The 57,245-nt window shown below is 70.9% G+C and carries 48 protein-coding genes (1 of these 48 running past the window's edge); 24 read left to right on the top strand and 24 right to left on the bottom strand.

Annotated elements, in window-relative coordinates; all coding sequences use genetic code 11:
* The 4 genes in view from C2L58_RS00235 to C2L58_RS00220 are tightly spaced (at most 44 nt apart) and all read left to right on the top strand, a layout consistent with a single transcriptional unit that may run on beyond the window.
* Positions 1–1,230, top strand: partial view of an acetolactate synthase large subunit gene (locus tag C2L58_RS00235; protein ID WP_103334766.1) — the 3' portion only. The gene continues 333 nt to the left of window position 1, outside the view; only the last 1,230 of its 1,563 coding nucleotides appear in the window; the start codon falls outside the window, past its left edge; it ends in the stop codon at positions 1,228–1,230.
* A gap of 44 nt (positions 1,231–1,274) precedes the next feature.
* The gene (locus C2L58_RS00230; RefSeq protein WP_103334765.1) at positions 1,275–2,078 is read left to right on the top strand and encodes an SAM-dependent methyltransferase; all 804 of its coding nucleotides are present in this window, start codon (positions 1,275–1,277) and stop codon (positions 2,076–2,078) included.
* Positions 2,078–2,881: an SAM-dependent methyltransferase gene (locus tag C2L58_RS00225; RefSeq protein WP_103334763.1), complete on the top strand. Its 804-nt coding sequence runs from the start codon at positions 2,078–2,080 to the stop codon at positions 2,879–2,881. The genes C2L58_RS00230 and C2L58_RS00225 overlap by 1 nt, the downstream gene beginning before the upstream one ends.
* Before the next feature lie 41 nt (positions 2,882–2,922).
* Positions 2,923–3,729, top strand: a complete 807-nt coding sequence (locus C2L58_RS00220) for an SAM-dependent methyltransferase (protein WP_103334762.1) — start codon at positions 2,923–2,925, stop codon at positions 3,727–3,729.
* Here the strand turns inward: C2L58_RS00220 and C2L58_RS00215 are convergent.
* Both C2L58_RS00215 and C2L58_RS00210 read right to left on the bottom strand, forming a co-directional pair.
* Positions 3,726–5,138, bottom strand: coding sequence for an MFS transporter (locus C2L58_RS00215; RefSeq protein ID WP_103334760.1), 1,413 nt, complete (start codon positions 5,136–5,138; stop codon positions 3,726–3,728). The two genes, C2L58_RS00220 and C2L58_RS00215, sit on opposite strands and share 4 nt — an antisense overlap.
* 86 nt (positions 5,139–5,224) lie before the next feature.
* Positions 5,225–5,728, bottom strand: a complete 504-nt coding sequence (locus C2L58_RS00210; protein ID WP_103334758.1) for a DUF3761 domain-containing protein — start codon at positions 5,726–5,728, stop codon at positions 5,225–5,227.
* A gap of 87 nt (positions 5,729–5,815) precedes the next feature.
* Between C2L58_RS00210 and C2L58_RS00205 the strand changes: the two genes are divergently transcribed.
* From C2L58_RS00205 to C2L58_RS00195, 3 genes are all read left to right on the top strand, one after another.
* Positions 5,816–6,883, top strand: a complete 1,068-nt coding sequence (locus C2L58_RS00205; RefSeq protein ID WP_103334756.1) for a sensor histidine kinase — start codon at positions 5,816–5,818, stop codon at positions 6,881–6,883.
* A 7-nt stretch (positions 6,884–6,890) separates the two neighbouring features.
* The gene (locus C2L58_RS00200) at positions 6,891–7,556 is read left to right on the top strand and encodes a response regulator (protein ID WP_103334753.1); all 666 of its coding nucleotides are present in this window, start codon (positions 6,891–6,893) and stop codon (positions 7,554–7,556) included.
* Positions 7,557–7,670: 114 nt separating this feature from the next.
* Positions 7,671–9,716, top strand: a complete 2,046-nt coding sequence (locus tag C2L58_RS00195; RefSeq protein ID WP_103334752.1) for an MMPL family transporter — start codon at positions 7,671–7,673, stop codon at positions 9,714–9,716.
* Here C2L58_RS00195 and C2L58_RS00190 read toward each other — a convergent pair.
* The 3 genes from C2L58_RS00190 to C2L58_RS00180 all read right to left on the bottom strand — a co-directional run bounded on the left by C2L58_RS00190 (position 9,713) and on the right by C2L58_RS00180 (position 15,550).
* Positions 9,713–12,046, bottom strand: a complete 2,334-nt coding sequence (locus tag C2L58_RS00190) for a GH92 family glycosyl hydrolase (RefSeq protein WP_103334750.1) — start codon at positions 12,044–12,046, stop codon at positions 9,713–9,715. The genes C2L58_RS00195 and C2L58_RS00190 overlap by 4 nt on opposite strands.
* A gap of 112 nt (positions 12,047–12,158) precedes the next feature.
* A complete protein-coding gene (locus tag C2L58_RS00185) occupies positions 12,159–14,330 on the bottom strand; it encodes a 3-hydroxyacyl-CoA dehydrogenase NAD-binding domain-containing protein (protein ID WP_103334749.1) in 2,172 nt (723 codons plus the stop codon).
* A gap of 8 nt (positions 14,331–14,338) precedes the next feature.
* Complete coding sequence (locus C2L58_RS00180) at positions 14,339–15,550, bottom strand: acetyl-CoA C-acetyltransferase (protein WP_103334747.1); 1,212 nt, start codon at positions 15,548–15,550, stop codon at positions 14,339–14,341.
* A 160-nt stretch (positions 15,551–15,710) separates the two neighbouring features.
* On the opposite strand from C2L58_RS00180, the gene C2L58_RS00175 reads away from it, so the two are divergent.
* The 3 genes from C2L58_RS00175 to C2L58_RS00165 all read left to right on the top strand — a co-directional run bounded on the left by C2L58_RS00175 (position 15,711) and on the right by C2L58_RS00165 (position 19,043).
* A complete protein-coding gene (locus tag C2L58_RS00175) occupies positions 15,711–16,889 on the top strand; it encodes a TetR/AcrR family transcriptional regulator (protein WP_103334745.1) in 1,179 nt (392 codons plus the stop codon).
* 110 nt (positions 16,890–16,999) lie between these two features.
* On the top strand, positions 17,000–17,182 hold the full coding sequence (gene fxsA, locus C2L58_RS00170; RefSeq protein WP_103334743.1) for an FxSxx-COOH cyclophane-containing RiPP peptide: 183 nt from the start codon (positions 17,000–17,002) through the stop codon (positions 17,180–17,182).
* A gap of 31 nt (positions 17,183–17,213) precedes the next feature.
* Complete coding sequence (locus tag C2L58_RS00165; protein ID WP_103334886.1) at positions 17,214–19,043, top strand: aKG-HExxH-type peptide beta-hydroxylase; 1,830 nt, start codon at positions 17,214–17,216, stop codon at positions 19,041–19,043.
* A 112-nt stretch (positions 19,044–19,155) separates the two neighbouring features.
* On the opposite strand, the gene fxsT is transcribed toward C2L58_RS00165, so the two are convergent.
* The 4 genes from fxsT to C2L58_RS00145 all read right to left on the bottom strand — a co-directional run bounded on the left by fxsT (position 19,156) and on the right by C2L58_RS00145 (position 27,211).
* Positions 19,156–23,598: an FxSxx-COOH system tetratricopeptide repeat protein gene (gene fxsT, locus C2L58_RS00160; protein ID WP_304532664.1), complete on the bottom strand. Its 4,443-nt coding sequence runs from the start codon at positions 23,596–23,598 to the stop codon at positions 19,156–19,158.
* A gap of 1 nt (position 23,599) precedes the next feature.
* On the bottom strand, positions 23,600–24,727 hold the full coding sequence (locus C2L58_RS00155) for an AAA family ATPase (protein WP_103334742.1): 1,128 nt from the start codon (positions 24,725–24,727) through the stop codon (positions 23,600–23,602).
* Positions 24,705–26,177 (bottom strand): VMAP-C domain-containing protein, encoded by a 1,473-nt coding sequence (locus tag C2L58_RS00150; RefSeq protein WP_233225486.1) that lies wholly within the window; start codon positions 26,175–26,177, stop codon positions 24,705–24,707. Before C2L58_RS00150 ends, C2L58_RS00155 begins: the two co-directional genes overlap by 23 nt.
* Before the next feature lie 110 nt (positions 26,178–26,287).
* A complete protein-coding gene (locus tag C2L58_RS00145) occupies positions 26,288–27,211 on the bottom strand; it encodes an effector-associated domain 2-containing protein (protein ID WP_233225485.1) in 924 nt (307 codons plus the stop codon).
* A gap of 120 nt (positions 27,212–27,331) precedes the next feature.
* On the opposite strand from C2L58_RS00145, the gene C2L58_RS00140 reads away from it, so the two are divergent.
* The 3 genes from C2L58_RS00140 (at position 27,332) to C2L58_RS00130 (ending at position 31,156) form a co-directional block, all read left to right on the top strand.
* Positions 27,332–28,537 (top strand): low temperature requirement protein A, encoded by a 1,206-nt coding sequence (locus C2L58_RS00140; protein ID WP_103334738.1) that lies wholly within the window; start codon positions 27,332–27,334, stop codon positions 28,535–28,537.
* Between the two features lie 99 nt (positions 28,538–28,636).
* Entirely contained in the window at positions 28,637–29,932 is a 1,296-nt protein-coding gene (locus C2L58_RS00135; protein WP_103334736.1) for an acyl-CoA dehydrogenase family protein, read from the top strand.
* An 18-nt stretch (positions 29,933–29,950) separates the two neighbouring features.
* Positions 29,951–31,156 (top strand): acyl-CoA dehydrogenase family protein, encoded by a 1,206-nt coding sequence (locus tag C2L58_RS00130; RefSeq protein ID WP_103334735.1) that lies wholly within the window; start codon positions 29,951–29,953, stop codon positions 31,154–31,156.
* A 79-nt stretch (positions 31,157–31,235) separates the two neighbouring features.
* Here the strand turns inward: C2L58_RS00130 and C2L58_RS00125 are convergent, their stop codons facing one another.
* Positions 31,236–32,291 (bottom strand): alpha/beta fold hydrolase, encoded by a 1,056-nt coding sequence (locus C2L58_RS00125; protein WP_103334733.1) that lies wholly within the window; start codon positions 32,289–32,291, stop codon positions 31,236–31,238.
* A 109-nt stretch (positions 32,292–32,400) separates the two neighbouring features.
* On the bottom strand, positions 32,401–33,252 hold the full coding sequence (locus C2L58_RS00120) for an SDR family oxidoreductase (protein ID WP_103334732.1): 852 nt from the start codon (positions 33,250–33,252) through the stop codon (positions 32,401–32,403).
* 284 nt (positions 33,253–33,536) lie between these two features.
* Between C2L58_RS00120 and C2L58_RS48445 the strand changes: the two genes are divergently transcribed.
* On the top strand, positions 33,537–34,025 hold the full coding sequence (locus C2L58_RS48445) for a hypothetical protein (protein WP_146073506.1): 489 nt from the start codon (positions 33,537–33,539) through the stop codon (positions 34,023–34,025).
* Here the strand turns inward: C2L58_RS48445 and C2L58_RS00115 are convergent.
* Entirely contained in the window at positions 34,022–34,534 is a 513-nt protein-coding gene (locus tag C2L58_RS00115; protein ID WP_103334730.1) for a GNAT family N-acetyltransferase, read from the bottom strand. The two genes, C2L58_RS48445 and C2L58_RS00115, sit on opposite strands and share 4 nt — an antisense overlap.
* A 9-nt stretch (positions 34,535–34,543) precedes the next feature.
* Positions 34,544–35,308, bottom strand: coding sequence for a type I methionyl aminopeptidase (gene map / locus C2L58_RS00110; RefSeq protein ID WP_103334729.1), 765 nt, complete (start codon positions 35,306–35,308; stop codon positions 34,544–34,546).
* Between the two features lie 144 nt (positions 35,309–35,452).
* On the opposite strand from map, the gene C2L58_RS00105 reads away from it, so the two are divergent.
* The 3 genes from C2L58_RS00105 to C2L58_RS00095 are packed head-to-tail and all read left to right on the top strand — an operon-like array spanning position 35,453 to position 37,623.
* Positions 35,453–35,980, top strand: a complete 528-nt coding sequence (locus C2L58_RS00105; RefSeq protein WP_233225484.1) for a YbaB/EbfC family nucleoid-associated protein — start codon at positions 35,453–35,455, stop codon at positions 35,978–35,980.
* Positions 35,981–35,995: 15 nt separating this feature from the next.
* Positions 35,996–36,331 (top strand): hypothetical protein, encoded by a 336-nt coding sequence (locus C2L58_RS00100; RefSeq protein ID WP_103334725.1) that lies wholly within the window; start codon positions 35,996–35,998, stop codon positions 36,329–36,331.
* Positions 36,328–37,623: a hypothetical protein gene (locus C2L58_RS00095; RefSeq protein WP_103334723.1), complete on the top strand. Its 1,296-nt coding sequence runs from the start codon at positions 36,328–36,330 to the stop codon at positions 37,621–37,623. Before C2L58_RS00100 ends, C2L58_RS00095 begins: the two co-directional genes overlap by 4 nt.
* Before the next feature lie 41 nt (positions 37,624–37,664).
* On the opposite strand, the gene C2L58_RS00090 is transcribed toward C2L58_RS00095, so the two are convergent.
* The 4 genes from C2L58_RS00090 to C2L58_RS00075 all read right to left on the bottom strand — a co-directional run bounded on the left by C2L58_RS00090 (position 37,665) and on the right by C2L58_RS00075 (position 43,317).
* Positions 37,665–38,819, bottom strand: a complete 1,155-nt coding sequence (locus tag C2L58_RS00090; RefSeq protein ID WP_103334722.1) for an acyl-CoA dehydrogenase family protein — start codon at positions 38,817–38,819, stop codon at positions 37,665–37,667.
* Complete coding sequence (locus tag C2L58_RS00085; RefSeq protein ID WP_103334720.1) at positions 38,816–40,801, bottom strand: acetyl/propionyl/methylcrotonyl-CoA carboxylase subunit alpha; 1,986 nt, start codon at positions 40,799–40,801, stop codon at positions 38,816–38,818. The genes C2L58_RS00090 and C2L58_RS00085 overlap by 4 nt, the downstream gene beginning before the upstream one ends.
* A gap of 5 nt (positions 40,802–40,806) precedes the next feature.
* The gene (locus C2L58_RS00080) at positions 40,807–42,420 is read right to left on the bottom strand and encodes a carboxyl transferase domain-containing protein (protein ID WP_103334718.1); all 1,614 of its coding nucleotides are present in this window, start codon (positions 42,418–42,420) and stop codon (positions 40,807–40,809) included.
* A 126-nt stretch (positions 42,421–42,546) separates the two neighbouring features.
* On the bottom strand, positions 42,547–43,317 hold the full coding sequence (locus C2L58_RS00075; RefSeq protein ID WP_103334717.1) for an SGNH/GDSL hydrolase family protein: 771 nt from the start codon (positions 43,315–43,317) through the stop codon (positions 42,547–42,549).
* 312 nt (positions 43,318–43,629) lie between these two features.
* Here C2L58_RS00075 and C2L58_RS00070 point away from each other — a divergent pair, with 312 nt between their 5' ends.
* From C2L58_RS00070 to C2L58_RS00060, 3 genes are all read left to right on the top strand, one after another.
* Positions 43,630–44,097, top strand: coding sequence for a hypothetical protein (locus C2L58_RS00070; protein ID WP_103334715.1), 468 nt, complete (start codon positions 43,630–43,632; stop codon positions 44,095–44,097).
* A gap of 71 nt (positions 44,098–44,168) precedes the next feature.
* The gene (locus tag C2L58_RS00065; RefSeq protein ID WP_199191026.1) at positions 44,169–44,756 is read left to right on the top strand and encodes an SACE_7040 family transcriptional regulator; all 588 of its coding nucleotides are present in this window, start codon (positions 44,169–44,171) and stop codon (positions 44,754–44,756) included.
* 49 nt (positions 44,757–44,805) lie between these two features.
* Positions 44,806–45,312: a hypothetical protein gene (locus tag C2L58_RS00060; RefSeq protein WP_013229665.1), complete on the top strand. Its 507-nt coding sequence runs from the start codon at positions 44,806–44,808 to the stop codon at positions 45,310–45,312.
* Between the two features lie 13 nt (positions 45,313–45,325).
* Here the strand turns inward: C2L58_RS00060 and metX are convergent, their stop codons facing one another.
* Positions 45,326–46,444, bottom strand: a complete 1,119-nt coding sequence (gene metX / locus C2L58_RS00055) for a homoserine O-acetyltransferase MetX (RefSeq protein ID WP_103334713.1) — start codon at positions 46,442–46,444, stop codon at positions 45,326–45,328.
* Complete coding sequence (locus tag C2L58_RS00050) at positions 46,441–47,745, bottom strand: bifunctional o-acetylhomoserine/o-acetylserine sulfhydrylase (protein ID WP_103334712.1); 1,305 nt, start codon at positions 47,743–47,745, stop codon at positions 46,441–46,443. Before C2L58_RS00050 ends, metX begins: the two co-directional genes overlap by 4 nt.
* A 161-nt stretch (positions 47,746–47,906) precedes the next feature.
* Here C2L58_RS00050 and rdmE point away from each other — a divergent pair, with 161 nt between their 5' ends.
* A complete protein-coding gene (gene rdmE / locus C2L58_RS00045) occupies positions 47,907–49,469 on the top strand; it encodes an aklavinone 12-hydroxylase RdmE (RefSeq protein ID WP_233225483.1) in 1,563 nt (520 codons plus the stop codon).
* Positions 49,470–49,527: 58 nt separating this feature from the next.
* Here the strand turns inward: rdmE and C2L58_RS00040 are convergent, their stop codons facing one another.
* Together C2L58_RS00040 and C2L58_RS00035 are read right to left on the bottom strand one after the other, a co-directional pair.
* Complete coding sequence (locus C2L58_RS00040) at positions 49,528–49,929, bottom strand: hypothetical protein (RefSeq protein WP_233225482.1); 402 nt, start codon at positions 49,927–49,929, stop codon at positions 49,528–49,530.
* Between the two features lie 370 nt (positions 49,930–50,299).
* Entirely contained in the window at positions 50,300–50,920 is a 621-nt protein-coding gene (locus tag C2L58_RS00035) for a class I SAM-dependent methyltransferase (RefSeq protein WP_103334708.1), read from the bottom strand.
* A gap of 50 nt (positions 50,921–50,970) precedes the next feature.
* Here C2L58_RS00035 and C2L58_RS00030 point away from each other — a divergent pair, with 50 nt between their 5' ends.
* Both C2L58_RS00030 and C2L58_RS00025 read left to right on the top strand, forming a co-directional pair.
* Complete coding sequence (locus tag C2L58_RS00030; protein WP_103334707.1) at positions 50,971–52,527, top strand: PucR family transcriptional regulator; 1,557 nt, start codon at positions 50,971–50,973, stop codon at positions 52,525–52,527.
* Positions 52,528–52,691: 164 nt separating this feature from the next.
* Positions 52,692–53,612, top strand: a complete 921-nt coding sequence (locus tag C2L58_RS00025) for a zinc metalloprotease (RefSeq protein WP_103334705.1) — start codon at positions 52,692–52,694, stop codon at positions 53,610–53,612.
* 57 nt (positions 53,613–53,669) lie between these two features.
* Here C2L58_RS00025 and C2L58_RS00020 read toward each other — a convergent pair whose 3' ends face one another.
* The gene (locus tag C2L58_RS00020; RefSeq protein WP_103334703.1) at positions 53,670–54,086 is read right to left on the bottom strand and encodes a pyridoxamine 5'-phosphate oxidase family protein; all 417 of its coding nucleotides are present in this window, start codon (positions 54,084–54,086) and stop codon (positions 53,670–53,672) included.
* The gene (locus tag C2L58_RS00015) at positions 54,083–55,018 is read right to left on the bottom strand and encodes a zinc-binding dehydrogenase (protein WP_103334701.1); all 936 of its coding nucleotides are present in this window, start codon (positions 55,016–55,018) and stop codon (positions 54,083–54,085) included. The genes C2L58_RS00020 and C2L58_RS00015 overlap by 4 nt, the downstream gene beginning before the upstream one ends.
* A 173-nt stretch (positions 55,019–55,191) precedes the next feature.
* Here C2L58_RS00015 and ald point away from each other — a divergent pair, with 173 nt between their 5' ends.
* Positions 55,192–56,307 carry an alanine dehydrogenase gene (ald, locus tag C2L58_RS00010; protein WP_103334700.1) on the top strand — a complete coding sequence of 372 codons (1,116 nt, stop codon included), beginning with the start codon at positions 55,192–55,194 and terminating at the stop codon, positions 56,305–56,307.
* A gap of 113 nt (positions 56,308–56,420) precedes the next feature.
* On the opposite strand, the gene C2L58_RS00005 is transcribed toward ald, so the two are convergent.
* Positions 56,421–57,098, bottom strand: coding sequence for a response regulator transcription factor (locus C2L58_RS00005; protein WP_199191025.1), 678 nt, complete (start codon positions 57,096–57,098; stop codon positions 56,421–56,423).
* Between the last annotated feature and the right edge of the window lie 147 nt (positions 57,099–57,245).

The raw sequence follows: 57,245 nt of genomic DNA, 5'->3' as shown, positions 1-57,245 counted from the left end.
GCGCCGCTGGAGTCGGACATCGAGGCCGTCGCGGGCTCGCTGGAAGGCTGGGTGCGCCGCTCGGAGCACACCAAGGACGTCGGGGCGGACGCCGCCGCCGCGGTCGCCGCCGCGCAGGACGCGCCCGGCCGCGTCGCCACGCTGATCCTGCCCGCCGACGCGTCGTGGGGCGAGGGCGGCGAGACCTGCGCGCCGATCCCGCCGCGCGTACCGCAGGCCGTCGACGCCACGACCGTCAAGGACATCGCCGCGGTGTTCGGCACCGGCGAGCCGGTCGCGCTGCTCATCGGCGGCGGCGCGTGCCGCGAAGAAGGCCTGCGGGCGGCGAGCCGCATCGGTGCCGCGACCGGCGCCAAGGTGTTCGTCGAGACGTTCCCGGCGCGCCTGGAGCGCGGCGCCGGGCTGCCGTCGATCGAGCGGCTCGGCTACCTCGCCGAGCAGGTCGCCTACCAGCTCGACGGGATCAAGCACGTCATCGTCGCGGGTACGAAGGCACCGGTGTCGTTCTTCGCTTACCCGGGCAAGGCGAGCGATCTGGTCCCCGAAGGCGCCCGGGTGCACACGCTGGCGTCGGTCGGGCAGGACGTCACCCGCGCGCTGACCGAGGTCGCCGAGCTGGTCGCCGCGGACACCGAGCCCGTGCTGGCGGAGGCGTCCCGGCCGGCGCTGCCCAGCGGGCCGCTGACCCCGCAGAACTGGGTCGAGGTGATCGGGGCGCTGCTGCCGGACGACGCGATCATCGCCGACGAGGCCAACACGTCCGGCCTGCTGCTGCCGACGGCGACGGCCGGGGCGCCGCGCCACGACGTCCTGACGCTGACCGGCGGCGCGATCGGCTACGGCATGCCGGTGGCGACCGGGGCGGCCGTCGCGGCGCCGGACCGGCCGGTGCTGAACCTGCAGTCCGACGGCAGTGCGCTGTACACGATTTCGGCGCTGTGGACGCAGGCGCGGGAGAACCTGAACGTCACGACGGTGCTGCTCAACAACCGCGCGTACGCGATCCTGCGGCTGGAGCTGCAGCGCGTCGGCGCGGCCTCGGGCGGCCCGAAGGCGAACGACCTGCTCGACCTTTCCCGGCCGGACATGGACTTCGTGAAGATCGCGGAGGGCATGGGCGTGCCCGCGTCGCGCGCGACCACCGCCGAAGAACTCGCCGAACAACTGCAGCGGGCCTTCGCCGAGCCCGGCCCGCACCTCATCGATGCGGCGGTGCCGCCGCTGCTCTGACCCCGGCTATTCTCCCGGCACACCCTCGACCCCGGGAGCGGCGGATGAGCGACGACGAACACGCGAAGCGCGGCATCGACCTCGAACGGCCGAACGCCGCACGCGTGTACGACTACATGATCGGCGGCCGGCTGAACTACGCCGTCGATCGGATGTTCGCCGAGCGGATCCTGGGTGTGCTGCCGAACGCGCAGCACATGGCGCTGGTCAACCGGGCGTGGTTGCGCCGCGCCGTGCGCTTCGGCGCCGAGCAGGGGATCCGGCAGTTCCTCGACATCGGCTCGGGCATGCCGACGGTCGGCCACGTGCACGAGGTCGTCCAGGCGATCGATCCGCAGTCGCGGGTGGTCTACGTCGACAACGAGCCGATCGCGGTCGCGCACAGCGAGATCGTGCTGGAGGGCAACGAGAACGCCGCCATGGTCCAGGCCGACGCCGAGCGCCCCGACGAGGTGCTGGACCACCCGGTCACCGAAGCGCTGCTGGACTTCGGCGAGCCGGTGATGGTGATCATGGCGGCGTTCGTGCACTTCATCCCGGACGCGCGGGATCCGGCCGGGCTGATCGCCGCCTACCGCGACGTCCTCGCGCCGGGCAGCCACCTCGCGCTGTCGTCGGGCACCTGGGAGGGCCAGGGCGAAGAGTCCCAGCGTTCGGTTGCGCTGTACGAGAAGAGCGGCACGCCCCTGACGCTGCGTTCGCCCGACGAACTGCGGGCGCTGGTGAAGGGCTTCGAAATCCTGCCGCCGGGGATCGTGTTCACGCCCGAGTGGCGCCCGGACGGGCCGCTCGAAGACCCGCCGGAGCAGTCGGGCGGCCTCGCGCTGGTGGCCCGCAAGGAGCGATGATGCCCGGCGACCACGCGCCCCGCGGCATCGACGTCGACAAGCCGAACGCGGCGCGTGTGTACGACTACCTGATCGGCGGCAAGCTCAACTACGCGATCGACCGGGAGTTCGCCGAGCGGATCCTCCGGGTGCGGCCGGAGGCCAGGGAGCTGGCCCTGCTCAACCGGCGGTGGCTGCGCCGCGCGGTCCGCTTCGGCGCTTCGCAGGGGATCCGCCAGTTCCTCGACATCGGCTCGGGCATGCCGACGGTCGGGCACGTGCACGAGGTCGCCCAGTCGATCGACCCGGCGTCCCGGGTGGTGTACGTCGACCACGAGCCGGTCGCCGTCGCGCACAGCGAAATCGTGCTGCAGGACAACGCCAACGCGGAGATGGTCCAGGCGGACGCGGAGATCCCGGCCGGCGTCCTCGAGCACCCGACGACCGTGCGGCTGCTGGACTTCACCGAGCCGGTGATGCTGATCATGGCGGCGTTCATCCACTTCGTCCCGGACACGCGGAACCCGGCGGGCTTGATCGCGGCCTACCGGGACGCGCTCGTGCCGGGCAGTTACCTGGCGTTGTCGTCGGGCACGTTCGAGGGGCAGGGCGAGGAGGTCCGCCGCGCGGCGGAGCTGTACCGGAAGAGCGTCACGGACGTCTTCGCGCGGTCGCGGGCGGAGTTGCGTGCCCTGGTGGCGGGCTTCGAGGTGCTGCCGCCGGGGATCGTGTTCACGCCGGAGTGGCGGCCGGACGACCCCGCCGAGGTCGGCGAGCACCCGGAGCTGGCCAGCCAGCTGGCCCTGGTGGCCCGCAGGAACTGAGCGGCTATTCTCGCGTCACACCTGACTCCGGGGAGCGGCGGATGAGCGAAGACGAGTACGCGCGGCGGGGCATCGACCTCGACAAGCCCAACGCCGCGCGCGTGTACGACTACATCCTCGGCGGGCAGCTCAACTACGCCGTCGACCGGATGTTCGCCGAGCAGGTGCTGGCCGCGCAGCCGAACGCGCGTGAGCGGGCGCGGCTCAACCGGCAGTGGCTGCGCCGGGCCATCCGGTTCGGGATGGACCAGGGCATCCGGCAGTTCCTCGACATCGGCTCCGGCATGCCGACCGTGGGGCACGTGCACGAGGTGGCCCAGTCCATCGACCCCAAGGCGCGGGTCGTCTACGTCGACAACGAGCCGGTCGCCGTGGCGCACAGCGAGATCGTGCTGGAGGACAACGAGAACGCGGCCATGGTGCACGCCGACGCCGAGTTCCCCGACGACGTCCTCGAACACGACATCACCGAGATGATGCTGGACCTGGACCAGCCGGTGATGGTGGTGATGGCGCTGTTCGTGCACTTCATCCCGGACGAGCGCGACCCGGCCCGGCTGGTCGCCGCCTACCGCGACGCGCTCGCGCCTGGCAGCTACCTCGCGCTGTCGTCCGCCACCTACGAGCAGCAGAGCGACGACACGGCCCGCGCCGTCGCGATGTACCAGAAGAGCGCGAACCCGGTGACCCCGCGCTCGGCCGACGAGCTCCGGGCCCTGGTGGACGGCTTCGAAATCGTCGACCCGGGCATCGTGTTCATCCCCGAGTGGCGCCCGGACGACCCCGCGGAGATGCCGCCCGACCCCGCGGAGTGCGGCGGCCTGGCCCTGGTGGCGCGCAAGAACTAGGCGGCGACGAGCTCCGGCGCGGTCCGCCGCTTCGGGACCAGCGCCGCGAGCAGCGCACCCGCGAGTGCGGCGCCCGCCGCCACCGCGAACGTCGCGCGGAAGCCGGCCAGCGACGGCACCGGCAGCCCGCCGACGCTGATCGTCAGCTGCGCCAGCATCGCCGCCATCACCGCGCTGGAGATCGCCGTGCCGACCGAGCGCATCAGGGAGTTCAGGCCGTTCGCCGACGCCGTTTCGGTGACCGGCACCGAACCCATGATCAGCGCGGGCATCGCCGCGTACGCGATGCCGACGCCGGCGCCGATGATCACCGACGCCGTGATCAGCTCGAGCGCGTTGTCCATCAGCACGATCGCGAACGCGTACCCGGCGGCGATCACCAGCGCGCCGCTCATCAGCGTCGGGCGCGGGCCGAACCGGGCGATGAGCCGCGCCGAAACCGGCGAAAGCAGCATCATCACCAGGCCGTTCGGGGCCAGGGTCAGACCGGACTCGACCATCGTCTGGCCCAGCCCGTAGCCGGTCGACGCCGGCGCCTGCAGCAGCTGCGGGAACGACAACGCCATGGCGTACAACGCGAAGCCGACCATGATCGACGCGAAGTTCGTGAACAGCACCGGGCGGCGGGCGGACACCCGCAGGTCGACCAGCGGATCGCGGCGGCGCAGCTGGTAGGCGCCCCAGGCGAGCAGGATGACGACGGCGGCCGCGGCCAGCCCGAGCGTCGGCGCGCTGGTCCAGCCCCACGTGCCGCCCTTGACCACCGGCAGCAGCAGGCAGAGCAGCCCGGCGGCGAGGCCGAACGCGCCGAAGTAGTCGAACGGCGCGGGCGTGCGCACCGACGACTCGGGCACCACGGTCATGATCAGCAGCGCGCACGCCAGCCCGAGCCCGGCGGCGGTCCAGAAGAGCGCGTGCCAGTCGGCGTTCTCGGCGACCACGGCCGCGACCGGCAGGCCGATGGCCCCGCCGACCCCGAGCGTCGCGCTCATCAGCGAGATGGCACCGCCGACGCGTTCGGGCGGCAGTTCGTCGCGCATGATGCTGATGCCGAGCGGGATCACGCCCATCGCGCAGCCCTGCAGCCCGCGGCCGAGGATCTGGAACGCGAGCGCGCTGGTCGTCGCGGAGACCACGGAACCGGCGATGAGCAGCCCGAGGCTGACGAGGATCATCCGCCGTTTGCCGTAGAGGTCGCCGAGCCGCCCGCTGACCGGGGTGATCACGGACGCGGCCAGCAGCGTCACGGTGACCACCCAGGACGCGTCGGCCGCCGGGACGTGCAGCAGCCGCGGGAAGACCGGGATCAGCGGCACGACCAGCGTCTGCATGAACGACGCGACGAGCCCGCACGAGGCGAGCACCACGACGATCGCGCGACCGGACGGCGCGGAACGGGACACCACCACACCCCCAGTGTGTACTTAGTACGCATCATGCAACTTCATGCACTGTACCTACGCACTGGGGGATTTCCGCCCGGATGGCGTTCTCGTCACAACCAGGTTCGGACGCCTCCGTGGCCGGAGCAGGTGCCCGAGCGGTGCTGGCTGTAGCTGTAGGTGCCGTCCTTGCACAGGGCCGTCGCGCGGGCGGGGTTGTCGCTGGGCCGGTGGACGCAGTTGCCGTCCGAGTTGCGGTAGTAGTCGGCGCCGCATTCGGCGGGCGCGGCTTGCGCGGTGGTCTTCGGCGCCACCGGCTTCGGCGCGGCCTGCGTGGTCGTCTTCGGCGCCGGGGGTTTCGGGGCCGTCGCCTGCGGGACGGCCGCCTTCGGCGCGACGGCCTGCGGTGTCGTCGGCACGCTGGTGACGCTGGGCGCTTCGGACGTCGTGGGCGGCGCCTCGGTCGTGACCGGAACGGAATACGCGGGCGTCGAAGAGGTCGACGCCGGAGCATCCACCACGCCCAGGTGCCCGGTGTTCTGCGGCGGCACCGCGCCGGCGCCACAGCCCGCGACCAGCAGACCCGCGGCGAAAACCCACGCCAGCTTCTTGTTCACCGAGACTCCTTCAGTGCCACGAAACAATGCCGCGTAGTCGGGGCGCGAAGACCCTTTGTTACAACGCCCGCCGCCTAGACTCGGCGTATGTCCTGGCTACGGCGGTACGCAGCCGAGCTCGCGGTGGTCGTCGCGGTGCTCGTCGGCTCGCTCTTCGCCGTCCTCAACGACGGCGCCAAGCCCGCCCACCACGCCGCGCTCGGGTGGGTGCTCACCGTCCTCTGCTGCGCCGCGCTCTTCTTCCGGCGCCGCTACCCCCTGAGCGTCGCCGGGTTCGCGCTCGGCTGCTGCGCGCTCTACTACCCCCTCACCGATCCCGACGGTCTCGTCCTGCTCGCCTTCGCCTACGCGCTCTACAACGCCGCCGCGGCCGGGCGGATCCGCGGGGCCGCGCTGCTCGTCGCCGCCGCGATGGCCGGTGTCACCGTGGGCGAAATCAGTTCGCGGACCGGGCGGCACGTCGACAACTTCGCGTTCTTCCTGATGACCGGCTGGTTCGTCGCCCTGGTCGCCGGCGGCGCCGTCGCGCACTACCGGGCCGAAGCCGAGCGCACCAAGGAGGCCGAGGCCCGGGCGCGCGCGACCGACGAACGCCTGCGCATCGCCCGCGAACTGCACGACGTCCTCGGCCACCACCTCGCGCTGATCAACGTCCAGGCCGGCGCCGCGCTGCACCGCCGTGACCCCGGACAGGCCGAGGAAGCGCTCGGGGCGATCAAGGACGCCAGCAAGACCGCACTCCAGGAGTTGCGCGCGACGCTCGGCATGCTCCGCCAGGCCGGCGGGCCGAGCCTCCAGCGGGTGGCGGAGCTGGCCGAATCCGTCGGCGCGTCCGGGCTGACCGTGCGCACCGAGATCGACGGCGTCGCCCGGGAGCTGCCGCCGGACGTCGAGCACGCGGCGTTCCGGGTGGTCCAGGAGGCACTGACGAACGTCGCCAAGCACGCCGGCGCGAAGACCGTCGTCGTCCGGCTCGGCTACGGCCCCGACGAGCTGACCGTGGCCGTCGACGACGACGGACGCGGCGGCGCGGCCCCGGCGGGCAACGGCATCCGCGGGATGACCGAACGCGCGCGGGCGCTCGGCGGCGAACTGACCGCGGCGCCGCGCGAAGACGGCGGCTACCGGGTGCGGGCCCGGCTGCCGGTGCGATGATGGGCCGATGATCCGGGTCCTGCTCGTCGACGACCAGCGGCTCGTCCGCGCCGGCTTCCGGTCCATTTTGGACGGAGAAGACGGCATCACGGTCGTGGCCGAGGCCGCGGACGGCCGCGAGGCACTGCAGGCCGCGCACGAACACCACCCCGACGTCGTGCTGATGGACATCCGGATGCCGGTGCTCGACGGCCTCGCCGCCACCCGGCACCTCCTCGAAGACCCGGGCGTGCACACCAAGGTCGTCATCCTCACGACGTTCGACCTCGACGAGGACGTCTACGGCGCGCTGCGGGCGGGCGCGAGCGGGTTCCTGGTCAAGGACACCGAACCCGAGGAGCTCATCCACGCGGTGCGCGTGGTCGCCCGCGGCGACGCGCTGCTGGCGCCGTCGATCACCCGGCGGCTGATCGCCGAGTTCGCCGCGCGCGGCACCCGCCCGGCGCCGTCCCCGGCGCTCGACCGGCTCACCTACCGCGAGCGCGAAGTGCTGTCCCTGGTCGCGGCCGGGCTGTCGAACGACGACATCGCGCGCGAGCTCACCCTCAGCCCGGCGACGGCGAAGACGCACGTCAGCCGCATCATGACCAAGACCGGCACGCACGACCGCGCGCAGCTGGTCGTCCTCGCCTACGAGTCCGGCGCGGTGACGCCGCGGTGGCTGGCACCCTGACCCGTACTCCCCCGGGAGTACGGGAACGGCCTTAAGGGACACCGCCGGGAGGACGCGAAGTGTCCTCCGCTGCGCGACGCGCGGTAGGGCCCCGCTCGCGAATCCTTGTCCACCATGGACACCATCACCCGTACCCCCGGCGGCGCCCTGGCGCGGCTGGCCGGCTGGGCGCAGCGCCACCGCTGGCTCGCCGTCGCGCTCTGGGCGCTGATCCTCATCGGCGTCACGTTCACCTCGCAGCTGGCCGGCAGCGCGTTCCACGACGACAACTCGTTGCCCGGCACCGAATCCCAGCAGGTCGTGGACCTGCTCGACCGCACCGCCCAATCGGGCGCGAGCGCGCAGATCGTGCTGAAGGCCGACGGCGGGCTCGCCGCGAACCGCGCGCCGATCGCCACCATGCTCGGCGAAGTCCGGTCCCTGCCGCACGTGCGGTCGGTGACCGAGCCGACGCTCTCGCCCGACGGACGGATCGGTTACGCCACCGTCACCTTCGACGCGGCGTCGACCGACCTCCCCTACGACGACATCGTGAAGTTCGCCGACACCGCGAAGCGGGCCGGGCCGGTCGAGGTCGCGCTCGCCGGGGACCCGGTCAAGCGGATCTCCGGGAGCGGCGGCCCCGCGGAGGGTGTCGGCCTGCTCGCCGCTCTGGTCATCCTCGTGTTCCTGTTCCGCTCCCTGCTCGCGGCCGGGCTGCCGGTGCTCACCGCGGTGTTCGCCGTCGGCAGCACGCTGGGCGTGATCACGGTCGTCTCGCACTTCGTCGACATCGCGAGCTACACCTCGCCGCTGATGATGCTGGTCGGGTTCGGCGTCGGCGTCGACTACGCCCTGTTGATCTTTTCCCGCTACCGCACCGAAATCCTCGCCGGCCACGACCGTGACGCGGCCGCGCGGCGGGCGCTCGACACCGCCGGCCGCTCGGTGCTGTTCGCCGGGACGACCGTGATCATCGCCCTGCTCGGGCTCCTCGCGCTGGGGCTCGGCGGGCTGCGCGGGGTCGCGCTGGCCGTCGCGCTCACCGTCCTGATGACGATGCTCGCGTCCGTCACGCTCCTGCCCGCGCTGCTGTCACTGTTCGGCAAGCGGCTCGAACGCGGCATCCGCCGGCACGCGCTTCGGAAGGAGCACGGCAAGGCCTGGCGACGGCTCGCCGACGGCGTCCAGCGGCGTCCGCTGGCGCCGCTCGCGATCGGCTTGACCGTCCTCATCGGACTGTCCAGTCCGGCCGCGGGGATGCGCCTCGGGTTCGCCGACGCGAGCACCGACCCGGCCGGGTCCACCACACGGCAGGCCTACGACCTGCTGGCCGAGGGCTTCGGCCCGGGCTTCACCGGCCCGCTCGCGATCGTCACCGAGGACGGCGACACCGTCGCGCTGCAGCGGAAACTCGCGGACACCCCGGGCATCGCCCGGGTCCTGCCGCCGATGGGCAAGACCGTCCTGGTCTTCCCGACGACGTCACCGCAGGACGAAGCGACCGCCGAGCTGGTGACGCGGCTGCGCGCCGGCGTCCTGCCGACGCTGCCGGGTCACTACCTCGTCGGCGGCTCGGTCGCGGCCGCGACGGACTTCGCCGGCGCCGTCGCCGATCGGCTGCCGCTGTTCGTGCTGGTCGTCGTCGGGCTCTCGGCGTTGCTGCTCATGGTGGTGTTCCGGTCGATCCTGATCCCGCTCAAGGCGGCGCTGCTGAACCTGCTGAGCATCGGCGCCTCCCTCGGCGTCATGACCCTGGTGTTCGGCGACGGCTGGTTCGGCGCGCAGCCGGGCCCGATCGAGGCGTTCGTGCCGGTGATGATCTTCGCGATCGTCTTCGGCCTGTCGATGGACTACGAGGTGTTCCTGGTGTCCCGGATGCACGAGGAGTGGCGGCGAACCGGCGACGCGCGGCTGGCGGTCCGCGAAGGCCTCGCCTCGACGGGCGCCGTGATCACCGCGGCCGGCGCGATCATGGTGCTGGTGTTCGGCGCGTTCCTGCTGGACCCGTCCCGGATGCTGGCCCAGTTCGGCCTCGGCCTGGCGGTCGCGGTCCTGCTGGACGCGCTGGTGATCCGCTGCCTGCTCGTCCCGGCGATCATGCGGCTGCTCGGGGCCAGGGCCTGGTGGCTGCCGCGGTGGCTGGACCGCCGGCTCCCGCACTTCGCGCTGGAGCCTTAACTCCCCCAGGTCGTCGGCGTCTCGGACAGGCGGAAGTCCAGGCTCCCGCCGTGCAGGAAGGACGCGTCGACCTTCCAGTCGCGCTGCGGCCGGCCGTCCCGGCGGACGTCCCGGACGTACTTCCCGCTCCCCGACGTCGTGATCCGGATCGGTGCGCCACCCACCGGCCGGATCACGGCACCCGGGAACAGCGGGCTCGACAACAGCAGCTCGCCGGTGCCCGGCGTGCGCGGGTAGACGCCGAGCGCGGCGAAGACGTACCAGGCGGACATCGTGCCGAGGTCGTCGTTGCCGGGCAGCCCGGCCGGGCCGGTCCCGTAGCCGGAGTTCACCAGCTGCCGGACGGTCTCCTGGGTCTTCCACGGCTGTCCGAGCTCGTTGTACAGCCAGGGCGCGTGGATGTCGGGCTCGTTCGTCGGGTCGTACTTGAGCGGGCCGCCGCCCTTGAGCTGCCAGTTGCCGTTGGCGTCGTGGAAGAACCCGTCGAGCCGGGTGACCGCGGTGGCCTTGCCGCCCATGGCGTCGGCCAGGCCCGGCACGTCCTGCGGGACCATCCAGGTGTAGGCGGCGGCGCTGCCCTGCGCGAAGCCGCGGTCGCTCGCCGGGTCGAACGGCGTCACCCAGCTGCCGTCGACGTTGCGGGCCTGCGTGTAGCCGGTGTCGGGGTTGAAGACGTTGCGCCAGTAGCCACCGCGGGCATCGAGTTCGGCGGCCTCCTTCGTGCGGCCGAGCTGGTGAGCCCACTGGCCGAGGGCGAAGTCGGCGACGGAGTCTTCCAGCGTCTCGGCGGCACCGCCCCAGCAGTGGCAGACGTCGTTCGGCGCGTAGTGCGAGCTCAGGTACTGCGCGAGGTTGGGCCGCTGGCCGACGCACTGCCCGGGGCAGCCGCCGTCCTGCAGGCCCTCGGGACGCGGGACCGTCGCCTGCCGGTAGAGCGAGTCGAACGCGCCGCGGTAGTCGAAGTTGCGGACGCCCATCGCGTAGAAGGTCGCGATCGTCGCCGCCGACGGGTCGCCGGTCATCACGTGCGTCGCGCCGTTGACGTGCACCCAGCGGTCCCAGACGCCGTCGTTCTGCTTCGCGTAGTTGTACAGCGATTGCGCGAAGTTCCCCGCGACGCGCGGCTCGGTCAGGGCCAGCAACTGCACTTGCGCGCGGTACTGGTCCCAGCCGGAGAAGTTGGAGTACTGAGCGTCCTGCCCCCGTTCGACGCGGTGCGGCTGCCGGTCCATGCCGAGGTACTGGCCGTCGACGTCGCTGACGAGGTTGGGCTGCTGCAGGCTGTGGTAGAGCGCGGTGGTGAAAGTGATCCGCTGGTTGGCGGTGCCTCCGGTCACCTGCACGCGGTCGAGCTCGGTGTTCCAGGCCTTCTTCGTCCGGCCGGCGATGCTGTCCACAGTGGACTTCTTCGGCTGTTCGGCCTGGAGGTTGCGTTCCGCGCCTTCGAGGGAGACGTAGGAGATCGCGATCCGCATGGTGACCTGGCTGCCGGGCGCGAAGGTGACGTAGCCGCCGGAGCCGCGTCCGGCGCGGTCCTTGCCGGTGGCGTAGCCCTCGCCGCCGGTCTGATCGGTGCCGCCGGGCTGGAGCGTCGCGTCCTTCCACGTCCCGGTGCCGGTGAGGGGCTGGTCGAACTGCGCGGTGAAGTACAGGCGGTAGTAGGACTTGCGGTTGTTGACGCCGCCGTTCGCGCGCCGCCCGCAGAAGGCGCCGGTGAGCACGGACCCGGTGACCTTTTCGTGCTGCGCGTCGATGTGGGTCTCGGCGTCTTCGCTGCCGTTGAGCGAGTTCGACGTCCGGAAGAGCAGGCTCGCGGGCTTGCCCGCGGGGTACCGCAGGGAGGTGATCGCGGTGCGTTCGGTCGCGGCCGTGTCCGTGGTGACGCCGTTCTGCAGGCCGAGCCGGTAGCGGCCGGGCGTCGCGGCTTCGTCGGCGTGGCTGAAGTTGCTCGCGTAGACGGCGTCGGCGGTGTCGGCGGTCGGCGACGAGGTGACGTCACCGGCGAACGGCAGGATCGGCACGTCCCCGGCGGCGCCGGGGTTGCAGCCGGCGCCGTTGACGTGGGTGAGGCTGAAGCCGCGAAGCCGGGTGACGTCGTACTGGTAGCCGTTGGCGGCACCGGTGGACGTCTGGTCCCCGCGGGTGCTGGTGGGGCTCCAGGCGAGCATGCCGAAGGGCGCGGTGGCACCGGGATGGGTGTTGCCGTCCCCGGCGGAGCCGACGAGCGGATCGACGAAGTCGGCAGGGCTCAAGCCGGCGGCGGCTGACATCGTTGTCAGCGACGAGGCGAGCAAGGCGGCGGCGAGCGCCACCGTGAGGGAACGGCGCATGGGCGGAGATTAACCCGCGTTCGGTGGCCGATGGGCGAACGGAAGCGGACAACCTGGCGGACACGTCGAAGGCCGCCACCGGAGTCCCGGTGGCGGCCTTCAGCGTCACTGCTTATTCGTAGATCTCGCCCTTGGCGGCCTTCTCAACGAGCGAAGCCGGCGGCTCGAAGTGGTCGCCGTACCGGGCGGCCAACTCCCGCGCACGGTCCACGAACCCCTGCAGGCCACCCTCGTACTGGTTGATGTACTGGATGACACCACCGGTCCAAGCCGGGAATCCGATGCCGAAGATCGAGCCGATGTTGGCGTCCGCCACCGACGTCAGCACGCCTTCGTCGAAGCACTTCACCGTCTCGAGCGCCTCGGCGAAGAGCATCCGCTCCTTGAGGTCCTCGAACGGCACCTCGGCCGAGCCGGACTTGAACGCGTCGCGCAGGCCCGGCCACAGACCGGTCCGCTTGCCGTCTTCTCCATACGAGTAGAAGCCCGCGCCCGTCGACCGGCCCTTGCGGTCGAACTCCTCGACCATCCGGTCGATCACGGCCTCGGACGCGTGCGCCTTCCACGTGCCACCGGCCGCCTCGATCGCCTCGCGGGTCTCCTTGCGGATCTTGCGCGGCAGGGTCAGCGTCAGCTCGTCCATCAGCTGCAGCGGCGGCGCCGGGTAGCCCGCCTGCGCGCCGGCCTGCTCGATCGACGCCGGCTCGACGCCCTCGCCCAGCGCGGCGACGGCCTCGTTGATGAACGTGCCGATCACGCGCGAGGTGAAGAAGCCGCGGCTGTCGTTGACGACGATCGGGGTCTTCTTGATCTGCAGCGTGTAGTCGAAGACCTTCGCCAGCGTCGCCGGGGACGTCTTCTCGCCGCAGATGATCTCGACCAGCGGCATCTTGTCCACCGGCGAGAAGAAGTGGATCCCGATGAAGTCCTCGGTCCGCTGCACGCCCTCGGCGAGGGTGGTGATCGGCAGCGTCGAGGTGTTGGAACCCAGCACCGCGTCGGCGTTGACGACGCTTTCGATCTCGCCGAACACCTTGTGCTTCAGCTCGACGCTCTCGAACACGGCCTCGATGACGAAGTCGACGCCCGCGAAGTCGGCCGGGTCACCGGTCGGCTTGATCTTCGCCAGCAGCGCGTCCGACTTCTCCTGCGTGGTCTTGCCGCGCGAGAGGGCCTTCTCCTCGAGCTTGACCGCGTAGCCCTTGCCCTTCTCGGCCGCCTCCTGCGAGACGTCCTTGAGGACGACGTCGATGCCCGCCTTCGCGGACACGTACGCGATCGCCGCACCCATCATCCCGGCGCCGAGCACGCCGACCTTCTTGGCCGTGTACTTCTCGAAGCCGTCCGGGCGCGAGCCGCCGGAGTTGATGGTCTGCAGGTCGAAGAAGAACGCCTTCGTCATGTTCTTCGAGACCTGGCCGGTGGCGAGGTGGATGAAGTAGCGCGTCTCGATCTGGAGCGCGGTGTCGAAGTCGACCTGCGCGCCCTCGATCGCGGCGGCCAGGATCGCCCGCGGCGCCGGCATGTTCGCGCCCTTGATCTGCTTGCGCAGGTTCGCCGGGAACGCCGGCAGGTTGGCCGCGAAGCTCGGGTTCGAGGGGGTGCCGCCGGGGATCTTGTAGCCCTTGACGTCCCACGGCTGGACGCCGCCCTCGGGGTTCGCCTTGATCCACGCCTTCGCGGCGGGGACGAGCTCCTCGACCGAGCCGACGAGCTCGTGCACGAGGCCGAGCTCGAGCGCCTTGGCCGGGCGGTGCCGCTGGCCCTGCAGCAGGACGTTCAGCAGCGCGCTCTGGATGCCGAGCAGCCGCACGGTGCGGGTCACGCCACCGCCGCCGGGCAGCAGGCCCAGCGTCACCTCGGGCAGGCCGATCTGGCTGCCCTTGACGTCGGCGGCGATGCGGTGGTGCGTCGCCAGCGCGATCTCCAGGCCACCGCCGAGCGCGGCGCCGTTGATCGCCGCGACGACCGGCTTGCCGAGCTGCTCGATGCGGCGCATCTGCCCCTTCATCAGGGAGCTGCCCTCGGTCAGCTCGGCCGCGTGCTCGGGCTTGGCCTGGATGAGGTCGTTCAGGTCGCCGCCGGCGAAGAAGGTCTTCTTGGCGGACGTGATCACCACGCCGGTGATCGAGTCCTTCTCCGCCTCGAGGCGGTCGACGGTCACGCCGAGCGACTCGCGGAAGGCGGCGTTCATCGTGTTCGCCGACTGGTTCGGGTCGTCCAGGGTCAGGGTGACGATGCCGTCGGAATCCTGCTCCCAGCGGATGGTCTTGCTCTCGGCCATTGTGGTCCTCACACCCGCTCGATGATGGTCGCGACGCCCATGCCGCCGCCGATGCACAGGGTCACCAGGGCGCGGCGCGCCTGGCGGCGTTCGAGCTCGTCGACCACGGTGCCGACCAGCATCGCGCCGGTGGCGCCGAGCGGGTGACCCATGGCGATCGCGCCGCCGTTGACGTTGACCTTCTCCTCGTCGAGGTGCAGGTCCTTGATCCACTTGAGCACGACGGACGCGAACGCCTCGTTGAGCTCCCACAGGTCGATGTCCTCGGGCTTGAGGCCCGCCGTCTTCAGGACCTTTTCGGTGGCCGGCGTGGGGCCGGTGAGCATGATCGTCGGCTCGGAGCCGATCGACGCGGTCGCCACGATCCGGGCGCGCGGCGTCAGCCCGAAGGTCTTGCCGATCTGCTCGGAGCCGACCAGCACCAGCGCGGCGCCGTCGACGATGCCGGAGGAGTTGCCGCCGGTGTGGACGTGGTCGATCTTCTCGACCGAGTGGTACTTCTGCAGCGCCACGGCGTCGAAGCCGCCCAGCTCGCCGATACCGGCGAAGGCGGGCTTGAGCTTGCCGAGGCTCTCGACGGTGGACCCGGGACGGCGGTGCTCGTCGTGGTCCAGCACGGTCACGCCGTTGATGTCCTTGACCGGCACGACGGACTTGGCGAAGTAGCCACCGGACCAGGCCGCCTCGGCGCGGTCCTGCGAGCGGACGGCCCAGCGGTCGACGTCCTCGCGCGAGAAGCCCTCGATGGTCGCGATCAGGTCGGCGCCGGTGCCCTGCGGGACGATGTAGTTGTCGTAGGCGGTGGCCGGGTCCATGAACAGCGCGCCGCCGTCGGAGCCCATCGGCACGCGCGACATCGACTCGACGCCGCCGGCGATGACCAGGTTGTCCCAGCCGGAGCGGACCTTCTGCGCGGCGGTGTTCGTGGCCTCCAGGCCGGAGGCGCAGAAGCGGTTGAGCTGCACGCCGGCGACGGTCTCGGGCAGGCCGGCGTTCAGCGCGGCGGTGCGCGCGATGACCGCGCCCTGCTCGCCGACCGGCGAGACGACGCCCAGTACGACGTCGTCGATCACGGCGGGGTCGAGGTTCGGGTGGCGGACCTTGAGTTCGTTGATCAGGCCGACCACCAGGTCGACCGGCTTGGTGCCGTGCAGGGCACCGCCCTTGTTCTTGCCGCGAGGCGTGCGGATCGCCTCGTAGATGTAGGCCTCGCTACTCACAGAACATCTCCTCGCGAGCGTGTCGGACGTCGTTGTGCCTAAGCCGTGTCGCAGCCGAGTATACCGGCCAGTAGGGCTAATGCCCATTAACATATCTCCGGATAACCCCATGGTGTCAATGGCTTGCAGGTGTGCCATCAGCCGCTATCGTTCACTCACCATGACCGACGTCGAACGCAGCTCGCGCCCCCGCGACCGCAAGGCCCAGCTGGCCGCGGTGGCGGCGGAGCTGTTCCGCGCCCGCGGCTTCCCGGGGGTGTCGATCAAGGACATCGCGGACGCGGCGGGGGTGACCGGTCCGGCGCTGTACCGCCACTTCGCGGACAAGCAGGCGATCCTGGCGTACGTCGTCCTGAGCGGCTTCGAGGACATGGAGGAGGCGACGGCGGAGGCGCTGTCGGACTCGGTTCCCCCCGCTGACCAGCTGGAATCCCTCCTGACGCGGCTCGCCTCCCAGGCGGTCGAGCGGCGCGAGATCGCCGCGTTGTGGCGCTGGGAAGGCCGCCACCTGCCGAAGGAGGACCAGCGCGAGATCGCCCGCCGGTCGGCACTGGCGCTGGCGGCGTGGTCGAAGGCCCTGCTGACCCGGCGCCCCGACCTGGGCGTCGAGGACGCGGAGCTGCTCTGCTGGGCCGCGCTGTCGGTGTTCGGCAGCGTGTCGGTCCACCACACGTCGGTGGCCCGCCGCCGGTTCGCTGCGTTGCTGGTCGAACTGGCCCTCAGTGTGCTCAACGCCACACTGCCTTCACCGTCTTCTCCGCCACCGTCCGCGGCTTTGAGCCTGGGCACTCCCTCCCGCCGCGAGCAGGTCCTGGCGGAGGCAACGGCCCTGTTCGCCCAGCGCGGCTTCCACGCGGTGAGCATGGAGGACATCGGCGCGGCGGCGGGCATCGCGGGCCCGAGCGTGTACCGCCACTTCCCGAGCAAAGCTGCACTGATGGTCGCGATCGGCCACCGCGCGGCGGACAGGCTGGCCCTGGCGGCCGAACTCGCGCTGCAGACCTCCGACGAGCGCTCGGCCCTGCGCCGGCTGGCGGCGTCGTACGTGCACACGATTCTGCACACGCCGGAACTGCTGGTGTCGTTCTCGGCGGACCGGGTGACGATGCCGGACCGCGACAAGGTGGATCTGCTGCGGGTGCAGCGCGATTACGTGGCCCAGTGGGTGACGCTGCTGTCGGCGGTGCGCCCCGAGTTGCCGGTACGGGAAGCGAAAATCATGGTCCACGCGGCGCTGACGATCGCCAACGATCTCGCTCGCACGCGCCGGGTGGCGGCCCGGCCGAACTTCGAAGCCGAGCTGACGGCGTTGCTGCACACGGTCCTCGGCGTCGCCTGAACCCCGAATGCCGATCAGTTCCCTACCTTCCGCCCTTCCTGCCGGGGCCGCCGATCAGGCATCATGGACGTGGCGACTCGGCCGTTTTCGTTCGTGAGTGGGGATGGGACATGAACACAGTTCTCGAACACGCGAACCCGGGCGCACCACTGGTCGATCTGAGCGCGGTGCCGCTCAGCGCACTGCGCACCATGAACAGCCCGGAGTTGCAACGCGCCTTGCGCCGGGTGGTCGAACAATCGGCTGCCCCGCAGTTCTGCGACCAGAAGCGCGACGACAGCTGGCACCACTAGCCGTGCCGTCATGCCGGCGCGCCAGGAACACGTGACACGGGGCGAACTGCCGGTGCACCGGATCGGGACGGCGGATTTCGACGCGATCGCGAACGGAACCGGCGACATCGGTGCGATGCGGCTCCTGCGCGAAGCGGAACGCAGCCGGAGATTGCTCCTGCTGCGCGCGATCACCGACCTCGTCGCGAAGGACCCGGCGGCGCGCGGTCCGCTCGCACCCCCGGACGACGCCTGGGATCTGCTGACCCGGGTGCAGAACTCGGCCCCGGAAGCCGTCGACCTCCTGCTCGGGCACCCGTACACCGGTACGTGGGCCGGCTACACGATCCGGTTGCTGCGCAAGCAGATCACCGGGGTCTGCCCGCTGTGGGTGCACACCGGCCACCTGCACGCGCTGGCGGCCGCGGCGGCGATCCGCGCCGGTCTCGACTTCACCGCGACCATCCCGGTCTGGGCCGGCACCGCGATGCTCCCCGGCCTCGGCGTGGCCCGGTTCCGGGCCGGCACCGAATGGATGGTGGCGCGGGTACGCCGGACCGGAGCCGTGCTGGAACTGGACAACGGCCGGGAGATCGTCCGGGCACCCGCCGACCCGGCCACGGACGGGCCGGGCTGGTGGGGCCTGCGCCAGGTGACGGCGGTTTCGGGTGACCGCGTGCTGTCCCTGCGCCTCGACGACCTCGACCCGTACCGCGGTTCCTTCGAACCCGTGCTCCCCCAACGGCTTCCGGCGGACGAACGGGAGAACTGGACGCGCCTGCTCGACGACGCCTGGCGGCTGATCGTCCGCTGCCTGCCCGACACGGCGGACGCGTTCCCGGTCGGGTTCAGTTCCCTCGTCCCGCGGCCGATGCAGCCGTTCCGCACCACCAGCGCGTCGAGCGGCGAGGCCTTCGGCAGCGCCGTCATTTCGCGGCCCGCCGATGCCGCGTCGCTCGCCGCCTCGCTGGTGCACGAGTTCCAGCACAACCGGCTGAGCGGGCTGATGCACCTGCGGCAACTGCACGGTGACGACCCGGCCGAGCGGTTCTACACCGCGTGGCGCGACGATCCGCGGCCGATCGGTGGCGTTTTCCAAGGCGTGTATGCCTTTTTCGGCGTCACGGCCTTCTGGCGCGCGCTGGCCCGGTTCGACGACGAACCGTTCCAGCGCATCGCCGAGTTCGAATTCGCCTACTGGCGGCAAGCGGTCTGGCAGGTCCTGGAGGTGCTCCGGGCCGACCCCGGGCTGACCATCGACGGACGGCGGTTCCTGCGCCGGCTCGCCGAGCGGCTCGGGCCGTGGCTGCGCGAACCGGTGCCGACACCCCAGGCCGCCGCGGCCAGCACGGCCCTGCTCGACCACTACGCCGGCTGGCGGCTGCGCCACCTGCGGCCCGACCCGCTGGTCGTGCGGGCCCTGGCCGAAGCCTGGTCGGCCGGGCGACCCCGGCCGGCGCTCGGCTTCCTGCCCGACGCCGACCCGACGCCGGTGCCCGACGGCCCGTGGCACCACGCCCGGCTGGACCTGACCCGGCTCGCCCTCAACGATCCCACCGGATTCGCCCGGCACTGGCCGGAAGTGCCGGGGGCGACCACGGCCGACTTCGCCGGCGTTTCGGGCCGGTTCGCCGAAGCCGCCGAGGGCTACCGCGCGGAGCTGTCCGCCGATCCGGACAGCCCGACGGCCTGGACGGGACTCGGCCTCGCCCTTTCCCGCTCCGGGACCGGGCCGGCCGGGTCCGTGCTGCTGCACCAGCCGGAGCTCGTCCGCGCGGTGTACCGCCGGCTGACGGCCGACGGCACCGCACCGGACACGCCGGACGAACTCGCGGGCTGGCTCGGCTGGCTGCGGACCGGCACCCGGCCGGCCCGCAGCTGATCCGGTACTACAGTATCGATCAGTACCGATCCGGCCACAGCCACGGCCGAATGACCTCGCAGCAACGGTTGCGCGCCGCGTGAGGGTCGGCCTGCTTTTGACCGGATCGGTACTACAGCGGCAGCGGGTCGATGTCGCAGTCCGCGCGAACACCCTTCGATGCCGCGATGGTCCCGGGGTGCGACTCGCGCAGCACCATCCGGTACCGCGAGATGACGTCGGCGTAGAGCGTCTCCGCTTCCTGGCTCTGCCCGGACGTGCGCAGGTCGAGCGCCCGGTTGAGCGCGGCGGCGAGCGTGGTCGGGTGGTCCTTCCCGAGTACCCGCTCGGCTCGCGCCAGCATGTCCGTGCCCAGCTCCAGCGCGGCCGCGGTCTCGCCGAGCGCGGAGAGGTCGCTCGCCAGGTTGATCCCGCACAGCACCGCACTCGGGTGGTCCGGTCCGAGCGCCTCGCGCAGCTGCGCCAGGGACCGCTCGTCCAGTTGCCTGGCCGCGGCGGCGTTGCCGAAGAGCCGCAAGGTCACCGCCAGGTCGACGGCCGCGGCCATCGTGTGCGGGTGGTGCTCGCCCAGGTTGCGCCGGTAGCGCTCGAAGATCTGCTCACCCAGTTCCCGCGCGGACCGCAGCTCCTGCGCGTGCCGGAGGTCGATCGAGTACCCGAGTGCGCAGGCCATCACGTTGAAGTTGTTTTCGCCGTAGCGCACGCGGAACCGCTCGAGCACCGCGGCCGCGAGTTCCTTCGCCGCCTCGTGGTCGCCGGCCTTGCGCCGGGAGACCGCCAGGTAGGCCATCCGGCGCAGGGTTTCCGCGTTGTCCTCGCCGAACAGCTCGCGCACGCGTTCGGCGAGTTTCTCGTTCTCTTCACGGGCCCAGACGTAGTCGCCCGCCTCCCGGCGGTCGATGATGAGCCCCATCCGGGAACTCAGCGTCTCCGCGTGGTCGTAGCCGAGAATCTCGGTCTGCCGCTGGTAATTCGTTTCGTCCAGCTCGCCGGCTTCGCGGTACTGGCCCGTGAGACGCAGGTTCGTGCCGTGGATCCGCGCCGCGCGCAGGGTGACCGGGTCGTCCTCGCCGAACAGCGCCTTGGCCTTCTGGTAGACGTCTTCGGTCAGATCACGGGACGCGAGGAAGTTGCCCTGCGCGGAAAGGTCGCCGGAGACCGCGATCTGGGCGGCGAGCGTCTCCTCGCTGTTTTCCCCGGACAGCTGCTGCCGCGTGTCGAGGATCGTGCGGTTGATCTCCGCCGCCTCCGTGTACCGGCCGGTGACCCAGTAGTAGTAGCCCAGCCGCTCGGCGGCCTGCAGGGTCTGTTCGTCGTCGGGCCCGAGCCGCTCGGTCCAGTTCCGGTGGGCCATTTCCGCGAGGCGGAGGGCCTCGTCGTGGTCGCCCCACTGGTAGAGGTACCGCATCAGGTTGAGCACGAGCTGGCGGACCCAGCGGTCGTCGCACTCGACGATCTCGGACGGGTAGACGTGCGGCAGGATTTCCTGGTAGCGCGGCCACTGCTTCGACGAAGTGGGGTCGTTGGGGTCGCGTTTGGCGAGCAGCAGATGGGCACCGTGGCGCATCTCCGCGCGGTGCTGCGGGGTCATCCGGTTGCGCAGCACGATCTGCACCAACCGGTGCAGGACGATCGAATTCGTGCGGTGGTCGATCTTCGCCAGGCTGTACCGGTTGATGTCCCGGATGGCCCGCGCCAGTTTCATCGGGTCGCGCAGCGCCATGTCTATTTCGGGCAGAATGGAAATGCTGCCGACCCCGGAGAAGAACGCACGCGAAATCGGTTCGGGCGCGAAGAAAGCACAGATCTGGAGCAGCTGGTGCGCCACCGGATTTCGGGTCCGCAGTTCGTCGAACGCGACGTTCCAGGCCGCGGCGACGGAAACCTCGTAGTCCGCCGGACTCGAGGTGTCGAGGATTTCCGCGACTTTCTCGTCGAACAAGCGCAGGTATTCCTGCACCGGCATGCCGGTCTCCGCCCGCCAGGCGGCGGCCTGCTCGATCGCGAGCGGAAGGTCCCCCAGGCGTTCCGCCAGCTGCTCGGCCTCGGCCACGTCGATCTCCGGGCCGCGCCGGCGCAGCAGTTCGATGCTCTCCGAACGCTCGAAGACGGCGACTTCCAGCGGCCGGGCGACACTGGCCCACTCCGCGTTGCGCGAGGTGATCAGGATTTCGCCGGGCCCGTTGGTCGGGAAGAACTGGCGGACCAGCGCGACGTCCTCGGCCGAGTCGAAGACCAGCAGCCAGCGCCGGTACGGCCGCCCGGTCCGCAGCGCCTCGCGCACGGCCGGGATGGCGGTGTTCGCCTCACCGGAGCCCGGGAGGTTCAGCGCCTGGGCCAGTTCGGTGAGGGCGACCCGGATCTGGGCCGCCTCGGTGGCCGGGATCCACCACACGACGTCGTATTCGCGCAGGTGGCTGTAGATGTACTCGACGGCCATCTGGGTCTTGCCGATGCCGCCCATGCCGTGCAGGGCCGACGGCAGCACGGCCGTGGTGCCGGACATGACCCGCTCGCCCAGTTCCCGGAGGAGTTCCCGGCGCCCGGTGAAGTTCGGGTTCCGGGGTGGCACGCTGCCCCAGACCGGCGGGACGTCCTCGGCCGGGCTGTCCCCGTGCTCCAGGGTGAAGATCGGCCGGCGGCCCAGCAGGGGACCGGCGTCCCCGGCCGGCGAAGGCTCGCGCAACTCCGGACTCCGCCGAACCGGGTCGTCCGCCACCTCACCGGTGGCCGTGACTGCGGACGTGGAAGCCTCAGGGGGCACGGGCGCTTTCGCCATAGTGTCTCTCACCGGTTCACCATAATCGTAGGGCGGCATTCTCTTTTGGGCGATATGATCATCTGCTCCGGAAACAGCGGACGACAGAGTCGCTGAATCGGGTGCCATTGGGGGTAATTCACCGGAATAGTCTCGCTCTTTCGAGCGAATTCGACTGGCGCGGGAAGAATAAGGCCCACTCAGGGCCTGCATTACCACCCGTTCGAGTGCGACGTCGTGCGCCGGATCCGCCTGGGAATCCGGATCCCGGGTGGCGTCCGGCGCGTCGATGGCGTCCCGCAACCGGGTGATGGTGCCGAACCGGGCTTCGGTGGCGCGGACGACCTCCGCGGTGTCGGCGCGCCGGGCCCCGCTCAGCAGCACCTGCCGGACCGAGGCCGGGAAGTCGAAAACCGTGGTCTCGTCGCCGACCGCCGCGGCCGGCCGCAGCAGCCCGCTCGTCAGCACTTCCGTCAGGTGCTCCGGCCGCGCCTCGGGGAGGAGTTCGTCCTGGACGAACCGCGCGACCGAAAGGTTGGCCGGCACCGCGGCCAGCATGGTCGCCAGCCGGTACGCCGGCGGGGAGGCGACACTCAGGAACCGGCGCACCCGCTCGCGAGCGGTGCCCGGGTCGACGAGGTCGTCGCTGCCTTCGATGGGCGCCCCCTTCAGGCCGCTCAGCAGCACCCGGGCGGGGACGAAACCCTTGTGCTCGCCGGCCACCAGCCGTGCCCACCACCGCAGCCACCGCGGGCCGAGCTCCATCACCGGCACCGGGATCGCCCCGGCGTCCTTGGCCGCGGCCAGCTCGGGGTCCGCCCACGCCTCCGGCAGTTCCCAGCCCCACTGGCTGTTCGGCGCCACCGGCACCCGAACGTTCAGCCGCGCGCGGTGCAGGTCCATCCCGCGGGACCACAGCCGTTGCGGCAGCACGTGCAGGACGGTCGTCGGCATCACCGACGCCCACTCGGCGAGCACGGCCGAAACACCGCCGGACCGCCAAAGATCGCCGACGCCGTCGGTGACGACCAGGACGAGCCGCCTGCCCGTCGGGTCGATCAGCTCGGACGGGTCGCGCGGCGCCGACGACGACGTCTCGCCGTACAACCGGGGCCGGCCCCGGCGGTGGCCACTACTCTGCGTGTCCAGCCGGCGGTACTGGATCGTCCGGAAGGCACCGAGCTGTTCGAGGCCGGCGCGGAACGCCTTGACGGTGCTCCGCCAGAGTGTCATCGACCTCGCGGTATCCACCACGACGGTGAGATCAAGCCACCGTTCCAGCTCGGGTTCGGTCACCGGCCACCAGAATCCGCTCTCGGCGACCCGCTCGGCCGTGGCGGCTTCGTCGACGATGACAACGTGCTCATGCCAGGCCGGCACCCTTCGCTTCAGCGTGCGGAGGGCCCGAACAATAACGGACGGCCGAACCGATCCAGAGACCGGTTGTGACTGTGGCGCGGAATCCGTGGCCGCCGGGACTTCGGCGACTCCGGCCGCAATCACCTGACGTGGGCTTTCGAGCAGCGGAGCCGGTTCCGCCCGCGCGGCCGGGGGCGGCAGCTCCAAGGGCAGCGGGAGGGGGTCCCCGGATGGCGGGCTGTCCGGCGGCAGCGGGGACGTGGCCGGCCGGGCCCGCGCCTCATCCGTCCGGGTCGCCGCGATCAGCCACAGGGCGTCGGCGACGTCGCGGACGTCCGGCCGGCCGGGTCCCCCGGGGAGCCGCCGTTCGCCCGCAGCGGTGAACCGCGATCCCGCGCCGTCGGGATCGGGGACCGGCGATACGGGCGGCCGGCCCACGTCATTGCACCGCCGACAGACGCTGCCACAGAGCGTCCACCAGCCGCTCCCACGTCACGTCGCCGCGGTAGGCACCGGACGTGGCGAGGTACATGGCATCCAGGAGTTTTCCCGAGGGCAGCCGGTCGTCACCGGACGCGCTGCGCCGCACGAACTGCTCGATCAGCTCGTTCTGCAGGCCGGAACCGAGCTTGCGCCGGTTGTCCTCCGAATCGTGCAGGTGGGCGACGACCATCGCGGCCAATTGCTCCGGGTCCGGATCCGGCATTTCCAGCTGCAGGCAGCGCCGCAGGAAAGCGGGGGGAAATTCCCTTTCCCCATTGCTCGTGATGATGACGATCGGAAACGCGTGACACCGGATCCGCCCGCCGACGACCAGAGCCGTCTCGCCGGGATCATCGGTGAACACCGTCGCTTCGGGGATGTGACTGCGGATGCGTTCGAGTTCGGGAACCCGGAACTCGCCGTCTTCGAAAATGCTGAGCAGGTCGTTCGGGAGGTCGGCTTCACTTTTGTCGAGCTCGTCGATCAGCAGGACCCGGGGTACGCGACGCGGCAGGAAAGCCGTCCCCAGCACCCCGAGCCGGAGGAACTCGCCGATCGGTGGCTCGGGCGCGGGGCTGGCGCGTTCGCCGCGCACGGCGAACCGGGCGCTCGCCGCTTGGATCCGGCCGATGGCGTCGTAGTGGTAGAGCCCTGAATTCAGCGTGGTCCTGCTGGTGATCGGCCACCGCAGCACCCGGCCCAGCTGCAGTTCGGCCGCCAGCCGGTACGCGAGCGTGGATTTGCCGGTGCCCGGATGGCCGGTGACGAGCAAGGGCCGCCTGAGGTACAAAGCGGCGTTGATCATGTCGAGTTCAGCCGGACCAGTGCGTTGAGCCGATTGCGAATGCTCGCTCCCGAGCCGCCGGGCGACGTCGTGATCGTCGCGCGGCGGATCATCCGACTCCGGCAACGGGCCACCGTCGAAGTCCCGCCACGGCGGGGGCGGGGGCAAGATGTCGGTCAGCCCGAGGTCGTGGATCGGCCGTCCGGTGCCGCGGTAGACCCACCAATCGGACGATGCCAGCCGGGACGCGTCGCGGACCTGCGCCGCCTCGCCCCCGTCAAGACGCTCGCTCTCGGTCATCCCGGATATCCCCTCGCTGCCATGGGAAAGCCGGCGGCTGATCAAGAACGAGACGGCTCGGATCGTCCCACAGCACCACCAGATCCCGCACTGGATTATCCCGATGGAAGCCCGTTTCGGAAAGAGGAGGACGACTAGTGTGCCTGATGTTCTTGGCTTCCATCGGCAAATCCCCGAGCCCCGAATCCCCCTTGGCGAGCTCGGTGATCAACTCCCTGAGTACGTCGAGTGACGCATCCGGGTGCCACAGTACCGCCGGGATACCCGACCGCAAAGCCGCCGTCAGGCTGTCACCGTCCCCGCCGGCTTCCAGCGGCGGAGCCGATCCCAGCACGACCAAACCCCACCTCAGGTCGGAAAGCACCACGTCCAGCGCCGAGGCCTGGGTGCCGTTTTCGTAGTACACGCACTCCGCGGACGGGTTCGCCATGAACGCCTCCCAGTGCTGGTTCCAGACCCGGTGCCAGTGCTTCGAACGCATGCGCTCCAACGATCGGACGGAAATCAGGTAGTCGATCGAAAGCGGCCTGGGCATACCGGATTCGTGCTCGCGGTGCCAGAGCTGCACGGGCAGGTTCAGCAACGCCCGCGGGAGCACGAACTCGAGGGCGACCGAACCGCGGTGGTCGGCCCACGCCCGCTCCGCGTCGACCACCAGGCCGTCGACGTATCGTTCGAGGTCAGCGCCCCGCACCTCCGCCGTGCCACCGTGCGGTGGCGGCCATTCCCCGGGAAGCCGTTGACACCAATGGGAAACCTGGTACAAGTCCGGGTCTATCCCATCGTGCTCGACCATCACCATGAGGTGCAGCCGCCCCTCCCGCGACGGCGTCGCGAGCGAGGCTCGACGCGCTCTCAACTGCGCCTCCAGCCGGAGGCGCCGGGCCTGGTAGTCGTTCCACTCCGTGAGCCGCAACCCGAGTTCGCCGCCGCACTGGCGGGCGAGGAGTTCGAGGAGCGTGAACGCCGGCGGGATGCCGTCGGTGTCCGCGTTGAAATCGGCCAGATGAGTGAAGCCCTCCCACGCCGTGCGCACCTTGGGCGGCAACGGTGAGCCGAGCCCGCTCGCGCGGCGGACCAGCTCACCGAGCCGGGGCACCTCCACCCCGGCCAGCAGGTGGTGCAAGCGGTCGCGGTCGGCACGCGGCAGCAGGTCGAGCACCCGCGGCCGCTCCACCAGGTCCCGGACCCGCTCGTATTCCGGCGAACCCGGCCGCATGAAAGCGACCGCACCGACCAGCGCCTGCATGCCGTTCTGATAGCGCTCGCAGGCGGAAACGACTTCGATCAGGGAACTGCGCGGGGTGGGGTGCCGGGGAACCGCCAGTTCGACGCCGAGGGCTTTGCCGACGAGGCTGACGACCACGGCCAATTCTTCGGCCAGGCCGGCTTCGGCCAGTACGTCGACGACTGCCTCTCCGATCACGTGTCCCGTCACCTGGCGCAACACCCCCTACCCACCTCGCACGGGACGGAACCGGCGTCATCGCCCCTGCGTATCGAACGCAGTCGGGCAGATCTTACCCGGCAAAAGGGTCGCCGCCGGTTGCCAAAAAGATGTCACGACGGGCTCTCTTCCGGCCAGTTGCCAACGCGGTCGACCAGCCGCTGGACCGGCGCCGATCCGGGTTCCAGCATTTGCACCGCCGCGACCAGTTCGGCGAGCCCGCCGCGATAACGCAGGCACGTGCCGGCGATCTCCAGGACGTGCAGCCGGGTTTGCGGGTGATAAGCCACGACCGTCGCGATTTGCGGCCGGAGCCGCTTCAGCAGCATTCTCCGGCTGCTCTCCTCGGCCACGGCCGGGATGTCCAGGAGCAGTTCCGTCAGTTCCATCGCGCGGTCGGCGGCGGACGGCTCCGCGGAGCACCGCACCACATCGTGGTGCGGTGCTGGGCCGGCAGGTCCACCGCCGAGCAGCCGCAGCCAGGCGATCGTGGCCGTCTCTTTGGTGTGGACCGGGATCCGGCGGTATTCGGCGGGCGCGGCCGCGGGATCCTGGAGCACGACCTCGTGGTAGAAGACGTCCGAAGCCAGCACGGCCAGTTCGGCGCCCGTCGTCTTCTGGGCCGCCTTCGCCTCCGCCGCTTCGAGCACGCGGAACGTGAAGTTGACCGCCTTGCCGATCGAACCGTGGCCGGCACTCTGCACCTCGCCGGCGTGGAGGGCCAGCCGAAGCTGGATCTGCGCGGGTGCGGAGTGCACGGCGTTGTGGCGGCGCAGATCGGCGTGCATGCGTTCGGGCAGCTGGGCCACTAGGTCGACCTTCGCGATGTCGGGCGGCAGCAGGATCATCGCGCCGTCACCGGTGTTTTCGACGAAGCAGACGTCCCAGGGGATGCCGGTCTCGGCGAAGCCGCCCTTGAGGACACGCCACAGGCCGTCGTGCACCTCGCGCAGGTGCGCCATGGTCCGGTCCGGGTGGTTGTACCCGGCGACGTCCACGGTCATGATCGTCCGGTGCAGCGCGGCTGGATACGTCACCACGACACCCTCCCCACGTCCCGGGCTCATTGTCCCAGACCCATGCACGCTCGGCCATGTTCGCGCAGGGCGTTACGACAAAACCGGCGCCTGTTGACATGTTTTCGTCCATAATTCGGCGTGCCCACGACACGCCTGCACCTGGTGAGCGCGGATGAGGACCACCGCGTCTCCACCATCGAGCTCTTCTTCGACCTGGTCTTCGTCTACGCCATCACCCAGATCACCCAGCTGATGGCCGACCACCTGAGCCCCACCGGCGTCGGGCAGGGGGTGGCCATGCTGGCCGTCCTGTGGTGGTGCTGGTGCTCCTACGCCTGGCTCGCGACCACCATCCACGTCGACCACGGGATCGCGCGGCTGGCGATGTTCGGCGCGATGACCGTCATGTTCCTGGTGTCGCTGACCATTCCGGAAGCCTTCGCCGACCACCCCGGCGGCCTGTACGCGCCCGCGCTGTTCGTCGTCTGCTATGCGCTCGTGCGGCTGCTGCACCTCGTCGCCTACCTCGGTGCCGCGAAGCACGATCCCGGGCTGCGGCGGGTGCTGCTCAAGATGTTCGTCGGGCTGCTGCCCAGCGTGGTCCTGCTCGGCGTCGCCGCGTTCCTGAGCGGGCCTTGGCAGCTGGGGCTGTGGGTCGTCGCATTGGGAATCGATTACCTCAACGTCTACCTCACCGGGCCGGACGGGTGGCGGCTGAATTCGCCCGCGCACTTCGCCGAGCGGTTCGGGCTCATCGTGATCATCGCGCTCGGCGAGTCGATCGTCGCGATCGGCATCGGGATCGGGGCGCTGCCGATGTCGTGGCTGATCGCCGGCGGGGCCGTGTGCGGGCTGGCGCTGGCCGCGGGGATGTGGTGGACCTACTTCGACGTCGTCGCGCGCGTGTCCGAGCACCGGCTGACCACCGCGACCGGGGTCGAACGTGCGAAGCTCGCCACCGACTCCTACACCTTCTTGCACCTGCCGCTGATCGCCGGGATCGTGCTGGTCGCCCTCGGCCTCAAGAAGGCGTTCCTCTACCTCGCCGACACCGAGCACCACACGCCCGGCGAAGCACTGCACGGCGTGCCGATCTGGACGCTCACCGGCGGCCTCGCGCTCTACCTGATCACGCTCAGCGCGCTGCGCAAGCGCAACCTCGGCAGCTGGAACGTCCAGCGGCTGGTCCTCGGCGTGCTGCTGGTCGCGGCGACGCCGCTGCTGGAGCACGTGCCCGCGGCCGTCCTGCTGCTGATCGCCGCCGTCCTGGTGCTCGGGCTCATCACTTTCGAGCGCATCCGGTTCGCCGAGTGGCGCAGGAACGTGCACACCGCGCACACGTAAGTGACCCCACACTGGCGCCGCGTCGTCTCCCGGGTTAACCTACTCGCGAGTAGGTAACGGATGGAGGGCCACATGGCTGCGCCAAGGAAACGGGACGCGATGGGCTGGGGCCTGTCCGCGCTGACCCGGCTGGCCGGGAGCAAGGTCGTCGATCGGGCCGGGCTGCGCAAGCCCCTCGAAGGCCTGGTCACCGCGGGGACGCGCAACGGCTTCCGCGTCGCCGGCGCGGCGACCCGGTCGTTCAAGTCGGTGCAGAAGCTGGGCAAGCCCGCCCGGCTCACGCCGGCCACCGACACCGGGCTGTTCGACCTCACGCCGACCGAGGACCAGCAACTCATCGTCGAAACGGTGACCGAGTTCGCCGCCGAGCAGCTGCGGCCCGCCGCCGCGGACGCCGACGCCAAGCTCGAGGCGCCCGAAGGCCTGCTGAGCCGGGCCGCCGAGCTGGGCATCAGCCTGGTCGGCATCCCCGAGGAGCTCGGCGGCGTCGGCACGGAACGCTCGGTGGTGACCAACGCGCTCGTCGCGGAAGCGCTTGCGCACGGCGACCTCGGCCTGGCCGTGGCCGTGCTCGCGCCGTCGGCGGTGAGCACCGCGCTGGTCAGCTGGGGTGACGAGCAGCAGCAGGCCGACTACCTGCCCGCGTTCGTCGGCGAGCACGTCCCGGCGGCCGCGCTGGCGCTGCAGGAGCAGAAAGCGCTCTACGACCCCTTCAAGCCCGCGACGAAGGCCCGCCGCACCCCGAAGGGCTACCAGCTCGACGGCGTGAAGTCGCTGGTCCCGCGGGCGGCGCAGGCGGAGCTGTTCATCGTGTCGGCCGACCTCGAAGGCCGCGGCCCGGCGCTGTTCCTCGTCGAGTCGTCGAACGCCGGGGTGTCCATCGAGGCCGAGCCGGCGATGGGCCTGCGCGGCGCCGCGACCGGCAAGCTGCACCTCGAGCAGGTGGTGCTGCCCGCGGGCGCGCTGCTCGGCGGCGGCAAGGCGGACGTCTTCGCCGAGGTCGTCCGGCTGTCGCGGCTCGGCTGGGCGGCGCTGGCCGCCGGCACCGCGAAGGCCGTCCTCGACTACGTCGTCCCCTACGTCAACGAGCGGACCGCGTTCGGCGAGCCGATCAGCCACCGGCAGGCGGTGGCGTTCTCCGTCGCCGACATCGCGATCGAGCTGGAGGGCCTGCGGCTGGTGACGCTGCGCGCCGCGGCGCGGGCCGAGCAGGGCAAGTCCTACGCCCGCGAGGTGGCGCTGGCGCGGAAGCTGGCCGTGGACAAGGGCATGCAGATCGGCAACGCGGGCGTGCAGCTGCTCGGCGGGCACGGCTTCGTCAAGGAGCACCCGGTCGAGCGCTGGTACCGGGACCTGCGCGCCATCGGCGTCATGGAAGGCGCCGTCCTTCTCTAGGCTTCGGAAAGGCAAGTCATGATCAACCTGGAAGTCCCCAAGAAGGCCGGCGCGCTGATCAACCAGGCGTACCAGGCCGCGGCCGAGGTGTTCCGGCCGATCTCGCGCAAGTACGACCGCGCGGAGCACACGTACCCGGCCGAGCTGGACATGTTCGCGGCGCTGCTGGACGGCTTGAATTCGTCCGGCGAGGGCGGCGCGGGCGCGGCCGGCGTCCGCCGCTCCGGTTCCGGCAAGAACGAAAAGGGAAATCGCAACGGCGCCAACCTGAACGTCGTCCTCGGCACGATCGAGATGTGCTGGGGTGACGTCGGCCTGCTGCTGTCGATGCCCCGCCAGGGCCTCGGCAACGCGGCGATCGGCTCGGTGGCGACGGACGAGCAGCTCGAGCGCTTCTCCGGCATGTGGGCCGCGATGGCGATCACCGAGCCGGCGTTCGGTTCGGACTCGGCGGCGGTCAGCACGACGGCTCGGCTCGACGGCGACCACTACGTGTTGAACGGCGAGAAGATCTTCGTGACGTCGGGCGAGCGCGCGGACGCGGTGGTCGTGTGGGCGACACTGGACAAGAGCAAGGGCCGCGCGGCGATCAAGTCGTTCGTGGTCGAGAAGGGCACACCGGGCTTCGAGGTGGTGCGCACCGAGCACAAGCTCGGCATCCGCGCCTCCGACACGGCGGTGCTGCGTTTCGAGAACTGCCGTGTCCCGAAAGAGAATCTTCTTGGCACGCCGGAGATCGACACGAAAAAGGGTTTCGCGGGCGTCATGCAGACGTTCGACAACACCCGGCCCCTGGTGGCGGCGATGGCGATCGGCGTGGCCCGCGCGGCGCTCGACGAGACGCGCACGATCTTGACATCCGCCGGCGTCACGATCGACTACGACCGCCCGGCGAACAGCCAGCACGCGGCGGCGGCGGAGTTCCTCCGGCTGGAGGCGGACTACGAGTCGGCGTACCTGCTGACGCTGGAGTCGGCGTGGATGGCGGACAACCGCCAGCCGAACTCGCTGCAGGCGTCGATGGCGAAGGCCAAGGCGGGGCGGTCGGTGGTGGAGATCGCGCTGAAGTGCGTTGAGCTCACCGGGGCTTACAGCGAAGAGTCGCTGCTCGAGAAGTGGGCTCGGGACGCGAAGATCCTGGACATCTTCGAAGGTACGCAGCAGATCCAGCAGCTCATCGTCGCCCGGCGGATCCTCGGCAAGACTTCCGCCGAGCTCAAGTAAGTCTTCTGCCGCGGCTGGTCGTGAGTGGTAAAGCGGGTTCTAACCCTCCTTACCACTCACGACAGCCGCGGCAGACTGCTCAAGAGAGCTGGTCGTCCAGGAACTCGTCCAAGTAGCGCCACGTCGTGCCTCGCGCCTTCCGGCCCGTGAGGACGCCCAGGTGTCCGCCCGGCGCTGTCTTGAAGCGGACCTCGGGGGCCTTGTCCAGTAGCTCCACCACGCGCTCCACCGAGGGCCTTGGGGCGATCGTGTCGTTTTCGCCCGCCACCACCAGGGTCGGCACGCGGACCGAAGACAGCGAGATGATCCGGCCGTTCAGGTCCACCTTGCCCTCCGCCAGGTCGTTCGTGCGGAACAAGCGGTGGTACAGCTGGCCGAACGTGCGGCCCGGGTACGCGTACATGTTGCTCATGAAGTGGTCGACCGCCTCGATCTGGGCCAGATAATCCCGGTCGTCGAGGTGGGACAGGATCGCCAGGGGCTTGGTGATTTCCTTGCTGATACCCGTTGCCCGGAACACGCGGCTGACCAAATAGGACGGTGCGCCGCCGAACACGCGGTAGATCGGGGTCAGCAGGTGGCCGTTCGTGAGGTCGGCCAGCGGGCGGAACGGCGCCACGATCGGGATGGCCGTGAAGTCCACCGGCGAGCCGATCGCGGTGATCGACGCGATCGGGAGGTCCGGCTGGTCGGCGTTCACCAGCAGCGAGAAGATCCCGCCCAGCGACCACGACACCAGGTGCACGTCCTGGCCGCCGGCGTCCGCGCTCACGCGCCGGATCGCGCGCGGGAGCACCTCGTCGATCCAGTGCTCGATGCCCAGGCGCCGGTCGGAGAACGCCACCGTGCCGTAGTCGACGAGGTAGGTGTTGCGGCCGCCCTCGATCAGGTGCTCGACGAGGCTGCAGCCGCGGCGCAGGTCGAAGCAGATCGCCGGCGCGGCCAGCGGCGGCACCAGCAGGATCGGCGGCCCGGACACCGTCCCGCCGCTGTGCGTCATCCGGTACAGCGAGCGGTTGGGGCCCTGGTCGATCAGCACCCGCGGCATCGGGCGCAGGTCGGCGACGCCGCCGTGCAGCACCTTGCCGACCACGTTCGACGCCGCGGCGGCCAGCCGTGCGGGTGGTGAAACCATTTCTCGTGCCTCCCAAAAGCGGATCCGGAGGCAATCTTGCCGGGCCGGGCGGGCGGACTCAACCGCACCACACCCGCAAGCACCTGGCAAGCACGTCCAATTCGGACAGTCACTGGTCCGTCCGAGTTACCCCCGGCCCGCTCTCCGCGGCCCGTGCTTCGTACGCCGCGCGGGCCGGGGAATGGGCCGCCGAAGCCAACAGCCGGTCCGCCTTCAACGCCCGCGCGAACGCCTCGCCCGCCCGCCGCGGCAGCAGCCGCGTGAGTTTGCCCATAGGGCCCAGCGAGCGGGGCACGAAAACGTCGAAACGAGGCTTGCGCAGTGCGGATACGATGGCGTCGGCCACCTCTTCCGGCCGCACGGACTTGAACATCTTCGCCTCGGCGAGCCCGCTCGCGAGCTCCGTCCGCACGATGCCCGGCATCACGCACGAGACGTGCACACCGCTGCCGTGCAGCTCCAGGTGCACGGCCTCGGACAATCCGACGACGGCGTGCTTGGTCGCGCAGTAGGTCGCCGCGCCGGGGAAGCCGGCCTTGCCCGCGAACGAAGCCACGTTGACGATGTGCCCGCTGCGCCGCGGCCGCATCCGCCGCACCGCCTCGCGCGTGCCGTGGATGACGGCGTGCAGGTTGATCTCCAGCTGCCGCCGGGTCGTCGCGTCGCTTTCGGTGTCGAGGTCGCCGAGCGGCATGATGCCGGCGTTGTTGATCAGCACGTCGATCCGCCCGTGCCGGCGTTCGACCTCGTCGAGGAATCCGGTGAACCCGCGGATGTCGGTGACGTCCAGCGGCAGCGCCTCGGCCCCCAGCTCGCCGGCCGTCTTCTCGGCCCGGACCTGGTCGAGGTCGCCGATCACCACCTGCGCGCCCAGCCGGGACAGCGCCGACGCGGTCGCCGCGCCGATCCCCTGCCCGCCGCCGGTGATGACGACGACCTTGCCCGCGAGTTCTTCGGCCATGGCGACTCCTTCGTCTGTTGGCACCGCGTCAACAGTGTCGCCCTGAACCGAGCCGGCGCCACTCCCAGGGTCCGTTCAGGGGATTCCCGAAGCGACGACGGGTCCGCCGTTCCCAGCCTGGCGCTCTCCGAACCGCAAAGGAGCACGGACATGCGTTTGTCTCACCTGTTCGCGGCAACGGCACTGGGGATCTCGGCCGCGGCGGTGGTGCCGTCCGCGGCCGCCGCGTCGACGACCTGCACGGCTCCGGCCCCGGGCCCCTGGACGGTGGATCCCGCTCGGCGGTGGCCGGACAACGACGGGCGCCGTCCGGACCGGGCCGCCCGGCGGACCCGGCCACGGCCAGGCGGGTTCGCGCCGGCATCGGCAACTTCGTCGCCTGCGTCAACGCCGGTGACCCCGCCAAGCCGGACGACCTCGCCGCCAACCCGGCGGCCACGCTGTTCACCGTGCACTTCATCACCACGTTCATGCACCAGGACAGCTACGCGAGCGTGCCCAGGGTGCTCGGCGGCCTGCGCATCGACCGGATGCGCGTCCTCGACGTCATCGCCTACCGCCGCACGGCAAGGTGGTGCTGCGCTTCCACCAGACCGGCGCGAAACGCCACGAGGCCGGGACCAGGTCGCCACCATCGGCCAGGACAACGGGTCCGACGTCATGTCCCTGGTGGCGCTGCGACCGGGCACCTACACGCTGATCAACTTCGACCGGGCCCCGACGGCCGGCCCCTCGCCCTGCACGGGATGACCGCCCGGTTCCGGGTCTGCTAACCCACGCGCTGCTCCAGCACCTGCCCGACCCACGTGTCGACGGTGAACCGGACCGTCGGTTGGAACCCGTGACTCTCGTAGTACCGCTGCAGTTCGCCGTCGCCGCCGGCCCAGCAGTCGACGCGCACCAGGTCGATTCCGCGCCGCCGCGCCTCGTCGAGTGCGTACTCGAGGAGGCGGCCGCCGACGCGGCGGCCGGTGAACCGCCGCGACGTGATGAGCAGCCGGATGTACAGCTCGCGCTCGTCGACCGCGGGCACGTGCGGGTCGTGCTCCTCGGAGACGATCAGCGCGCCCGCGGCCTCGCCGTCGACCACCGCGATGCGCAGCCCCGGGTCCGCCGCCATGCCCTTGACCCGCTCGACGCGCTTCGGGACCCGGCTCCACGGCTCGGTCCCCCACTGCTTCGCACTGCCGCGGGCGACCAGCCATTCGACGGCTTCGTCGAAGAAGCCCAGCAGCGTGTCCGTATCCCCAGAATCACCCGAACGGATGACGATGTTGTCCATTCCCCCTGTCTACCGCACGGTGAGCACGCGCGGGCCGTCTTCGGTGACGGCGATGGTGTGTTCGACGTGCGCGGCCCGGCTGCCGTCGGCGGTGAGGATCGACCAGCCGTCGTCGGCGTAGCGGTAGGCGTCGCCGCCCCGGGTGAGCATCGGCTCGATCGCCAGCGCGAGGCCCGGCTTGAGCCGCATTCCGCGACCCGCGCGCCCTTCGTTCGGCAGGTGCGGGTCCTCGTGCATCGCCCGGCCGATGCCGTGCCCGCCGTGGTCGTCGAGCATGCCGTGGCCGTGCGCGCGGCCGGCGGTGCCGATCGCGTACGAGATGTCGCCGAGCTTCGCACCCGGCTGGGCGGCGGCGATCCCGGCGGCCAGCGCCTGCTCGGTGGCCTCGATGAGCGCGAGGTCGGCGGGATCGGCGTTGCCGACGACGAAGCTGATCGCCGCGTCGCCGTTCCAGCCGTCGAGGATGGCGCCGCAGTCGATGCTGACGAGGTCGCCGTCCTGGATGCGGTACGCCGTCGGGATGCCGTGCACGACGACGTCGTTGACGCTGGCGCAGAGGACGTTCGGGTAGGGCGTCGGCGCGGACCGCGGCTGGTAGTGCAGGAACGACGGCTTCGCGCCGGCTTCACTGATGACGTGGGCGGCGACTTCGTCCAGCTCGCGCAGCGAGACGCCGATCGCGGCCGCCTCCTTGACCGCGTGCAGGGTGTTCGCCACCACTCGCCCGGCTTCGCGCATCATCGTCAGCTCGGACTCCGTTTTGATCTCGACCATGGCGATAACTATACCGGTATAGATATTGGTGTCCAGTGGTGGGCGGCGATCGCGTTCAGCCGGTGGCTCGATGCGCGTCATCCGGAGTTCAGGCAGCGCTGATTGACTTCTTCCGTTCACAACCTCTCTGGCGACGAGGACAAATTGACCCAGTCAGTGCCCGCCGGCGACCCGCTGGCCGCCTTCACCGTCGAGCTCGAGGAAATCCGGGCGAAAGCCGCGGCTGCGCAGGAGAAACTCCGGACCGCCGTCGCCACCGTGCAGTCGCCGGACGGCGCGGTCACGGTGACCGTCGGCCCGAGCGGCGTCCTGCAGGACCTCCGGTTCGGCCCCCGCGCGTACGAACGACCCCCGCAAGCCCTTTCCGGACTGGTGATGCAGCTGATCGGCCGGGCGCAGCAGAAGGTGTCGGCGGAGGTCTCCGAAGCCTTCAGCGGCATGGTGGGCGAGGACTCGGCCGCCCGCGAGCTGCTGGACGAGTTCCTGCCGGCCCCCGAACCGGACGAGGGAACAGAGCCGGACAAGCGCGACGTGTTCATGCCGGAGCAGGAGGCCGAGGACAGGCCGGCCGCGCCCCCGCCCCCGGGCCCACCGCAACCGCAGCGTGGTCAGCCGCGCCGCCGTCCCCGGCAACCGCCGGAAGAGGACGACGGCGAAAGCAATCCCTGGTAGTACGGAGGAGAACCGGTGGTTTCCGGAGCAGGTTTCTCGGTCGATCCCGCCGAGCTGCAGAAGTTCAGCCAGTTCCTGTCGGGCACCACGCAACCGGCGGTGCAGGACGCCGCGAACCGGATGCAGGCCGCCAACGGGTTCGACAACGCCGCGTTCGGCATCCTGCTCGCGCAGGTGCTCGCGGTGCCCTCACGCGTCACGATGGCGGTGATCACCGGGGAGATCAACAAGCTCGTCGGGGACATCGGCAAGTCCGCCGCCGACGTGAAGAAGGCGGCCGAAACGTACGCGACCCACGACTCGAACACGGCACAGGGTCTGAGCACCTTCGAGACGGAGCTGGGCAAGTGACCGTTCCCATCACGGCATCGAACTCCACGACCGGCGCCGGCGTCTTCGACAGCTGGAAGCAGGTCGGCGACTCGATCGGCAAGGTCCAGACCGAACACGGCGGCGACCTCGCGGCGGTGAGCGTCGAGCTGGGCATCAACCTGATCAGCGCCACGCTCGACACCGTCGCGTTCGTCATGGACCCGCTCTCGAAGCTGATCGCCGCGGGCCTGGGCTGGCTGATCGAGCACGTCTCGTTCCTGAAGTGGCCGCTGGACCAGGTCGCGGGGAACCCGTCCGAGGTCACGAAGGTCGCCAACGAGCTGCACAAGATCGGCGAGGGGCTGCGCAACACCGGCACCCAGCTCGACGACACGCTCAAGTCGACGATCACCCAGTGGCAGGGCAAGGGCTACGACAGCTTCAAGAAGTCGATCGACGACCGGAAGGGCTGGATCGACGCGAACGCGAAGGCGTCCGACGTCGCCGGCTACATGGTCGAGACCACCGGGGCGCTGATCGCCGCGGTCCGCGCGCTGCTGCGCGACATCATCACGACGATCCTCGGCGACATCATCTCCACGATGCTGATCGCCCTCGCGATGGCCGCGTTCACCTTCGGCGCGTCGATCGCGGTCGGGGTGAGCAAGATCGTCGTGCAGGTCTCGATCCAGGTGGCGGCGATGGCGGCCAAGCTCGCCAAGGTCGTCGCCTACGCCGGGCGCACGCTGGCCCGGCTCACCAAGCTGTCGAAGCTGGTCAAGCCGAAGCCGGGCGCGTCGGGCGCGGGCCACGAGATGACGAACCTGCCCCCGGGCGGGAACACCGTGCCGAACTTCTCGCGGCCGCTGCCGCCCAAGCCGGTGCCGCCGGGCACCGCGGTCACCCACGACGCGCCCGGGGGCGGTGGCGCCACGCCGAGCACCCGGCCCCCGGGTGACGGCACCACGCCCAACTTCTCGCGGCCGCTGCCGAAGCCGGCGGACCCGCCGCCCCCGCCGCCCCCGGTCAAGCCGCCGGCCCCGTCGTCGCACCTGAGCGAGCACGACTTCCCGATGATCAAGAAGCACGAGGACTGGCTGAAGACCAAGTTCGGCGACAGCTACAAGAAGATGAAGTTCGCCGACGACTGGATCAAGAAGAACCACCCGGACTACTACCCGATGCTGAAGGCGCTGTCCGACGCCAAGAGCTCGAAGAACTTCGTGGGCTGGGCGGGCAAGGACATCGTGCAGGTCGACCGCGGCCTGACCGACATCCAGATGCAGGCGGAAGCCGCGTGGGCCGAAGAGGACAAGAAGCAGCCGCAGTAGCGCTCGTGAGTGGTAAGGCGGGTTCTAACCCGCCTTACCACTCACGAGACGCCGAGGTGCCGGGAGATCAGCATCTTCTGGACCTCGCTCGTCCCCTCGCCGATCTCGAGGATCTTCGCGTCGCGGTAGAAGCGGCTCACCGGGAACTCGTTCATGAACCCGTAGCCACCGAAGATCTGCGTGGCGTCGCGCGCGTTGTCCATCGCCGCGTTCGAGGCCACCAGCTTCGCGATCGACGCCTCCTTCTTGAACGGCTCGCCGCGCAGCATCTTCGACGCCGCCTGGTAGTACGCCAGGCGCGCGGTGTGCGTGCGGACCTCCATGTCCGCGATCTTGAACTGGATCGCCTGGTACTCGCCGATCCGCCTGCCGAACGCGACCCGGTCCTTCACGTACTTGAGGCACTCGTCGACGCAGCCCTGCGCCAGCCCCACCGAAAGCGCGGCGATCGCCACCCGGCCTTCGTCCAAAATAGACAAGAACTGCGCGTAACCGCGGCCCCGGACGCCGACGAGGTTCTCCGCCGGGACCCGGACGTCCGAAAAGGACAGTTCGTGCGTGTCCGAGCAGTTCCAGCCGACCTTGGAGTACTTCGGGGCCACCGCGAAGCCCGGCGTTCCCGACGGGACGATGATCGCCGAGATCTCCTTGCGGCCGTTCTCCATCACGTCCGTCACCGCCGTGACCGTGACCAGGCGGGTGATGTCCGTGCCCGAGTTGGTGATGAACGCCTTGCTGCCGTTGATGACCCACTCGTCACCGTCCAAAGTGGCGCGGGTGCGGGTCGCCCCCGCGTCCGAACCGCCGCCCGGTTCGGTCAGTCCGAAACCGCCCAGCGCCGTGCCCTCGCACAGCGACGGCAGCCACTTCTCCTTCTGCTCCTGGGTCCCGAAGCGGAAGATCGGCATCGCGCCGAGGGAAACGCCGGCCTCCAGCGTGATCGCGACCGACGAATCGACCCGCGCCAGCTCCTCCAACGCCAGGCACAGCGCGAAGTAGTCGCCGCCCATGCCGCCGAACTCCTCGGGGAACGGGAGCCCGAACAGGCCCATCTCGCCCATCTTCGCGACGATCGCGTACGGGAACTCTTCCTTCTCGTACAGTTCGCCGATCACCGGCGCGACCTCGGCGTGCGCGAAGTCCTCGACGGTCTTGCGGAGGGACTCGTAGTCCTCGTCCAGGCGGAAGTCGATCACGGCTGCTCCTCTTGGGGCGCTACTACGGCAAGGGTTTCGTCCAGCGCGACCTGCTGGCCGGCCCGGACGGGGAGTTCGCTGACCACGCCGTCGATCGGCGCGGTGACGGTGTGCTCCATCTTCATCGCTTCGACGACCAGCAGCGGCGTCCCGGCCTTCACGACGTCTCCCGCGGCGACCTTCACCACCAGCACCGTGCCCGGCATCGGGCTGGTGACCGGGCCCGCGCCGGCGGCCTCGCCGCGCGAGGCCAGCACGAACTCCTGCTCACCGAACGGGAAGCTGAGCCCGTCGCGCGCCAGCCAGACCGTCCTGTCCGGACCGCAGGCCTGGCGGTAGCGGTGGAACCCGCCCGGATGCCGGATTTCGAGCACGTCGCCGTCGCGCCGGGCCGAGACCTGGACCGGCGCGTCGTCGTCGACGAACACCGTCGCCGCGGCGGGCGTGCCCTGCACCCGGACCACCGCGCGGGCGGAACCGGACTTCAACCGGAACGTCACCCCGCCCGAGCCGCCCATCCGCCAGCCGTCCGGCACGTCCCACGGGTCCACCACGGGCCCGGACGGCTGCAGCTCCAGGAACCGGTCCAGCGCGGCCGCGACGAAGAACTCCGCGGGCACGTCCGAGGAAACGAGTTCCGACAGCCGCCGGTCGACGAGTTCGGTGTCCAGCTTGCCGGCGCGGACGTCGGCGTCGGCCAGCAGCCCGCGCAGGAACGCCGTGTTCGTGCCGATGCCCAGCAACGCCGTGTCGGCCAGGGCGAGGTCGAGCCGGTGCAGCGCCGCCGCGCGGTCCGGGCCCCAGGCGATCACCTTGGCGAGCATCGGGTCGTAGTTCGAGCCGACCACCGCGCCGGGCGTCATCCAGGAGTCGACGCGGACGCCGTCGCCGGACGGCTCGTGCACCGCCAGCACCGTCCCACCGGTCGGGATGAAGCCGCGCGCCGGGTCCTCGGCGTACACGCGCGCTTCGACCGCGTGTCCATTGAGGACGACGTCTTCCTGCTTGAGGGAAAGGTGCTCCCCCGCGGCCACCCGGACCTGCCACTCGACGAGGTCGAGGCCGGTGACCAGCTCGGTGACCGGGTGTTCGACCTGCAGCCGGGTGTTCATCTCCATGAAGAAGAACTCGTCCGGGTCGTGGGCCGACATGATGAACTCGACGGTCCCGGCGCCGACGTACCCGACCGAGCGCGCGGCCTCGACCGCCGCCGAGCCCATCTTTTCGCGGGTGGCGACGTCCAGCAGCACCGACGGCGCTTCTTCGATGATCTTCTGGTGCCGCCGCTGCAGGCTGCACTCGCGTTCGCCGAGGTGGACGACGTTGCCGTGCGTGTCGGCCAGCACCTGGATCTCGATGTGCCGCGGCGTCGTGACGAACCGCTCCATCAGCAGCGTGTCGTCGCCGAAGGACCCCTTGGCCTCGCGCCGCGCGGACTCGATCGCCGCGTCCAGTTCCTCGGGGGCGTGCACCAGCCGCATCCCCTTGCCGCCACCGCCCGCGGACGGCTTGAGCAACAGCGGGTAGCCGACTTTCGACGCCGCCGCGGCGAAGCCGCCGTCGGGAATGTCCACATCGGACGCACCGGGCACGACCGGGACCCCGGCCTTCGACACCGTCGCCTTGGCGCGGATCTTGTCGCCCATGGCGTCGATCGCCGCGACCGGCGGGCCGATGAACACCAGCCCGGCGGCCTCACAGGCCCGCGCGAACTCGGCGTTCTCCGCCAGGAAGCCGTACCCCGGGTGCACCGCCTGCGCACCGGAAGCGACGGCGGCGTCCACCATGGCCGGAATCGAAAGGTAACTGCGAGAAGCCTCCGCCGGGCCGATCCGGACGGCCGCGTGCGCCTCCCGGACGTGCCGCGCGTCGGCGTCCGCGTCGCTGTAGACGGCGACCGCGCGGATGCCGAGGTCCCGCAGCGTGCGGATGACCCGGACCGCGATCTCGCCCCGGTTCGCGACCAACACTGAGTCGAACATGCCCCTCACATCCGGAAGACGCCGTAGTTGACCTCGGACAGCGGCGCGTTGGCCGCGGCCGAGAGGGCGAGGCCGAGCACCGTGCGGGTGTCCGCCGGGTCGATGACGCCGTCGTCCCACAGCCGGGCCGTCGAGTAGTACGGGCTGCCCTGCGCCTCGTACTGCTCGCGGATCGGGTCCTTGAACGCCTCTTCGTCCTCTGTGGACCATTTGCCGCCGCGCGCCTCGATCGAGTCGCGGCGGACGGTCGAGAGCACCGAAGCCGCCTGCTCGCCGCCCATCACCGAGATCCGCGCGTTCGGCCACATCCACAGGAACCGTGGCGAGTACGCCCGGCCGCACATCGAATAGTTGCCGGCCCCGAAGGAACCGCCGATCACGACGGTCAGCTTCGGCACCCGTGCGCACGCCACCGCGGTGACCATCTTCGCGCCGTGCTTGGCGATGCCGCCCGCCTCGTACGCGCGCCCGACCATGAAGCCGGTGATGTTCTGCAGGAACAGCAGCGGGATCGAGCGCTTGTCGCACAGCTCGATGAAGTGCGCGCCCTTCATCGCCGACTCGGCGAAGAGCACGCCGTTGTTCGCGATGATGCCGACCGGGTGGCCGTGGATCCGGGCGAAGCCGGTGACCAGCGTCGCGCCGTACTCCTTCTTGAACTCGCCGAACCGGCTGCCGTCGACGATCCGCGCGATCACCTCGCGCACGTCGTACGGCGTGCGCGGGTCGGTCGGCACGACGCCGTACAGCTCGGCCGGGTCGACGGCGGGCGCTTCGGTCGGCAGAACGTCCCACGGCCGCGGTGTGCGCGGGCCCAGTGTCGACACGATCGAGCGAACGATCCGCAGCGCGTGCGCGTCGTCGTCGGCCAGGTGGTCGGTGACCCCGGACTGGCGGGCGTGGACGTCGCCGCCGCCGAGCTCCTCCGCCGTGACGACTTCGCCGGTCGCCGCCTTCACCAGCGGCGGCCCGCCGAGGAAGATCGTGCCCTGGTTCCGGACGATCACGGCTTCGTCGCTCATCGCCGGGACGTACGCGCCGCCGGCGGTGCAGGAGCCGAGCACGGCGGCGACCTGCGGGATGCCGCGGGCGGACATCGTCGCCTGGTTGTAGAAGATCCGGCCGAAGTGTTCACGATCCGGGAAGACCTCGTCCTGCCGGGGCAGGAACGCGCCGCCGGAGTCCACCAGGTAGACGCACGGCAGGTTGTTGTGCAGCGCGACCTCCTGGGCGCGCAGGTGCTTCTTCACCGTCATCGGGTAGTACGTGCCGCCCTTGACGGTGGCGTCGTTGGCGACGACCACGCATTCCCGGCCCGACACCCGCCCGACGCCGGTGATGATGCCGGCCGACGGCGCTTCGTCGTCGTAGAGCCCGTTCGCCGCCAGCGGTGACAGCTCCAGGAACGGCGAGCCCGGGTCCAGTAGCGTGTCGACGCGGTCGCGCGGGAGCAGCTTGCCGCGCTCGACGTGCCGCGTGCGCGCCTTCTCCGGCCCGCCGAGCCGGGCGCTCGCCAAGCGTTTGCGGAGGTCTTCCACCAGCTCCGCGTGGGAGGTGGCGTTGCGGGCGTAGGCCTCGCTGTCCGGGGCAGCGGTCGTCCCCAGTGCCGGCGTGTCCATGGGCTCCCTCGAAGTTAGCGGTCGTTAACCTCCGCTCCGATGTTAGCGACCGCTAACGTGGGTGTCCAGTCGCCGGAACGCGCGCAACGGCCACCCCGGCGGACCGGGGTGGCCGTCACGGGCGGATCAGCCGATCGCCGCCGTCAGCGGGGCGTAGTAACCGCCCGACTGCCCGGCCACGGTCGGGTGGTAGGACTCGATCACCGGCCAGGTCAGGCTGTGCAGGTAATCGCCGGCCGACGAGCAGATGTTGTGCCCGTTGAACGACGGCCGGACGTCGACGAAGGTCCCGCCCGCCGAGGCGGCCCGGGACTGGATCACCGACGCCAGTGCGTCGGCGCCCGAGTTGATCGCCGTGCGCTTGGTGTCGCTCAGCCCGACCCAGCAGGAGCCGGGCACGGTGTAGAAGCGCGGGTAGGACAGGACGACGAGCCGGGCGCCCGGCGCCTTGGCCTTGATCGCGTTGTAGGTGTTGGTCAGCAGCGCCGGCAGCGTGTTGTTCACGTACGCCTTGGCCGTGTTGACCCGGTTCACGCAGTCGGAATCACTGCCCAGGGTGCAGGTGGTGATCACATCGCTGAACCCGGCGTCGTTCCCGCCGACGGTCACCGTGACGAGCGTGGCCGACGAGGGGATCGAGTTCGCCTGGCTGATCACGTCCCCGGTCTTCGCTCCCGAGCAGGCCAGGAACGTGAACGAGGTTCCGCTGTGGGCGTTGGCCCACAGCTGCGGGTAGGCCTTGGAGCTGCGGTAACAGCTCCCGGAACTGCCGTAGCTGCCGGCTCCGACCCCGGAGGAGTAGGAGTCGCCGAGCGCGGCGTAGACGGTCCCGGCGGCGTGGGCGAGGCCCGTGACGCCGAGTGTGGCAACGACAACGGCCCCCAGGGCCGTGCTCAACCGTAGGAGGGATCGCCGGAAATTACGGGTGGGAACAGCCATGGGTCACTCCTTTGTGACAGGGCCGACCCAAATAGGACAGCAGGTGAGGGGCTCACAAGGAACCCCTGGTTACCGGTAGGTACCCACTCGGCCCACACCGGAAGTGTGAAACGTCAGCGGTTCGTCAGCCGCCCAAGATCAACGGGAAACGCCCGGCCCCAGCCATTCGAGTGAACCGGCCGCTTCCGGCAGAACCGCGGACCGGGTTGGCGCGAGTAGGCCCTGACGCCGCCGGAGCCGACCGGGGGCTCGACGAAAGGGGAACACCCCATGGCGTTCGCGCGAAGAACCCTCACCGCGTTGCTGACCATCGCCGCCGGGCTCGGGCTGGGGGTGGCGACCGCGAGCCCCGCCTCGGCCGCGGAGAGCGGCTCGTGGCACGCGTACGGCAACACCAACCCGATCACCTCCAGCTCGGCCGACTGGCAGTGCGCCGGCTCCAAGGCGCTCGCCGCCAACGTGGTCGCGCAGGTCTGCGCGATCAGGTCGGCAGGCGGGGGCGCCGTGCAGGGGGCGGTGATCGTGCGCAACAACCGGGCCGCCCTCTACTCCGTGGACGCGGCCATGGACCTGTACACCACTTCGGGCTCCCCCCTGGGCATCTGGGCGTGCGCGTCGTCGGGGGTCGGGGCGAACTCGTGGTCGGTGTGCTTCGGGCGGTCCGTTGCCTGGAGCGGCCGGGTGAACTCGGTGGGCGCGGCGAACGGCGTGAACCTGGGTGTGTCGCCGCCCGTATGACCGGCTCGAGCGCTGGCGTCCCCCGGCCGGGGACGTTAGCGCTCGCTAACCTGCCGCTCTAATATGGCCTGATGCCGGCCAACCCCACCCCTCTGGTGAACGGCGAGAAGGCGAACAGGCGGGAACAGATCCTGTCCGCGGCCGCCGAGCTGTTCGCCCACCACGGCTTCCACGGCGTCGGGATCGACGACATCGGCGCCGCGGTGGGCATCTCCGGCCCGGCGCTCTACCGGCACTTCCGCAGCAAGGACGCGATCCTCGGCGAGATGCTGAACTCGATCAGCCGCTACCTGCTCGACGGCGGCACGGCGCGAGCCGCGCGGCCGGGTGAGCCCGACGACACGCTGACCGGCCTGGTGCGGTTCCACGTCGATTTCGCGCTCGAGCACCCGGCCTTGATCACCGTTCAGGAGCGCAACCTCGCCAACCTCACCGACGCCGACCGCAAGCAGGTGCGCGCGCTCCAGCGCCAGTACGTCGAGGTGTGGGTGCGCGTGATCCGCGAAGCCGTCCCGGACCTGGGAGAACGACAGGCGCGGTCGGCGGCACACGCCGTGTTCGGACTGATCAACTCGACCCCGTACAACCGCCATCTCGGTGACGACGAGCTCGCCGAACTGCTCTGCCGGCTCGCGCTGGGTGCCCTTCGCGCGGCCTGATGGCCATCGGCGGATCAAGGTATCCCGCCGAGCGCCCTCGTGGTGTTTGATGGGGCACGTGGACCCGGATTGGAGCGAGCAGGAGCGCCGGCTCGTCGAGAAGGCTCAGCGCGCGTTGACCGCGCTGAGCCTCGGCGACGACGCCGAAGCGCTGGGCGAGGTCGCCCCCTCGGCCGCCGAGCCGCAGGCCCGCGCGGACGAGACGAAGGCCCTGATGCTGCTGCTCTTCGGCGAGTGCAGCGCGATGGTCTCCACCCTCGGCGACGGCGGCAGCGCCCCGGTGAAGGTCCAGGTGTTCGACGAAGACGGCGAAGAGGTCTCGATCGACCAGGCCGACCCGCCGGTGCGGACGGCGGTCCGGACGCTGCTCGCGGAGGTGCACGGCAACACCGAAGCCGCGCAGGAGCAGGTCGAGATCGCGCTCGCCAACGCGGCCCCGGACGAGGTCGACAGCCTCGTCCTGCAGGCGCTGCGCTGGACCATCCGGCTGTCGGTGGAGTGCCTGGACCGCGACCTGCCGGTGGCCCCCTGGATCTCCGAGGCCGTCTCGGACTGACGCCCCGAAGCGCCTAACCCAGCAGGTGCTTGACCAGGGCCGCGATCTGGCCGGCTTCGATGAGGAACGAATCGTGCCCGTACGGCGAGGACACGATCGACGGCTCCGGCGCCCCGGGGATCCCGGCCGCGATCTCCGCCGACTGGTACAGCGGGTAGAGCCGGTCGCTGTCGACGCCGCCGATCACCGCCCGCGCCGTCACCCGGCCGAGGGCCGCCGCCACGCCGCCGCGGCCGCGGCCGACGTCGTGGGTGTTCATCGACTCCGTCAGCACCAGGTAGCTGTTCGCGTCGAAGCGGCGCGCCAGCTTGGCCGCGTGGTGGTCCAAATAGGACTCGACGGCGAACCGGCCGCCGCGCAGGGGATCTTCGCCGTCCTGCGGCACCCGGCCGAACCGCTGGGCCAGCTCGGGCTCGCTGCGGTAGGTGACGTGCGCGATCCGCCGGGCGATGCCGAGCCCGGCGCCGGGTCCCGAAGGCGCCGAGTAGTAGTCGCCGCCGTGGAAGCACGGGTCCGCGCGGATCGCGTGCAGCTGCGGGGCCGCCCAGGCGATCTGCTCGGCCGACGCCCGGGCGGTCGAGGCCAGCACCAGCACCGAAGCCACCCGCGGCGGCAGCGACACCGCCCACTCCAGCGCGCGCATCCCGCCCATCGACCCGCCGACGACGGCCGCCCAGCGGTCGATGCCCAGCGTGTCCGCCAGCGCCGCTTCGGCCGCGACCTGGTCGCGGACCGTGACCACCGGGAACCGGCTGCCCCACGGCCGCCCGTCGGGCGCCGGCGACGACGGCCCGGTCGAGCCCTGGCAGCCGCCGAGCACGTTCGGGACCACGACGAAGAACTCGTTCGTGTCGACGGCCTTCCCCGGCCCGATCAGCGCGTCCCACCAGCCCGCGCTCGGGTGCCCCGGCCCGGCGGGACCGGCCGCGTGGCTGTCCCCGGTCAGGGCGTGCTCGACGAGGATCGCGTTGGACGCATCGGCGTTCAGCGTCCCCCACGTCTCGTACGCGAGGGAGAACGACGGCAGCACGCCACCGGCCTCCAGGGCGAGCGCGCCGGGGCCGGTGACGAACTGCCGGCGGCCCGGCGGATCACCGATCCGCCAGGCGCCGGTGACGGGCCCAGCCGTCACAGTTCCGCCTTGGCCGCCCGGAATCCGGCCTCGAGGTCGGCCTTGAGGTCCTCGATGCCCTCCAGCCCGACGGCGAGCCGGACCAGCCCGGGCGTGACGCCGCTGGAGAGCTGCTCCTCGGGGTTGAGCTGGCTGTGCGTGGTCGACGCCGGGTGCACGATCAGGCTCCGGACGTCGCCGATGTTCACCAGCTGGCTGTGCAGCTCGGTGCCGTCGACGAACTTCCGGCCCGCCTCGACCCCGCCGCGCAGGTCGAACGACAGGACCGCGCCCGCGCCGCGCGGGAGGTACTTCTGCGCGTTGGCGTGGTGCGGGCTCGACGGCAGGCCGGCGTAGTAGACCGTCTCGACCTCGTCGCGCTGTTCCAGCCACTCGGCCAGCGCCTGCGCGTTCGCCACGTGCCGTTCGATGCGCAGCGACAGCGTCTCGATGCCCTGCAGGATCAGGAAGCTGTTCAACGGCGAGATCGCCGCGCCGGTGTCGCGCAGGATCTGGACGCGCGCCTTCGCCGCGTACGCGCCCGGGCCGAGCGCCTCCCAGTACTTCAGGCCGTGGTAGCTGGGGTCCGGCTCGGTGAAGCCCGGGAACCGCGCCGGGTCCTTGCCGAAGTCGAACGTGCCGCCGTCGACCAGCAGGCCGGCCACCGTGGTGCCGTGGCCGCCGAGGTACTTGGTCGCGGAGTGCACGACGACGTCGGCGCCGTGCTCGATCGGGCGTAGCAGGTACGGCGTCGGCACCGTGTTGTCGACGACGAGCGGGACGCCGGCCTCGTGCGCGACGTCGGCGACGCCCCGGATGTCGAGGACGTTGCTGCCCGGGTTGGCCAGCGTCTCGGCGAAGAACAGCTTGGTGTTCGGCCGGACGGCGGCGCGCCACTGCTCCAGGTCGTCCTGGTCGTCGATGAACGTGACCTCGACCCCGAGCTTCGGCAGCGTGTAGTGGAAGAGGTTGTAGGTGCCGCCGTAGAGCGACGGGCTGGAGACGAAGTGGTCGCCCGCTCCCGCGAGGTTCAGGATCGCCGCCGTGGTCGCGGCCGAGCCGGACGCGAACGCCAGCGCCGCGACGCCGCCTTCGAGCGCGGCGAGCCGCTGCTCCAGCACGTCCTGGGTCGGGTTCATGATCCGCGTGTAGATGTTGCCGGGCTCGGCGAGGCTGAACAGGTCGGCGCCGTGCTGGCTGTCGCGGAAGACGTACGACGTCGTCTGGTAGATCGGCGTCGCCCGCGCCCCGGTGGCCGGGTCCGGCGCGGCACCCGCGTGGATCTGCTGGGTCTCGAAGGACCACGCCGAAGTCTCGGCCATCGGTTTTCTCCTTGCGGCTCAAGGGGTTCTCGGAGGGCTGCCGGGACGAAGCTACTTGCGCCGAACGGCCTACCCAACCCGTCCCACCTCCTGGGAGTCAAATTGCCTTGCCAATCGAATCTCTCTGTAGCTAAGATATTTATCAATAGAGATTCACGGGCATGGAGGTAGTCGTGGCGGAGCGGGTGCAGGTGCTGGTCGTGGGGGCCGGGCTGGGCGGGTTGTCGGCGTCGCTGTTCCTGGCGCAGGCGGGCGTGGAGGTGCTGACCGTCGAGCGGCACGCGGGGACGTCGGTCCATTCGCGCGCCGCCGGGCAGAACTGGCGCACGATGGAGTTGTTCCACTGGGCGGGAATCGACCGCGAGGTGCTGGCGGCGAGCCCGCGGGCGTCGCAGGGGTTGCGGATCACCGTCGCGACCAGCCTGGCCGGGCGGGTGCTGCACCGGCTCGTCCAGGACGGCAGCGAGTTCGACGTCTCGGCGTCGACGACGCTGCCCGCCGGCATGGCCGGGCAGGACGTCGTGGAGCCGATCCTGCTGGCGCACGCCGAAAAGGCGGGCGCGCGGGTGGTGTTCCGGACCGAGCTGACCGACCTCGCGCCGGAGGAGGACGGCGTCACCGCGACGCTGCGGCACCGCGATACCGGCGAGGAAACCGTGGTGCGCGCGGACTACGTCGTCGCGGCCGACGGCGGGCGCAGCGGCATCCGGCAGCGGCTCGGCATCGGGACCACCGGGATGGACGCGCTGAGCCACTGCCTCGGCGTGGTGTTCGACGCCGACCTCGGCGACCGGGTCCAGGCCGGCCTGTCCGACCTGTTCTACCTGCAGCACCCGGACTTCACGGCCGGGTTCGTCAACACCGACGTGCCGAACCGGTACGCCTTCGCCCCGGACTACTTCCCGGACCGCGGGGAAAGCCCGGCGGACTTCACCCACGACCGGCTCGTCGCGATGATCCGCGCCGCCACCGACCTGCCGGAGCTGGACCCGGAGATCGTCTGGACGGGCTCGTGGGAAGTCGCCGCGCGGCTCGCCGACCGGTTCCGCGCCGGGCGGGTGTTCCTGATCGGCGACGCGGCGAAGGTGACGCCGCCGACCGGCGGGATGGGCGGCAACACGGCGGTGGGCGACGCCGCGGACCTCGCGTGGAAGCTCGCCGCGGTGCTGCGCGGCGAAGCGGGTCCGGCGCTGCTCGACACCTACGAAGCCGAGCGGAAGCCGATCGCGCGGATGGTCATCGACACGTCGCTGCACAACATGAAGCAGCGCATGCACCCCGATCTCGACGTCTCCGGGCTGACGAAGGCCGAGGACCAGGTGGGGATCCTCCTCGGGTTCCGCTATCGGTCGACCGCGGTGCTCACCGAGGAGCCGGACGACGGCGAACGCGTGGAGGACGTGCACGCCCCGACCGGCCGCCCCGGCTTCCGCGCGCCCGGCCTGGAGTCCACTGTGGACCTGATCGGCCGCTCGTGGGTCCTGCTGTGCGCCGGCGACGGCACGCGGTGGCAGCCGGCCGCGGCGGACATCGCGGCGGAGCTGGGCGTCCGTCTCGACTGCCACGTGCTTGACGACGACCTCTTCGCCGCTCGCTACGGCCTTGCGACGGGCGGCGCTTCGCTGGTGCGTCCCGACGGCATCGTCGCGTGGCGCTCCCCGGAGCCGGCCGAGGACACCGCGGGTGAGCTGCGGCGGGTCCTGACGGCGGTCCTGTCCCGCTAGCCGCGCCGCTTCTCCGGCTTCGCGCGGAGCCCGCGGTTCGGGGCAGCCACTCGGGTGGTCACCCCACCGCGGGCCGCCGGCCGACCCCGGCGAAGTGTTCGTGCAGCTCGCGGACGTGCTGGGCCCAGAACAGCCGCCGCCCGCCACGGGTGCGGGGCACGGCCAGGCCCTTGCGGCTCGCGAGCCGGTAGAAGCCGGGCCCGGCGTCCTCCGCACCGAGGTCGCGGACGAGCGCGCCGAGCAGCCGCCCGCCCGCCTCGTCGAACCCGGCTTCGGAGATGCGGTCGAGCAGCCGGGCCATGCTCGCGCGGCCCTCGCCGGTGGTGAAGTCGAACCCGGCCACCCCGGTGCGCCGGATCAGCGCGGCGGCGAATTCACCGAAGGAAGTCGTCCGGTCCACGACCGCGCGCGCGATCAAAATCGCCTTGCCCGCGTCGATCATCTTTTGCCATTCCGCCACGTCACGTCCGTACAAGCCGGCCACCTCGCACTTTCCCCGGCGAAACCTCCCGGTCGATCGCGAGAGGATGCCACACGCCCGATCCGCGGGCCCACCGGGGCGGGTTTCGCTGGCCACAAGGGCTTCCGGCACCACGGGCGGTTTCTTTTCGCTCTTCCGGGATCTCCGGCAGGAGTTTTCCACCGTTGCGATGAATGGGGGAACCGGCTGGGACGGATCGCCGGGATGAAATAGAGTCGGCGCCTCTCCGGACCCGAGGATCGATCGGCGGGTCCGGCATTCCCGAAATCACCGGAGCACCGTGCGCGATCCCCCCTGAACGCCTGCCGGGGCGGCGCGTCCGCCCGCCACCGCCCCGGCAGGCCCCGGCTCAGCGCCGGCCGAGCACCCAGTGGAAGGTCGCCGGCCCCTCCGGCTCCCGCATCGTCACGATCTCGTCCACCTCGAGGGTGAACCCGGCCGTTTCGAGCAGCCGCCGGTTTTCCGCGGGCGCGTGGCTGCTGAAGAACATCGGCGCGCCGAGCCAGCCGGCCTCGACGCCGTTCGCTTCGCTGCACCCGAGCGCGGCCAGGAACCAGCCGCCGGGACGCAGCCAGGCGGCGATCCGCGCGAAGAGCGCGCCGTGCTCCTCCCGGGGCACGTGCAGCACCGAGTAGAACGCCGTCACGGCGGCGAAGCTGCCGTCCGGAAAGGACAGTGCGGTCAGGTCGCCCCGCTCGAACCGCGCGCCGGGGACGTTCCGCCGCGCCAGTTCCAGCTGCGCCGCGGAGAGGTCGACACCGAGGACGTCGTGGTGTTCGGCGAGCGCGGCGGTGCTCGGCACCCCGGCGCCGCAGCCGAGGTCGAGCACCCGGACGCCGTCGTCGAGCCGGCCGGTCAGCTCCCCCAGGAACCGCGACCGCGGGTCGTCCGCGATCCGCGCACTCCACTCGAGGTACCGCTCCGCCACGCTGTCGTAACCGCTTTCCACGATCCGCCGGGCTTCGCTCACCGCACCGACCCTACCGAGCCTTCCAGCGGTTTCTCGGCAAGAATGGTCTTGTGGTTTCGGTGCGGAGCGTGGTCGACCGGGTGGGGCCGACGCTGCTCCACGCGCTCCAGGTGCCCGAAGACTCGCCCGCGGTCGCAGACGTCGTCATCGCCGAACCCGGCGGGGCGCTCACGCTGTCCGCCGGCGACCTCGTGCTCGGCGTCGCCACGACCGGGCCCGAAGACGCCGCCGAGCTGGTGAAGCAGAGCGCCGGGCAAGGCGCCGCCGCGGTGCTGCTCAAGCCGCCGCTGGCCGCGAAACCGGCGGTGAAGCGGGCCGCGAAGGCCAGCGGGATCGCGCTGATCCAGGTCCACGCCGCGACGTCGTGGGCGCAGCTCGTCTGGCTGCTGCGGACCGTGCTCGACGCCCTCGCCGACGAGTCCGAGGACCTCGACCCCGGATCCGGTGACCTGTTCCGGCTGGCCGACGCCGTCGCGAGCGTCGTCGACGCGCCGGTGACCATCGAGGACACCAACTCGCGCGTGCTCGCCTACTCCGCGCGCCAGGACCTGACCGACCCCGCCCGCGTCGCCACGATCATGGGCCGCCGCATCCCCGACGACGTCCTCGCGCGGTTCCGGTCGCGCGGGGTGTTCCGCGAGCTGTCCCGCGGCCGGCAGACGATCTTCGTCCCGGCCCAGCGCGACGGCACGCTGCCGCGGCTGATCGTGCCGATCCGGATGGGCGGCGAGCTGCTCGGGTCGATGTGGGCGGTGGTCGCCGGGCCGGTGTCCGACGAGCGCGCGGCCGCGTTCGCCGACGCCGCCCCGGTCGTCGCGCTGCACCTGCTGCGGCGGCGCGCGCACACCGACGCCCAGCGCCGCGCGTCGGCCGAGCTGCTGCGCGAGGTGCTCGAAGGCCGGGCGAACCCGCGCAAGGCGATGGCGGAGCTGGACCTGTCCGACGAGCCGCACCGCGTGGTCGTCATCGAGGTCACCGGCGGCGACGGGCGCGACGCCGAGGGCCTGCGGCTCGCCCTGCTCGAACGGATCTCCCAGGGCATCGGCAGCCGCCCGGTGGCGACCGAGCTCGGCGGGCTGCTCTACGCCGTGGTGCCGGACCGCCCGGGTCCGGGCGGCTGGACCGAGCTGCGGCAGGCCCTGGACGCGCAACCGGCGTCGCGGCGCGGCGGCGCTTCCCGCGCGGCGGCGGGCTCCCCCGGCGGGATCGGCGACCTCTCGGCGTCGCGCGCCCAGGCCGACGAAGCCCTCGGCCTGCTGCGCACCGAGATCCTCGCCGCGCGCGTGATCGCCTTCGACGAGGCCTGGACGGCGCTGACGCTGCACCGCGGCGCGACGGCGGCCTCGGCGGCGCGGGTCGCCGACCTCGGCCCGCTGGGCACCCTGCGCGCGCACGACGAATCGGGCAAGGCCGGGTACGTCGAGACGCTCTACGAGTGGCTGCGGCACCCCGGCGACCCGCGGGCGGCGGCGCGGGAGCTGCGGATCCACCCGAACACCCTGCGGTACCGGATGCGGAAGCTGCTCGAACTGGTGCCGCTGGACCTCGACGACCCCGACGTCCGGCTGGCCCTGCTGACCCAGCTCGTCGCCGTGCGCTGGAGCTGATGGGCCGTTCGGCCCAGCGTTTCACCCATGCGTTACTCCGCATGGATCGCGCCGATCGTTCGGATTGTCCTTTCCAGCCGAAAGATGGTGGATTCCGAAGATCGCGTGCCGCATTTTCTCCTCACCACCCCGGGTAGCCGGGTCGTTGCCAGAGGAGTACCTCCATGAGCAGTTCGGAGCGGTTCGGTAAGGCCATCAAGCTGGGTGCGGTGTCCGCGCTCTCCCTGGTCGCCCTGGTCGTCCCGGCCGCAGGAGCCGGGAGCGCCGTCGCGGCGCCGAGCGGCGACTGCTTCACCCCCGCCCACGCCGCGGACCGCAGCAAGGACGGTCACGCCGACTCGGTGTCCCCGGCCGAGGCGGCCCGCATCGAGGCGGACATGCAGAGCAAGCTCGCCGGCAAGCGTTCGGCGCGTTCGGCCGAGGCCGCCGCGGCGGTCTCGATCCCGGTGTACTTCCACGTGATCACCAGCGGTTCGACCGGCAACCTCCCCGCGTCGACGATCAGCAAGCAGATCTCGGTCCTGAACAGCGCCTACGCGTCGAGCGGCTTCAGCTTTTCGCTCGTGAGCACCGACTACACGAACAACTCCACCTGGTACAACGGCATCACCGACGGCACCTCGGCCGAGCGCAACATGAAGAACGCGCTGCGCAAGGGCGGCAAGAACGCGCTGAACGTCTACACCGCCAACCTCGGCGACGACCTGCTCGGCTGGGCGACGTTCCCGTCGAACTACAGCTCGCAGCCGAAGCTGGACGGCGTGGTGCTGCTGGACGAGTCCCTCCCGGGCCGCTCGGCGACGAACTTCAACGAGGGCGACACGGCAACCCACGAGGTCGGCCACTGGATGGGCCTCTACCACACGTTCCAGGGCGGCTGCTCCGGCTCGGGCGACTACGTCTCGGACACCCCGGCCGAAGCGACGGCGACGTCGGGCTGCCCGGCGAACAAGGACACCTGCACCTCGACGGGCAAGGACCCGGTCCACAACTTCATGGACTACAGCTACGACAGCTGCATGTACGAGTTCACCGCGGGCCAGACCTCGCGGATGAAGAGCGCGTGGTCGGCGTACCGCGCCTGAGCCTCCGTTTCCCGCGGCGGAATCCGTGAAGGCCTCCTCGGCTCCCCGAGGGGGCCTTCACGGCGTCTCCGGCACCTCGTAACCGAGGTCCTTCGCCACCAGCCGCGACGGCCGCAGGTACACCCAGACCGCGCCGACGTCCCCGTGCAGGTACTCGCGGAACCGCGGATCCCACCGCTGCTCGTCAGCCCCCAGGTACCGCACCAGCTTCCGCCGCCCCCGCGCCACGTCGAACGGCCGCACCTCGGCGTCACCGCTCGCCAAAACCTGCAGGACCACCCCGGTCTCGAGGTCACAAACATCAACGCAAAGCGCCACCCGGGGCCGCGAACGAAGCAGCGCCGGCAGGCGTGACCACGGGCCGCTGAGGATCCAGAACGCGCCGTCCTCCCACAGGTACCAGGTGGGCCGGACCGTCGGCCCGTCCGTGGCCACCCGGGCCGTCAGCGGGCGGGCGAGGAAGTCGTCGATCATGTGACCAGCAACGTCTTCCCCACCGTCGCGCGCGACTCGATCGCCGAGTGGGCGTCCGCCGCCTTCTCCAGCGGGAACCGCTGGCCGATCACCGGTACCAGGCTCCCCGTCGCCGCCGCGGCCAGCGCCGCCTCCGTGAACGCGCGCAGCTGCGCCGGCTCTCCGATCGAGCGCACCAGCGAAACTCCCCGCGCCGCGGCGTCCTCTTCGGACACTTCGGCCCACGAACCGCCCGCCAGCCCGTACACCGCCATCCGGCCACCCCGGCGCAGCAGCCCGAACGCCGCCGTGCCGATCGCCCCGCCCACGCCGTCGAACACGACGTCCACCGGGCCGGCCGAGACCGTCCAGTCCGGCCGCAGGTAGTCGGTCACGACGTCGGCCCCGCGCACGTGCGCCACCTTCGCCGGCCCGCCCGCCGCGCCGATCACCGTCGCTCCCGCCGCCTTCGCCAGCTGCACCAGCAGGCCGCCGACGCCGCCCGCCGCCGCCTCGACCAGGACTCGATCGCCCGGGCGCACCCTGGTCGCATGGACCAAGCCGGTCGCCGTCCGCCCGTCCGCGAGCAGCGCCACCGCCGCGTCGAGCGACAGCCCGGGCGGTACCTCGAACACCGCCGCCGCGTCCACCGCGACGCGCTCGGCGTACCCGCCGGAGCCGCCGGTCGACGTGACCACCCGCTGCCCCGCCAGCCCCGGGTCCACCCCCGCACCGACCGCGCTGATGACGCCGCCGACGCCGTTGCCCGGGATCACCGGCAGCGACGCCCGGAACGGCCCCGGAGCGCCCGCCCGGAACTGCGTCTCGACGAAGGTGGTGTTCGCGAACACCACCTCGACCAGCACCTGCCCCGGCCCGGGGACCGGGTCCGGTGCCTCCCCCGGGACCAGGACCTCCGGACCGCCGAACTCTCTCAACCACACCGCACGCATGCCGCAACGCTGCAACTTCAAGTGAAGTCGAAGTCAAGGACCTTGTTCTCATGGAACCATGAATACGGCTCCGAACTGTTCGCTCAGCACGATGACACCGCCGTCCGGGTGGTTCACCGTGAGTGGCAACACCGCACCGAATTCCGGACGCAGACCGACCCAGGAGGCCGACCGTGCGTATCGCCGTTCCCCGTGAGATCAAGAAGCACGAATACCGGGTCGCGCTGACCCCGGCCGGGGTGCACGAGCTGGCCGGCCGGGGGCACGACGTCTTCGTCGAGACCGGCGCCGGGATGGGTTCGTCCATCACCGACGAGGAGTACGTCGCCGCCGGCGCGAAGATCCTCACCACCGCCGAGGAGACCTGGGCCGAGGGCGAGCTCGTCCTCAAGGTCAAGGAACCCATCGCCGAGGAGTACGGCCGGCTCCGGCGCGACCAGGTCCTCTTCACGTACCTGCACATCGCCGCCGACCGGCCGCTGACCGACGCGCTGCTGGCGGCCGGCACCACCGCGATCGCCTACGAGACGGTGCAGACCGCGACCGGTGCGCTGCCGCTGCTCGCCCCGATGTCCGAGGTCGCCGGCCGGCTGGCCCCGCAGGTCGGCGCGTTCTCCCTGATGAAGCCGAGCGGCGGCCGCGGTGTGCTGCCCGGCGGCATCCCGGGCGTGCACCCGGCCCGCGTCGTCGTCATCGGCGGCGGGGTCGCGGGCCTGAACGCCGCCCGCGTCGCGCTCGGCCTCGGCTCGGACGTCGAGATCCTCGACACCAACGTCGACCGCCTCCGCCAGATCGACAACGACTTCGGCGGCCGCATCCGCACGGTGACCTCGACCCGCCTCTCGGTGGAGGAGTCCGTGCTGCAGGCCGACCTGGTCATCGGCGCGGTGCTGGTCCCCGGCGCGAAGGCGCCGAAGCTGGTCTCGAACGACCTGGTGGCCCGCATGAAGCCGGGCAGCGTGCTCGTGGACATCGCGATCGACCAGGGTGGCTGCTTCGCCGACTCGCGTCCGACCACGCACGACGACCCGACCTACACGGTGCACGAGTCGGTGTTCTACTGCGTCGCGAACATGCCGGGCGCGGTGCCCCGGACGTCGACCTACGGCCTCACGAACGTCACGCTGCCGTACGCGGTCCAGCTGGCCGAGCACGGCTGGAAGGCCGCCCTGCAGGCCGACGCGGCGCTCGCGAAGGGCCTCAACACGCACGCCGGCGCCCTGACGAACGGCCCGGTCGCGGTGGCCCACGACCTCCCGCACACACCGCTGGACACCGTCCTCGCCTGACCGCATTTCCCCGAGCGGGTTCCTGTCGCACCCGGCAGGAGCCCGCTCCCTTATTTCACGCCCGTCCGTCCACTACGGACAGGGCGCCGGCCTGCGCGACGCGACGCCGGAACCTAGGCCCCCGCGGCAACCACGTGGTAACCGGCACCGCGAACGGTCCGGATGGTCTCCACCCCGAACGGAAGATCGATCTTTCGCCGCAGCGCACTGACGTGCACCTCGACCAGATTGGCCGTCGCGGAGGCAGCGAAGTCCCAGAGGTTGTCAACGAGTTCACCTTTGCTGACCACCTGCCCGGCCCGCTGCACGAGGTAGGCAAGAAGAGCGAACTCCTTGACGGTGAGCGCAATGCCGGCGCTACCACGCCGGCAGGTCCGGCTGGCCAGATCGAGTTCAAGGTCCCCCAGCTTGAGCACCCCCGCCCGAGTGGCCCCACCCCGCCGGATCAGAGCACGCAGCCGCGAAAGAAGAACCCCGTAGGAGAAGGGCTTGGGCAGAAAGTCATCGGCCCCGGTATCGAGCGCCTCGATCTCGTCATCCTCACCATCTTTGGCGGTGAGCATGAGAACAGGAGTCCGATCCCCCCGTTCCCGAAGCCGCCGGCACACGCGATACCCATTCAGCCCGGGCAGCATGACATCAAGAACGATGGCCGCATAGGACCACTCCCCGGCATACCAAAGCGCATCCCGCCCGTTGAAGGCAACATCAACGGCATAGCCCTCAGCACCCAAACCACCACGCAGAGCCTCAGCAAGCCGCCGTTCATCCTCAACAACCAAGATCCGCACCAGCCAACGATGCCACAAACCCCACCCCAAAAGCGGAGCACAGGCCACCGCAAACCCCGCGGAAGCCCCACACCCCGCCCCTCCCGGACCTCGCCCCTCCCGGACCTCGCCCCTCCCGGACCTCGCCCCTCCCGGACCTCGCCCCTC

This window comes from Amycolatopsis sp. CA-126428 (genome assembly GCF_002904335.1).
In the GTDB taxonomy this organism is placed as follows: Bacteria; Actinomycetota; Actinomycetes; order Mycobacteriales; family Pseudonocardiaceae; genus Amycolatopsis.
Note: the sequence above shows the minus strand (reverse complement) of the source record. Positions and strands in the feature narration are given on the sequence as shown.

What these genes read in the sequence shown, in the direction of transcription:
- C2L58_RS00155 (WP_103334742.1), bottom strand. Translation starts at nt 24,727, where the DNA reads ATGACCGAGAGCGAGCGTCTTGACGGGGGCGAGGCGGCGCAGGTCCGC.
- C2L58_RS00120 (WP_103334732.1), bottom strand. Translation starts at nt 33,252, where the DNA reads ATGGCCGAAGAACTCGCGGGCAAGGTCGTCGTCATCACCGGCGGCGGG.
- C2L58_RS00205 (WP_103334756.1), top strand. Translation starts at nt 5,816, where the DNA reads ATGTCCTGGCTACGGCGGTACGCAGCCGAGCTCGCGGTGGTCGTCGCG.
- C2L58_RS00025 (WP_103334705.1), top strand. Translation starts at nt 52,692, where the DNA reads ATGAGCAGTTCGGAGCGGTTCGGTAAGGCCATCAAGCTGGGTGCGGTG.
- C2L58_RS00220 (WP_103334762.1), top strand. Translation starts at nt 2,923, where the DNA reads ATGAGCGAAGACGAGTACGCGCGGCGGGGCATCGACCTCGACAAGCCC.
- C2L58_RS00185 (WP_103334749.1), bottom strand. Translation starts at nt 14,330, where the DNA reads ATGGCCGAGAGCAAGACCATCCGCTGGGAGCAGGATTCCGACGGCATC.
- fxsA (WP_103334743.1), top strand. Translation starts at nt 17,000, where the DNA reads ATGAACACAGTTCTCGAACACGCGAACCCGGGCGCACCACTGGTCGAT.
- C2L58_RS00115 (WP_103334730.1), bottom strand. Translation starts at nt 34,534, where the DNA reads ATGGACAACATCGTCATCCGTTCGGGTGATTCTGGGGATACGGACACG.
- C2L58_RS00080 (WP_103334718.1), bottom strand. Translation starts at nt 42,420, where the DNA reads ATGGACACGCCGGCACTGGGGACGACCGCTGCCCCGGACAGCGAGGCC.
- C2L58_RS00200 (WP_103334753.1), top strand. Translation starts at nt 6,891, where the DNA reads ATGATCCGGGTCCTGCTCGTCGACGACCAGCGGCTCGTCCGCGCCGGC.
- C2L58_RS00015 (WP_103334701.1), bottom strand. Translation starts at nt 55,018, where the DNA reads ATGCGTGCGGTGTGGTTGAGAGAGTTCGGCGGTCCGGAGGTCCTGGTC.
- C2L58_RS00175 (WP_103334745.1), top strand. Translation starts at nt 15,711, where the DNA reads ATGACCGACGTCGAACGCAGCTCGCGCCCCCGCGACCGCAAGGCCCAG.
- C2L58_RS00230 (WP_103334765.1), top strand. Translation starts at nt 1,275, where the DNA reads ATGAGCGACGACGAACACGCGAAGCGCGGCATCGACCTCGAACGGCCG.
- C2L58_RS00195 (WP_103334752.1), top strand. Translation starts at nt 7,671, where the DNA reads ATGGACACCATCACCCGTACCCCCGGCGGCGCCCTGGCGCGGCTGGCC.
- C2L58_RS00065 (WP_199191026.1), top strand. Translation starts at nt 44,169, where the DNA reads ATGCCGGCCAACCCCACCCCTCTGGTGAACGGCGAGAAGGCGAACAGG.
- C2L58_RS00060 (WP_013229665.1), top strand. Translation starts at nt 44,806, where the DNA reads ATGGGGCACGTGGACCCGGATTGGAGCGAGCAGGAGCGCCGGCTCGTC.
- rdmE (WP_233225483.1), top strand. Translation starts at nt 47,907, where the DNA reads ATGGAGGTAGTCGTGGCGGAGCGGGTGCAGGTGCTGGTCGTGGGGGCC.
- C2L58_RS00085 (WP_103334720.1), bottom strand. Translation starts at nt 40,801, where the DNA reads ATGTTCGACTCAGTGTTGGTCGCGAACCGGGGCGAGATCGCGGTCCGG.
- C2L58_RS00125 (WP_103334733.1), bottom strand. Translation starts at nt 32,291, where the DNA reads ATGGTTTCACCACCCGCACGGCTGGCCGCCGCGGCGTCGAACGTGGTC.
- C2L58_RS00135 (WP_103334736.1), top strand. Translation starts at nt 28,637, where the DNA reads ATGGGCTGGGGCCTGTCCGCGCTGACCCGGCTGGCCGGGAGCAAGGTC.
- C2L58_RS00130 (WP_103334735.1), top strand. Translation starts at nt 29,951, where the DNA reads ATGATCAACCTGGAAGTCCCCAAGAAGGCCGGCGCGCTGATCAACCAG.
- C2L58_RS00190 (WP_103334750.1), bottom strand. Translation starts at nt 12,046, where the DNA reads ATGCGCCGTTCCCTCACGGTGGCGCTCGCCGCCGCCTTGCTCGCCTCG.
- C2L58_RS00070 (WP_103334715.1), top strand. Translation starts at nt 43,630, where the DNA reads ATGGCGTTCGCGCGAAGAACCCTCACCGCGTTGCTGACCATCGCCGCC.
- C2L58_RS00225 (WP_103334763.1), top strand. Translation starts at nt 2,078, where the DNA reads ATGCCCGGCGACCACGCGCCCCGCGGCATCGACGTCGACAAGCCGAAC.
- C2L58_RS00020 (WP_103334703.1), bottom strand. Translation starts at nt 54,086, where the DNA reads ATGATCGACGACTTCCTCGCCCGCCCGCTGACGGCCCGGGTGGCCACG.
- C2L58_RS00050 (WP_103334712.1), bottom strand. Translation starts at nt 47,745, where the DNA reads ATGGCCGAGACTTCGGCGTGGTCCTTCGAGACCCAGCAGATCCACGCG.
- map (WP_103334729.1), bottom strand. Translation starts at nt 35,308, where the DNA reads ATGGTCGAGATCAAAACGGAGTCCGAGCTGACGATGATGCGCGAAGCC.